The sequence below is a fragment of the Pseudarthrobacter sp. SORGH_AS 212 genome, from assembly GCF_030818145.1.
In the GTDB taxonomy this organism is placed as follows: domain Bacteria; phylum Actinomycetota; class Actinomycetes; order Actinomycetales; family Micrococcaceae; genus Arthrobacter.
This window is the reverse complement of the sequence record NZ_JAUTAA010000001.1, coordinates 1,539,576-1,597,246: the sequence shown is the minus strand read 5'-3', so window position 1 is coordinate 1,597,246 and position 57,671 is coordinate 1,539,576. Positions and strand designations below refer to the sequence as shown.

Sequence of the window (57,671 nt, the reverse complement as noted above, 5' to 3'; positions counted from 1 at the left end):
CGGCCCGGGAGCTGTTCCGCGACTGGAAGACGCTGGCGGCCGAGGCGGCCGGGGCGCTGCGGCTCGATGTGGGCCGCCACCCGAACGATCCGCAGGCCAACCAGCTGGTGGGGGAGCTTGCGGTGAACAGCGAACAGTTCCGTCAGTGGTGGGCCGGCCACCGGGTGGCCAGTCGGTCTGCGGGCATCGTGCGCCTGCATCACCCCACCGTGGGGGACCTCGAACTGAACTTTGAAAGCCTCGCCCTTCCGGACGACCCCGACCAGGTGCTGAGGGTGTATTCAGCGAAACCGGGCTCGCCGTCGTCGGACGCGTTGGCCCTGCTGGGCAGCCTGGGCGCGGGCGAGGCGCCGTCCGAACGGGAGCGGGCAACCGAGGTTCCACCCTCCGGCGTAGCAGAGTCCTAAACGCCTTGTACGTTTGACCAAGCAAAGGTTCGTTGTTTGGCCAGGAATCCATTTTGGCGACCCGTGGGGTTTCGTAGGCTGGGGGAACACACTTCTTCCCAAGGATGGTCTCAACGATGAAACGCATCGCGCTGCTGAAAGAACGCCAGGCCGCTCCCGCCGGCACCGCCTCGACGTCCACCGGCTCGCACTGCCCGGTGTCCGGACTGTGGAGCCCGGACCACGATCCACACACGGTGCTGTCCTTCTTCGAGGGCCACGTTTTTCCCGCGTTCGACGGCGTTCCCACAGTATGGCGGCGCCGGTCGCTGGGACAGGCCTACTAAAGCGAAGCCCCCGCAGTACCGGCGCGAGGGATGTGCCGCATGAAGAAGGCCGTGACCCCCGGGGCCACGGCCTTCTTCATCCGATTAAGGACGCGTCCTACTGTTCTTCGAGGCGGAAACCGATCTTGATGGTCACCTGCCAGTCCGCCACCTTGCCGTCTTCGAGGTGGCCCCGGACTTCCTTGACTTCGAACCAGTCAAGGTTGCGGAGGGTCTGGGAGGCCTTGGCGATCCCGTTCCGAACGGCGTCGTCCACACCTTCCGTGGAGGTACCGACAATTTCAGAAATGCTGTACGTGTGGTTGGACAACTTCGCTCCTCGTGATCATCGTTGCTCCCGGTTGCGGGCCGTTCCTGAAGACTAGTAGGACTTCAAGAGCCTTGGCCAGACCCTGCTTCACGGCCCACCCTTTCCCGGGCTGCCGGAGCCGGCTCGATTCGCAGGTGGGGCCCGGCGGTGCCGCTGACTGCAGGGGCCAGCGCAGCATCCGGGTTGGCAGCGTTATAGGCGTCCAGGACGTTGACCTTCCGGCCGTTGACCCAGGTGCCTGCCTCGTCGATTCCCGTGCCGCCGAAATTCCGGATAATTTGTGCGGCCGGGATGCCTTCCGTGAGCTCGAACGTGTTGTTACGGGCGATGATGCTGGATTCCACGCCCGCACCCCATGAGTACTGGTACTGAGCCGGGTCCGTCACGCGGTACACATTGTTGTACACGTGCGCCTGCCCGAACCGGACCCGGGGCGCACGCTGCCCAAGGTCCACGAATTCGTTGTGGTGGAGGGTAACCCGCAGCTTGCCGCGGTCCGCCGTCGCCCCGTCTCCGTTGCCCCACAGCATGGATTTGTCGTGGCCCGAGAGCCGGCTCCAGGAGATGGTGACCAGGTCTGCCTGCCGGACCACGTCCAGGAGGCCGTCATGCCGCAGGAACCGTTCACCGAAATACCGGGGCTGGCCGGCATCGGCTGTTTCGCCGTCGTCCAGGGTCAGGTGGTCCAGCCACACATGGGTGGAGCCGGAGACCACGAGGTTGTCCCATTCGGTTTTCCAGGTGTCCCCGTTCCAGCCCGGGAAGCAGTCGTAGGCGTCAGAGAGGTGGAGGTTGCGGACAATCACGTTATCCACATTGTCGATGTTCAACGTGAAGCCCGTGAGCTGGACGTCACCGACGCCCACGATGGTGGTGTTGGCGCCGACATTGGCCCGGACCCGTTCGCGCTGCTTCGCACTTGAATCCTTGCGGGCGTCTTCGAGGGGGCCGGATGCCGGCCCCGTCCAGTTCGCCGGGTCGAAAGCCGCAAGGTAGGCCTCAAGTGAGTAGCCGCCGGTTGCGTAATCCTCGCACGTGATGGCGGTGCCATCCGAGGCGGTGTTTGCGTTGAAGCCCTGCTTTACGTACACGATCTTGGGCTCGTTTCCCGCCACCGCGGCGGCGAGCTCATCCCTCGTTGAAACTTCGTGCACGTTCCCGGGTGCCGCGCTGGAGCCGCCGGTGGTTCCGCCCTCGGCGGAGGCCCAGCCGTCACCTGCGGCCAGGACTTGCCGCCCCAGGTCGGTGGAGGCCGGTGCATGCTCCGCGACGTATGGGGCGGGCCCGGGAAGTGGCCCGGCGAGGGCAACAGCGGTGGCCAGTACAACGGATCCAGCCAGGGACATCACTGGTGGTTCTCCTCGAAATAGTGGTTGCCGGTCATCGCTCAGCCACGTCCTGCCGGGGTCCAGTCACCGAGGAACGCTTCCGCGGTGAACCTGGCGGCGTCAACGTCGGACAGTTGCGGGTGGAACTGGTTCACGTAGGCACCGGGGCCGGTGTTCTTGTACTCAGCGAACCGGCCCTCAGTCCACGCGTGGCCGCTCATATCCGCCCAGCCCTGGACCGCGATGTGGCTGCCCAGGACTGAATCCCGGATGACCGCCATGGGGTGGGCGTCCGGATCACTGCTGGCAAACCAGGGACGGCCCAGGCTGACGGTGCCCGGAGCGGCCTCGGAGGTGAGCGTGCTGTTGACGATCAGGAAGCCGTACGGGTTGGAGTTCTTGGTGCTAGGGGCCACGATGTAGCCGTTGTTCGTATCGCTTCCCCGGTCCAGGGAATGGATGGTGCACCCGTCAAAAACCGCCGTGCCGCGGCCGTACAGGAAGTCCACGTCGCCTTCGATGTAGCAGTTCTTCAGGTAGGTCCTGGCGGTGGCGTCCCGGCCTGTGGTGTCGGCGAGGTAGGTGTCCTGGTTGCCCAGGAATCGGGTGCCGTCAAACACCACCTTGTCCGCGACGCTGCGGACGGCCAGCGCCTGGCTTCCGCCGTTGGCTGCCTCGTCGTAGGCGTTTTCCACTGTCAGGTTCCGGACGGTGGTGCCCGAGGCTGCCACGGTCAGCGTGGCGCTGCCCACGGCTCCCCAGGTTCCGCCGAAGAACTTTGCGCCGTTCGCGGGCAGGTCGTAGGTGATGACGACGTCGGCCGGGTTGGCTGTTGCGCCTTGGATGGTGAGGTTGGGCCGGTCGGCCCAGACGTTCACCACTTCGCGGTAGGTGCCGGGTTTGACGGTAATGGTCCGCGGCTGGGTGCTGCCGGCGGGAATGGAGCCGATGGCGGCCTGCAGGCTGCCGAAGTCTCCCGTCCCGTCCAGTGCCACGGTGATGTTTGTGGCCTTGTTCGGTGCATTGTTTTCGCGGGGTCCGGCGCCGGCGCTGACGATGCCCGGCACTGCCGCGGCCTCGTCCATGGTGTAGGAATAGTTCGCGGCGGGGTCGAATGCGGCCCCCACGTTGTCCTTGCGGCCCCGGATGGAGTCGAAGATGTTGTCCCGGTTGACCACCTGGGTGGCGGGGTCCTTGGCGACAATCGGGTCCTGGACGGCGGTGAAGTAGTTACCTTCCAGCACCACTTTGGCGTTGTTGCGGCCCATCATGCCGTACTGGCCAACGTCCTGGAGGTAGTTGTTGTAAACGTGCGCGGCGGCGGTGTTGTCCAGGCTGAAGTTCCGCTGGGTGGTGTTGCGGATCCAGTTGTGGTGGATGGTCATCTTCGTGACAGCGTTGGCTGTCCAGCCCACGCCCAGGGCTTTGTTGTTGTCCGCGAACACATTCCATGAGTAGGTCAGGTAGTCCGAGTCCTTGCGGGTATCGATCAGGCCGTCGCCCATCCGCTCGAACTTCATGTGGTCCACCCAGACGTGGTGGCTGGTATCGAGCTGGATGCCGTCACGGTCGTTGTCCGGCCGCTTGCCGTCCCAGTCACCCGGGATGTAGGAATCCCGGACCGTGAAGTTCCGAAAGATCACGTTGGAGACGTTGACCAGCTTGAAGCCGGCGTTGACCACCTCGGCCCCAGCGCCCATGCCGATGAAGCTCTTGTTGGCAGCGACAGGCATCTTGAGGTACTGATCAGCCGTGAGGGAGCCGCTGATGAAGATCACCAGTGGCTCTGCAGCGGAGGCATACTCCTGGAGCTGGGCGATGGTGGAGGCCGTGACAATCCGTCCCGCCTGCCCGCCGGTGGTGCCCGCCAGCCCGTTCCCGGGAAGCGATGCGAAGCCGTCGGGCGTCTGCTTCCACAGCGGCCCGTTCCCCTCGGACAGCGAAGCGGGGGCAAGGACGGCGGGTGCCAGGACGGCATTTGCCTGGACGGTGGGTGCCGGGACCGACGGGGTCGCGGCACCGGAACCCTGCAGCGGCGGTGCCGCCGTCGCCGGCGCGCTTGCCAGGCTGGACAGAAGGACGACGGCGGTTGCCGCACCTAAGAACCGACGCAAACTCATGCAAAACTCCTTTGTTCCGGCTCCCGGACAGCCTCCAGCCCGGGCACCGTGCACTGTGTTGTTGAGTGGGTGATGCGTGGAGAGACGCGGGCTACTTCAGGCCGGTGGTCGCGATGCCGTTGATCAGGTACTTCTGGCCGGCAATGAAGAAGCCGATGATGGGTGCGATGGACACCACGGACATGGCGAACATGGGTCCCCACATGCTCTGGCCCTCGGAGTCCATGAAGGCCCGGAGCGCCAGCGGGACGGTGTAGAGGTCCTGGTTCTGGATGTAAAGCAGGGGGCCGAAGAACTCGTTCCACGTTGATATGAACGTGAAGATGGCGGTGGTGGCCATGGCGGGAACGCAGAGCGGCAGGATGACGCGCAGGAAGGTGCGGAACGGTCCGCAGCCATCGATCTGCGCGGCGTCGTCCAGTTCCCTGGGCAGCGCCTTCATGAACTGCACCATGAGGAAAATGAAGAACGCGTTGGTGGCCATGAAGTTGGGCACGATCAGCGGCAGGTAGGTGTCCAGCCAGCCGAGCTGGGAAAAGATGATGTACTGCGGCACCAGGAGTACGTGCCCCGGAAGCATCAGCGTGCCCAGCATCAGGGCGAAGAACAGCTTGCGGCCCGTGAACTCCATCCGGGCAAAGGCGTACGCCGCCAGGGCGCAGGAGAAGATGTTGCCAATGATGGAGAAGACCACCACGATCATCGAGTTGATCAGATAGACGTGGAAGGGCTGGTTCAGCGCGGTCCAGCCCTCGGCGTAGTTGCTGAAATCCCAGTTGTCCGGCCACAGCCCCAGCTGCCGGAAGATGTCGTTGCTGGGCTTGAAGGAGCTGGAGATCAGCCACAGCAGCGGGTACATCATCACCAGCCCCACCAGGCAAAGGATCAGGTGCCGGGAAAACCGGGTGCCCCGCGTACCGGTGAGGGCGTCTTCCGGATCCGCCTGCTTGGGCTGCTTCGACGGCTTGCCGGGTTTGGTGGCTGATGTGGGAGGTGATTCGAGGAGTGCCATGGGGGTTGCCTTAATTGTCGTAGAAGACCCAGAACTTGGATGCGATGAAGTTGATGGCGGTGAAGATCGCAATGATCATCAGCAGCAGCCAGGCCATCGCCGAGGCGTACCCCATCTCGAATTCGGTGAAGCCCTTTTGGTACAGGTAGAGGTTGTAGAACAGCGTCGAATCAGCCGGGCCGCCGGTGCCGCCGCTCATGACGTAGCCCTGGGTGAAGGTCTGGAAGGACCCGATGAGCTGCATGATGAGGTTGAAGAAGATGATGGGGCTGATCAGCGGGATGGTGATGTTGCGGAACTGCCGCCACCGGGAAGCGCCGTCGATGGACGCCGCTTCGTAGTACATGGTGGGGACCTGCCGCAGTCCGGCCAGGAAGATCACCATGGGTGAGCCGAAGGTCCAGACGTTCAGGACGATCAGGGTGCTCAGGGAGAAGTCCGGATCCGTCACCCAGGCCGGGCCGGCGATGCCGAACAACCCGAGGAAACTATTAACGATTCCTTCGTTGCCGAAGATGTAGCGCCAGAGCATGACGATGGCCACGCTGCCGCCCAGCAGGGAGGGCAGGTAGTACACGGATCGGTAGATTGCCAGGCCCTGCAGCCCCCGGTTGAGCACCAGGGCAATCAGCAGCGCAACGGCCAGCGAAATGGGCACTGAAACGAACGTGTAGATGAACGTGACCTTCAGCGACTGCCACAGCCGGGGGTCCTCGGTCATCGCCTGGAAGTTCGCCAGCCCCACGAAGTTGGGTTCGGTGAACAGGTTGTAGTCCGTGAACGCCAGGTACAGGGAGGCGAAGAAGGGGATGATGGTGAAAAGCATGCCCAGGAACCAGGGCAGCAGGAACAAATAACCCGACCGCTGGTTCCTTCGCCGCGCGGTGCCCCGCTTCCGGCGGCCCGGAGGTCCTGCCGCAAGCGAGGCCGCCGCGCCGGGGGCTTGTTTGGTCAGCACCGACATGCGTCAGGCTCCTTTCTGCTGTGGGCGGGTGCTACTTGTTGATGGCTGCATTGCTCTTCTCAAGGAATGTCTTAGCGGCGTCAGCCGGGGTGATCCTGCCGAACTCCACCTCGGTGGCCAGCTGCTTGAGGGTGTCAGCCACCACGCTGGCGCCCTTGGGGTAGACGTAGGCCGCGGGAAGGTCGTCCTCCTGGATGGCGGCCATCATGTTGACGAAGGTGGTGTCGTCAGCGCTGAGCTTCGAAGTGATGGACTCCGCCACATCGGGATTGATCGGCACACCGCGCTGGGTCAGCGTTTCGGCCGCGCCGTCGGCGTCGTTGGTCAGGAAGTCAAGGAGCTTGGCGGCTTCCTTGGGGTGCTTGGACTTCGCGGCGATGGACCAGAGCATGGTGGGGTCAGCGGAGTAGCCGCGCCTCTTGTCCGTGGTTTCGCCGGGCATGCGCAGAAGTACCACGTCGCCTTGGACAGCCTCGTTATAGCCCCGGAAGTTGTTGATGGGAATGATCTGGGAGGCCACCGTGCCCTTCGCCAGGTAGGACTGCGCGGGCGAGCCGCCGATCTGCTCGAAGAATCCCGCGGGCGGGTACCCACCTGCGTTGCGCAGGTCAACGCTGTACTGGAACCACTCGCGGATGGTGTCCTCGCTGACGCCGAGCTTGTTGTCCTCGGTATAGAAGTCCTCGCCGCGCTGCCGGGCAAGCAGGATGGGGCCGGTTTCCGTTGAAACGTCGTAACCGGCGCCGTAGACCTTGCCGCCGGTCTTCTGGGTCACCTCAGTGGCAAACTTTGCATAGTCTTCCCAGCTCCAGGTCTTGTCGTCAGGGATGGTGACGCCGGCCTGGTCCGTGATGGTCTTGTTCACCACCATGCCGATGGTGGTGACGCCGGTGGCCAGCCCGTAAAGCTTGCCGTCCACCTCGCCTCGGCTCTGGACCGTGGCCGGGATTTTCTCCAGGTTGAGCTCCGGAAGCTCTTTCAGGTCCGCAAGGGTGCCGCGCTGCGCGTATTCGAGGAGGCTGCGGTTGGCCATGGCCAGGACGTCCGGCGGGTTGCCGCCGGCGAACCGGGTGGCCAGCTTGTCCGCGTAGGGGCCGCTGTCCTGGTACTCACTCTTGACAGTGATGCCGGGGTTCTTCTCCTCGAAGACCTTGATGGCCGCGTCCGTCATCTTGGCCCGGTTGGAATCGCCCCAGTAGACGAAATTGAGTTCCACGTTGCCGCCTGCTGCCGGGGAACCACCTCCAGCGCAGCCGCTCAGGCCCAGGCCCGCTGCAGTGACTGCCGCTCCCAGGAAGATCCTGCGGGAGAACCCGGTGGTTGCTGTCTTCTTCATTGAATGACGCCTCTCTGTGGCTGCCCCCGGTAGGAGCGTTAGCCTGCTGAATTTTCCAGAAACTTTCTGCTGCCTCTGCCATCGAAATTCACTGCCAGCGAGTCAAAAGCCAATCCACGGCAGGGATACGAAAGAAGTGAGTAAACGATTTCTAGCAAGCCGCAGTTGTGACTGTCAACACCTTTTCTAAAACCTATGCAAATTTGAGAGCAGAAAGTTTCTGAAACTCTTGCTGATTCTTTTCGGTCTGCTTATGCTGTTTTCCATCGTCATAAGGGCGATGGATTTCCCACCGGAAGGAGGCACCGTTGCCCAGCCCAGCCCTTGAGCCCGCGCGGCTCTTGACCCTGGTTTCCGGCTCAGGTGTTGCGCCGGCCAGTGCACCGAGGCCGTACTTCCACCCTGTCCGCTCCCTGTCAGGAACCGTGCTGACTGACGTCGCACCGGCTGACCACATCCACCACCTGGGATTGTCCGTAGCCTTTTCGGACCTGAACGGAACCAACTTCTGGGGCGGGTCCACGTACACGCAGGACCGCGGACCCGTGGTCCTGTCCAACCACGGCAACCAGGCCCTGGACGGCTGGAGCGATGATGCCGGCCGTGCCGCCGGAACCGTGCTGTGGACGTCCAGGCACGGAACCCTCCTGGCAGAGGAACGCCGCTCGATGGAGGTTTTCGCGCACCCGGCCCCGGGAACCTGGAGCCTGTCCCTGACGTCGGTAATGGTCCCGGCAGGCGACGTTCCCGCCCTGGAGGTGTCGTCGTCGGCCGTCAAGGGCCGCAGCGGCGCCGGATACGGCGGCATCTTCTGGCGCTTCCCCGCGGACTGCTCCGGAACCCGCGTCTTTTCCGCTGCCGGTGCGGGCGCAGATGCGGCACACGGATCCCGCTCGCCCTGGCTTGCCATCAGCACCGTCACCGGCGGCGCACCCGTCACGGTGGTGCTCGCCCAGGACAATCCCGTCCGCCCCTGGTTCATCCGCTCGGAGGGCTATCTGGGCGTAGGCCCCGCCGTCGCCTGGTCCAAAAAAGCGGTGGCCGACGCCGCACATCCGCTGGAGCAGTCGCTGCACGCCGTTATCCACGACGGCCCGGTGGCATCACCGGACCAGGCGCTCCACCTTCTTGAGCATCATCCCGCCGTACGCACGCCCAGCCATCCCGACAGGACATCATGACCTCGCGCAACTCCGTCCCCGTGTACGCCAATCCCATCCTCAATGCCGACTGGCCGGACCCCGATGCCGTCCAGGTCCGCGGCACCTATTACCTGGTTGCGTCCAGCTTCAACCGCGTTCCCGGGTTGCCCATCCTCAAGTCCCGGAACCTCGTGGACTGGGAGCATGCCGGCCACGCCCTGCTGCAGCTTCCGCAGGGCAGCCACTTCTCCCTGGTCCGCCACGGTGGCGGCGTCTGGGCGCCCGCGCTGCGGTACCACGACGGACGGTTCTGGATTTTCTACCCGGATCCGGACCACGGCATCTTCGTGCTGAGCGCCGAAAAAGCTGAGGGGCCGTGGACAGCGCCGCACCTCCTGTATGCAGGCCGCGGGCTCATCGATCCGTGCCCGCTGTGGGATGACGACGGCCAGGCCTACCTGGTTCACGGGTGGGCAAAGAGCCGGATCGGGATCAAGAACCGCCTCACGGTGCACCGCATGAGCGCCGACGCCGGAAAGTTGCTGGACCACGGAACCACCGTCATCGACGGAGGCGACCTGCCCGGCTACACCACGCTGGAGGGGCCCAAGTTCTACAAGCGGGATGGCTGGTACTGGATCTTCGCGCCTGCCGGCGGCGTGGCTACCGGCTGGCAGTCCGTCTTCCGTTCGAGGTCGCCGTTCGGCCCCTACGAGGAGCGCCGGGTCCTCGAACAGGGGAACAGTCCGGTGAACGGGCCACACCAGGGCGCCTGGGTGACATCGCCGCGGGGGGAGGACTGGTTCCTGCACTTCCAGGACCGCGGCCCCTACGGACGCGTGGTCCATCTCCAACCCATGGGTTGGACCGAGGACGGCTGGCCCTGGATGGGGAAGCAGGCGCCCGACGGCGGCCCGGGAACCCCCGTCGCCAGCCACCCCTACCCGCGGGGTACTTCGCCGCAGGACGTGGCACCCCCGGCCAGTGACGACTTCGCCTCACCGTGGCTGGGCCCGCAATGGCACTGGCAGGCCAACCCCCGGCACTCCTGGTCGTTCCAGCCCGGTGGTGGCCGGCTCATCCTCCGGCCGCAGGCCAACGATCCGGTCAACCTCCGGGAGCTGCCCAACGTCCTGGCGCAGGTCCTTCCAGGAACGCCGTCCACCTTCACCACCTCGCTGGAACTGCAGGATGTCCCGGTGGGCACCCGCGCCGGCGTAGTGGTGCTGGGGCAGGAATACGCCTGGCTCGGCATCGTCCGGACCGCCGACGGATTCGTCCTGGGAAGCGGGACCGGGGGAGAGGGCGCGTCGGAGCAGGCACCCAGCCGCAGCATCTCCCTCCCGGCTTCCCGGGTGGAGCTGCAGATCCGCACCGACGGGACGCCCCGGTCCACCTTTGCCTGGCGCCTTGGCCCCGGGGAGCCGTGGGAGGTCCAGGGCTGGAACTTCGGCGTCGTGCAGGGGAAGTGGATCGGCGCGGAACTGGGGATTTTTGCCACTTCGCCGCTGGGATCGCAGGAAGGCGGCAGTGTTATCGTGGGACCCGTGCGCGTGGACACGGCGCCCGTTCGCCGGGCTACTGCCCCGCAGCTCGCCGCCGCAACCACATGACCCCAAGGACTGCCCCGTTGACCGCCACCCCGCGTCCCAAGATCGCAGACGTTGCGGCCGCCGCAGGGGTATCCGTACCCACCGTCTCCAAGGTGCTTAACGGCCGCACCCACGTCTCGGACGCCACGCGCGCCAAAGTGCAGCAGGCCCTGGATGAGCTGGACTATTCCAAGCGGAACGCCGCCGCGGCCCAGCCCGGGATGCTGCAGCTGGTGGTCAACAACTTCGATTCGCCGTGGGTCCTGGCCACCATGGAAGGCGTTGAGGCCGCGGCGGACCGGCTGGGATATGCGGTGGCGTATGTCCGGGCCGAACATGTCACTGCTGACCGCTGGCGGAAGCTGCGTGAGCCCTCGGCGAACCGCCTGGACGGGGTCATGCTGCTGGCGCCGCGCAGCGGCTCACGCCTGGTTACCCTGGTGCGGTCGCTGAAGATCCCGGCCGTAGCCATCGATCCCGAGGGGACCGAAGGCCTGGATATCCCCAGCGTCAGCCCGGCGTCGTTCTCCGGGGCGCTCGCCGCCGTCGGCCATCTCCTGACCCAGGGGCACCGCCGGATCGGGATCATCACCGGGCGCAAGCACAGCCCTGGGCACGGCCGGGCGCGGTACGCGGCATACGCGGCCGCCCTGCACGAGGCCGGCCTGACGGTCCGGCCGGAGCTTGTCCGGGACGGCGATTTCAGCATCGAGTCCGGCATGCGCCTGGGTGCCGACCTCCTGGACCTGGCCGAGCGGCCCACGGCCATCTTCACCGGCAGCGACCTGCAGGCACTGGGCGTGATGAATGCCGCCGCGCAGCGCTCGCTGCAGGTACCCGAAGACCTCAGCATCGTGGGGTTTGACGACATCGCCCAGGCCGCGCTGACCTCGCCGCCGCTCACCACCGTCCGGCAGCCGCTGGCCCAGCTGGCCACCATGGCCGTGGGCATGCTCATCGAGCAGCAGGACAGCCTGGGCGCGGTGCCCGCAGCTTTGGAAGTGGCCACCGAACTGGTGGTCCGTGGAACTACGGCCCCGCCGGCAAGCTAGCCCCGGCGGAAATTTAGTCTCGCCCGGCCGTGCATTCCCGCGAGGGGACGGCTATTTGGCGGGGAGCACCAGGTTCTTCAGGTCGTCCAGCGTCTGCTGCATGTGGGCGTCCATGGCCAGCCGGGAGCGGGTGGCGTCGCCTGACTGCAGGGCCTCTGCGATGTTCTGGTGGTGGCCGATGGCGTGCTCCTGGATGGCCGGAACGGCAGACGTTTCGGCCCGGCGCTTTTCCAGGACGCGGTGCAGCGGTTCAAACAATACGGAGACGAACACGTTGCCGGAAGCGCGCAGGATGACGTCGTGGAAGGCGAGGTCGGCTTCTACGAAGGACGTGACGTCGTTGACGGCGTGGGCGGCCTTCATCGCCGCAATGTAGGCGAACAGGGATTCGGTATCCGCCTCGGAGATCCGGCCTGCAGCCAGCTCGCAGGCTCCGGTTTCCAGCATGCGCCGGAGTTCGATGAGCTGTACGGAAGCTTCGGCTTCGTTCTTGCCCTCCGATGCCGCGCGGAGCACGGCTTCAAGTGAGGTCCACCGGTTCAGCGGGTTCACGAAGGTGCCCCGGCCACGCTCAACGCTGAGGATCTGCTGCGCCTGCAGCGTCTTCATGGCTTCGCGGACCGTCATCCGGCTGACCTCGTGGCGGGCGCTCAGTTCGTGCTCGCCGGGGACGGTTGATCCGGGCGGAAATTCGCCGTCGATGATGCGGTCCAGCAGTTCGTCGGCCACAACGCCAACCAACGATTTCCTTGCCATGGTTCCCCCGATTCCTGCCGTGGGCGTCTACCCGGCGGATATGTCTGACAAGTCTACTTGCGCGTCTTTTATGTCGTGTGCCACACTAGCATTCAAATGCAAGATGTCAGACATCTTACAGATTCATTTACACCTTGATCCGGCCCCCGGATCGCAACACAACGGAGTGCACTGTGACGCTTGAAGCAGACGTCCTGGCCGCCTTTCCCGCGGACTTCCCCATCCCCGCAGCCCTGGTGGCCAGCACCCTGGCCGCTTCCAACGCGGAGACTCCCCGCGTCCTGGTAGTGCTCGACGACGACCCCACCGGAACGCAGTCCGTGGCAGACCTGCCCGTGCTCACCCAGTGGGACGTCGAGGATTTCGCCTGGGCCTTCAGCCAGTCCAAGCCGGCGGTCTACGTCCTGACCAACACCCGCAGCCTGGATCCGGCCGAAGCCGCCGTCCGTAACGAGGAAGTGGTCCGCAACGCCCTCACCGCCGCCGGTTCCAGCTCAAATGCAGGACTGCGGCTGGGGTTCGTCAGCCGCAGCGACTCCACCCTCCGCGGACACTATCCGCTGGAGCCGGACGTCATCGCCGCCACGGTCAGCGAGGTGAGCGGTGAAACCACCGACGGCGTCGTGCTGGTCCCCGCCTTCCCCGACGCCGGCCGCGTCACCATCGGCGGCGTGCACTACATGCGCGGCACGGGCGAAACCGCCGGCACACTGGTCCCGGTCTCCGAAACCGAATTCGCCAAGGACGCCAGCTTCGGCTTCGCCACCTCCGTCATGGCGGAATATGTGGAGGAAAAGTCCAAGGGCCGGTTCACCGCTGACTCCGTCATCGTCCTGGACCTGGACATTATCCGCGCCGGCTCCGCCGCCCAGGACCCCGCCATCTCCGCCAAGGCCATCGCCGACGCCATCGAGGGGGCCACCAACTCCACCCCGATCGTGGCGGACATCGTCACCGAGAACGACTTCCGCGCACTGGCACTCGGCCTGGAAGAAGCCGAGCGCCGCGGCAAGAACCTCCTTTACCGCGTCGGCCCGCCGTTCGTCCGCGGCCGCATCGGCCAGGAAGTCCGCACCGCCCTGACCGCTGAGGAAGCTTACGAAGGCAATACGCCCTCCACCGCCGGCGGCCTGATCGTGGTGGGCTCGCACGTGGGCGTCACCACCCGCCAGCTGAACGTCCTCACGGCCGAACACAGCTCCGCAAGCATCATCGAGATCGATGTCGAGAAGCTTCTTGCCGCCGAAACCGAAACAGCCGAGCCTGTTGCCAAGGCGCACCTTGACCAGACCGTGGCCGCCGTGGTCGAAGCCCTCCGCGGCGGCGACGTCATCGTGCACACCAGCCGGCTCCTGATCAAGACCGACGACGCCGCCGAAAGCCTCCGGATCGCACGCACGGTGTCCGCCGCCGTCGTCGCCGTAGTCAACCGCACCCTGAAGACCTTCCCGCCGCGGTTCGTCATCGCCAAGGGCGGCATCACCTCCTCGGACGTCGCAGCCCACGGCCTGGAAATCCGCCACGGCATTGTCCGCGGCCCCATGCTGCCGGGCATCGTCTCCCTCTGGGAACCTGTGGACGGGCCCGCCAAGGGCATCCCGTACATCGTCTTCGCCGGCAACGTGGGCGACGACGACTCCCTGGCCCAGGTCACCCGCAAGCTCAGCAACACCTTCTAGTCCCCACCGGCTCCCAGCCCTCGCAAGCTCGGGCCGGGTCCCTCGCCGGCGTGGGCCCACCCACCGGCTCCCAGCCCTCGCAAGCTCGGGCCGGGTCCCTCGCCGGCGTGGGCCCACCCACCGGCTCCCAGCCCTCGCAAGCTCGGGCCGGGTCCCTCGCCGGCGTGGGCCCACCCACCGGCTCCCAGCCCTCGCCGGCGTGGGCCCACCACCGGTTCCCCACCAGCCCCGCAAAAATTCAACGGAGAAACACCATGACCAGCAACTACACCGTCACCGTCCTGGGCCTTGGCGCCATGGGCCTGCCCATGGCCACCCGCCTCGCCTCGCAGCTGACCGTGCACGGCTTCGACATCGCCGAACCGCGCCTGAAGCTCGCTGAAGAAGCCGGCATCGCCACCTTCGGCACCGCCCGCGAGGCAGCCAAGGGTGCCGATGCGGTACTCCTCGCCGTCCGCAACGGCGAGCAGCTCAACGACGTCCTCTTCGGCGAGAACGGCGTGGCCTCCGTCCTGGAGCCGGGCGCCGTCGTGATCCTGGGCAGCACCGTTGGCACCGAAGCCATCCCGGCCACCGTCGAAAAGCTGGCTGCGTTCGGCGTCGAGCTCGTTGACGCGCCGCTCTCCGGCGGACCCAAGCGTGCCGGTGAAGGCGACCTGCTGATCGTCGTCGGCGCTTCGCCCGAAGCCCGCGAAAAGGCGGCGCCCGCGCTGGAACTGCTGGCCTCCACGCTCACCGTGGTGGGCGACAAGCCCGGCGACGGCCAGGCCCTGAAGACCGTCAACCAGCTCCTCTGCGGCGTCCACATCGCGGCCGCCGCCGAGGCCCTGGCCCTGGCGGACGCGCTCGGCCTCGACCAGGCCAAGACCCTCGCCGCCCTCGAAGCCGGCGCTGCAGGTTCCTTCATGCTCTCCAACCGCGGCCCGCGCATCCTTGAGGCCTATAACGAGGAAGGCGCCGAGGTCCTCTCCCGCCTGGACATCTTCGTCAAGGACATGGGCATCGTGGGCAAGGCCACCCGCGCCGCCGGCCTGGCAGCCCCGGTTGCCGCCGCTGCGGAGCAGCTCTACCTGCTGGGCCAGGCACAGGGCCTCGCCGCCGCCGATGACTCCGCGGTCATCAAGGTGGTAGCCCCCGCCAAGCGCACCCACTAAGTACCAACCGGCAGCACCCCCCCAATACGTACGACGGCGGCGGTCCCCCCTCCGCCGCCGTCGTACCTCTCGCGTTACTCCCCCTAGAAACAACCGGCGCCTTATTGCCCGTCTTCTGGAAGACTGGCACGTCAAAGGAGACACCCATCGTGAACCACCTCATTAGCCCGCTGATGGTGCGGGCGGCCGACGCCCCGGCCATCAAACCCGCAGTTGAGCTCGGCACTCCGCTGCTGCTGACCATCGCAGCGCTTGGCATCGCCGTGCTGCTGGTAATGATCATCCGCTTCAAGATCCAGGCCTTCGTGGCCCTGCTGACCGTCAGCATCCTGGTGGCCGTGGCCTCCCAGATCCCGCTCAAGGATGTGTTCACCGTTGTGGCCAACGGCGTGGGCAGCACCATGGGCAAGGTGGCGCTGCTGATTGCCCTCGGCGCAGTGCTGGGCCGGATGATCGAGGTCTCCGGCGGTGTGCAGTCGCTGGCCGCACACTTCACCGAGAAGCTTGGCGCCAAGCGGGTCGCGGTGGCCCTCACCGCCGTCGGCTTCCTCGTGGCCATCCCCGTGTTCTTCGAGGTGGGCGTCATCGTCCTGGTGCCGATCGTCTACGCCTTCGCCAAGATCGCCAAGGTCCACCCGGTCAAGTTCGGCCTGCCCATGGCCGGCATCATGCTCTCCATCCACGTTGCCGTCCCGCCGCACCCCGGCATCGTTGCCGGCGCCGGCGTCTTCGGCGCGGACATCGGACTGATCACGCTGATCTCGCTGGCCATCTGTATTCCCCTCGGCTTCCTGTCCTACTGGGTGGCCAGCATCATGAACCGCAAGGAATACGAACTCCTGCCCTCGGTCAAGGCCCAGGTTGAGGAGTTCGGCTCCGACTCGCTGGTCAAGGTGGGCCACGACGGCCCCGGCGCCTCCGCCATCGCTCCGCCCCGTCCCGGCCTGATCATCTTCCTCATCGCCGCCCCCATCGTGCAGATCCTCCTCGGCACCCTGGGTACGCTGACCATCCCCAAGGACAACTCCTGGTACGGCCTGGCCGCCTTCGTCGGCAACCCGTTCTTCGCCCTCCTGGTGGCAGTCGCCCTCTCCTTCTTCCTGCTGGCCGTCCGCCGCAACTGGTCGCTGAAGGAAACCGGTGAAATCTTCGAAGGCGCACTGCCTCCCATCGCCTCCATCCTGATGGTGGTGGCCGCCGGCGGTGTGTTCGGTGAAGTCCTCCGGACCTCCGGCATCGGCGCGGCGCTGTCCCAGACCCTGGACCACCTCGGCCTGCCCGTCATTGCACTCGGCTTCGTGATCTCGCTGGCACTGCGTGCCGCCCAGGGTTCGGCCACCGTTGCCATCGTGACCACCACCGGCCTGCTGACCTCCGCCGTTATGGAGGGCGGTTACAGCCCGGCGCAGATCGCCGTTATCGTGATCGCCATCGGCTTCGGCGCACTGGGCCTGTCCCACGTCACCGACGCCGGCTTCTGGACCGTGGTGCGCTACTACGGCCTCACCGTCTCCGACGGCCTCAAGACCTGGACCGTGCTCACCACGGTCCTGGGCCTGGCCGGCTTCGCCCTGACCTTCGTGGCCTGGATCCTGGTGGGAGGCCTGGGCGTCTGATGCGCACCCGACTCGACCACCTGGTCACCTCCGCACTGCAGCAGGGCTCCGCCGTTCCCGCCTTCACCTGCTACGACTTCACCACCGCGCTGGCTGTGGTGGGCGCGGCCGAGGAATCCGGCCGCGGCGTCATCCTGCTGGTGGCACCCAAGACGGCCGCCACCCCCAACGGGCTCCGCCTGATCGCGGCCCTCCGGGGACTGGCGGACGCGGCCTCCGTGCCGGTGGCGGTGCAGCTTGACCACGCCACGGACCTCGCGGTGATGGCCGACGCCGTCGCGGCGGGGGCGGACTCGGTACTCGCCGACGGTTCGTCCTTGCCTTACGAGGAGAACATCGCCCTGGTGGTGGCCGCCAGGGAACTGTTGGCAGCCAACGGGTATCCCGATGTGGTGCTGGAAGCCGAACTCGGCGGCCTGGCCGGCGACGAGGACCGCGCCTTCTCGGACGACGAACCTGCAGACCAGTCCGGCGTTGCCGTGGCAGGGCTGACCGACTCCGCGCAGGTGGAAGACTTTGTGGCCCGTACCGGCGCCCAGCTTCTTGCCGTTGCCGTGGGCAATGTCCATGGCAAGTACAAGGGTGACCCGCAGTTGCGCTGGGACGTGCTGCAGGACATCGCCGTTCGGACCCACCTTCCGCTGGTCCTGCACGGCGCCTCCGGTATTCCGGCCGAAGAACTGGTGAAGGCCGCGGCCATGAATGTTGGCAAGGTCAACTTCAACACCGAGCTGCGCACCGGGGTGCTGGCCACCCTGCAGGAGCAGCTCCCCGCCCACCGCGCCGACGGTGAAAACCTGCAGGCGCTCCTGGGCCACTGGAACCGGTCCGCCGGAGAGTTCGCGGGCGCCACGCTGGCCACGCTGACGCGCTAGGCCCCAGACGCGAAGGAACACAGGGGAGGGAGGCTAGGATCGAGCAATGATCCTGGCCTCCCTCTTTTTCGCGTTCCTTGCTGCCGCGCTGCACGTCTTCATCTTCACGATGGAGTCTTTGACCTGGACCAAACCGGCAACGTGGAAGCGTTTCAGCATCGAGTCCCAGGAAAACGCGGAGATCACCAAGCCGCTCGCGTACAACCAGGGCTTCTATAACCTGTTCCTGGCCGTTGGCGCCCTTGTTGGCGTAGGCCTGGTGGCTTTCGGCGCGGACGGCTCGGCACAGGACGTGGCCGGATGGACCCTCATCTTCGCCAGCTGCGGCTCAATGCTGCTGGCGGCGCTGGTCCTGGCCCTGTCCGGCCGCAAGTACCTCCGCGCGGCCGCAACCCAAGGCGCCACGCCGCTGCTCGCCGTCGTCCTCGGCCTTATAGCTGTGTCACTTTAACTGCGCGGCACTTCAACTCCTGCCCCGGCCGCTCAACCCTTCTCCGCTCCAGGTGGCAGGCGCACAATAGTCCTGTGAACAGCGCCGGGACGCTCCGGGGTGCACGGTGGGCACCGCCGGCGGCCTGAGCGGAAGCCTCCGGACGGGCACGGCGGGCCGTGATCCGGTGATCGACCTTGTCCGGTTCGCCTGCCTGGCCCTGGTGGTGCTGGGACACTGCATGATGGTCAGCCCCGTGCTGCACGCCGACGGTACGGTGACCACGCAGAACACCCTCGCCGAGCAGCGCTGGTTCGAGCCGGTCATCTGGATCTTCATGGTCATGCCGGTGTTCTTCGTTACCGGCGGGATGACGGGCCTGGAGTCCTGGCGGCGGCTTGCGGCAAACGGCGGCACGGCTGCCCTGTTCATCAGAGCACGCCTGCTGCGGCTGGTCAGGCCCGCCACGGCCCTGCTTGCCGCGATGTTCCTGGGGCTCGGCGCCGCCCAGCTCCTCGGTGTGCACCCCCAGGTCATCGGGCTGATGGCAGCAGGGGCAGGGATGCCGCTGTGGTTCCTGGCCGCATACCTCGCGGCGCAGCTGAACATCCCCCTGCTTGCCGCATTCCACGCCCGTGCCCCCTGGCGGACTTTCCTCCTGCTCACTGCGCTGGTGGTGGCCGTCGATTGCCTGCGCGGCGCCCTGCCGCTCCTGGCCAACATCAACCTGCTGTTCCTGTGGTGCGCCGTCCAGCAGGTGGGCTTCCTCATCGCCGATGGCAAACTGGCCGGCCTGTCACGCTCCGGGCTGGCAGCGGTGGCCCTCGCCGCGAATGTCCTCCTGGGTGCTGTGACGGGCTTGGGGCTTTACACGGGGAACATGCTGGTGAACCTCAACCCGCCCAACCTGTGCCTCCTGCTGCTGGGCGTATCCCAGGCGGCCCTGATGGAGGCGGCGCGGCCGGTCCTGGAGGGGGTGGCTTCGTGGCCGTGGCTCAGCAGGGCGCTGCGGATCGCGGGTGCCCGGTCCCTTACGGTGTATCTCTGGCACTTGCCCCTGTTGGTGGCGCTGTCCGGCCTGCTGCTCCTTGCGCCCGTTCCGAAACCGGAGTCCGGAACGCCCGAATGGTGGTGGGCACGCGCCGTGGTCCTGCTGGCGCTGCTGCTCCTGCTGCTTCCCGTCATCGCCGCCTTCGGGCGCCTCGAGGACACCCCGACGGCGAGTCCGTGCTCCGGTGCCAAGCCCGCCGCGGCGGGGGCCGCCGTCGTGGTGGTTTTCCTTCCGGTGGCAGATGCTGCACTGGGCGGCCTCACCCTTGCCCTGCTGGGAACCGGAGCCGCCTTCTTTGCCCTCACCCAACTGATCCTCGGCGCGTTGCCTTGGCGGAGTCCGGTCCCTCGACGCAAAACGGACGCCGCTGGTACGCGCAGGCGTGCCGGGCACAGGAGGGGGCGGAAGGGCATTGCCAGCGGGGTGAAGTAGTGCCAGTGTCGAACCATGACCGAGAACACGTTGTCCACCGAGGATAGGTTCGCCCCCGATGTCACGCTGCGGCGCAACGACGCGCAGCACCGGTATGAACTGCTGGTGGGCGGCAGGCTCGCCGTGCAGTCCTTCTTCCGGGACCTGCCGGGCCACATCGACTTCACCCACACCGAGACGGGCCAGGACTTCGAAGGCCGGGGCCTTGGCAAGGTGCTGGCGCACTTCGCCCTGGACGACGTTGTGGCTACCGGCAAGCGGGTCATTCCACACTGCCCCTTCATCTCCAGCTACCTCCGCAAGCACGAAGGGTACGAGCAGTTCGTTGACTGGCCGGAGGGATAGCGCGGCAGTTATTCGGCTGCCGCCATCGGGCGCCCCGTTAGTGGGAGCGGCCCGGGTTAGCTGCAGCGTTACAGCTAAGGCGAACCGGTCCAGCTAAATGACGGCACTGCCTGCATTCCGGCGTCAGCTGGCCAGGGCCTGGTCGCTGACCGTGGCGCTGAAGGCGGGATCGTCGAGGGTGAAGCCGCAGGCGCAGCGGTAGGTGACGACGGTTCCGGCCGCTGTGGCCGGCCCGGCGGGCAGCACCCCGGTTCCATCGACGTAAACAGGCTGCCCGACGGGCAGGTCCTGCGGATCGATCCGCTGCATCGGCGTGCGGCAATGCATGCGCGAATTGAGGGTGACCAGCAGCCCCAGGTCCAGTGGCTGGGCTGTGCTGCCGGCTGACTCTGCGCGTTCCCCGGACGCGGTCAGCCGGTGTTCCGTTGCGGTGGTCATGCGATGTTCATCCTTGGGCTTCTTCACGAGGCTGTTCTTCCAGCCCCGCCGCGAACTGCTTGCGGAGGTCATTTATCCCCACAAGCAAAGCATGCTTACTAAAGGTGTGACAAGCCGGACATTCCCGTCCGCAGCCGCCCGTACGCCGCGGGTGGGGCATGAATTGTGCATCATGGGCCCAGTTCACGCCAGTCAATGACCTCTTGCATGCCCCAAAAACCCAGGCATTCCGCGGCAAAAGCGAAATAGGGCACAAAAGTTTGATTAAAAGGGCATCCTAAGTAAGGCTTACCTACGCAACGCCCCCAAATTGCTGACCGAAGGAAGACCCGTGCCGCTGATGCCCCGACTCGATGAGACGCAAGTGGACCACTCCACCTGCCACGACGTGCCCCGCCAGGACCCGGACACCACGGTCCCGCCGGGGCAGGACTTCGGCTCGCGTGTGGAACTGGCCCTCGGAGCAACCAACCACCTCTTCAACGCCCGGAACTCACCCCGGTACGTTGCGCAGGTGCTGCAGGGCGTCACCACCGTGGCAACCAAGCTGGAGCGGACCACCCAGCCGTTCACCGGCGTCGGGCCCGCCGACATGCGGAACCGCGTGGGAGCCGTGGACCTGGACACCCCTTTGCCGGACACCGCCGCGGCCCTGCAGGAACTCGAGGACGTGTACCTGCGCGACGCCGTCTACTTCCACGACCCCAAGTACGCCGCCCACCTCAACTGCCCCGTGGTGATCCCGGCGCTGGTGGGTGAGGCCATCCTGTCCGCGGTGAACTCCTCGCTGGACACCTGGGACCAGAGCGCCGGAGCCACCATGATCGAACGGCGCCTCGTCGACTGGGCCGCCGAACGGCTGCACCTCGGCGGCGCGGCGGACGGCATCTTCACCTCCGGCGGCAGCCAGTCCAACCTCCAGGCCCTGCTCATCGCACGGAACCACGCCGTGGCAGGCCTTCGCCAGGACCCCGCCCGGGCATCCCTCCGACTCCCGGCCCTGCTGGATACCCTGCGCATCTTCACGTCCGAGGACAGCCACTTCAGCGTCCAGAAGTCCGCCTCCATGCTGGGCCTCGGGTTCGACGCCGTCATTACCGTCCCGTGCTCCGCGGACCACCGGATGGACCCGGCGGCGCTTGCCACGGCCATGGCTGAAGCGCACGACGCCGGCCTGACCGCAATGGCTGTCGTGGCCACCGCCGGGACAACGGACTTCGGAGCCGTGGATCCGCTGGCAGAGCTCGCCGCCCTGGCCCGGGCCTACAGTGCCTGGTTCCACATCGACGCCGCGTACGGCGGCGGCCTGATGGTCTCCGGCCGGTACCGGCACCTGCTGGACGGCACGGGCCTCGCGGACTCGGTCACCGTGGACTTCCACAAGACCTTCTTCCAGCCCGTCAGTTCCAGCGCCCTGCTGGTCCGGGAAGCGGCGATGCTGCGCCACATCACCTACTACGCCGACTACCTGAACCCGGAGAGCGCCGCCCTGGCGGACATCCCCAACCAGGTGGACAAAAGCATTCAGACCACCCGCCGCTTCGACGCCCTGAAGCTCTGGCTCACCCTGCGCATCATGGGTGCGGATGCCATCGGCGCGCTCTTCGACGAGGCCATCGACCTCGCCGCCCGCGTAGGTTCGGTCCTCGAAGCCGACGACGATTTCGAGGTTGCCGCAGCACCACAACTGAGCACCCTGGTGTTCCGATACCGCCCCGTACTCGAGTCCGGCGCACGCCTCTCCGACGAGGACGCCGATGCCCTCAACCCCGCCATCCGGGCGGCCGTCTTCGCCTCCGGCAAAGCCGTGGTGGCAGGCACCAAGGTGGGCGGACGCCACTACCTGAAGTTCACGCTCCTCAACGCCGAGGCCACCCTTGAAGACATCACGGACATCATCACCCTCCTGCGCAGCACCGGCGCCGGACTCCTGCAGAAGGAAACCACCGCATGAGCACCCCCGCCAAAGGCACCATCTTCGACTTCGCCGCGATCGGCGTCGGGCCCTTCAACCTGGGCCTGGCCGCCCTCGCCGAACCCGTGGAGGGCCTCAACGGCATCTTCCTCGAACAGCGCGGTTCCTTCGACTGGCACCCCGGCATGATGCTCGAACCCGCGCACCTGCAGGTTCCCTTCATGGCTGACCTGGTGACCATGGCGGACCCCACCTCGCCCTATTCGTTCCTGAACTTCCTGAAGCAGACGGGCAGGCTCTACCGCTTCTACATCAGGGAAAACTTCTACCCGCTGCGCGCCGAGTTCAACCAGTACTGCCAGTGGGTGGCGGGGCAGTTGCCATCCGTGCGTTTCGGCACGGCCGTGCAGGAGGTGGCGTACGACGACGGCGTGTACCGGCTCTCCGTGTCAGGTCCGGACGGGCCGGAGGTGCTGTCCGCGCGGCGGCTGGTGCTGGGCACCGGCACCTCCGCGTACGTTCCGGCGGCCGCCGGGGGAATCCTTGCCGCCGCAGCTGCCGGGGACGGGGGAGTGGCCTTCCACAACGCCGAGTACCTGGCCCGGAAGGCCGAACTGCAGCGGCAGCGCAGCATCACCATCCTGGGCAGCGGCCAAAGCGCTGCCGAAATCTATTACGAGCTGCTGCAGGAAGCGGACGCCTGCGGGTACCAGCTGAACTGGGTGACCCGCTCGGGCCGGTTCTTCCCGCTGGAGTACACCAAGCTGACCCTGGAGATGACCTCGCCGGAATACGTGGACTACTTCCATGGCCTCCCGCCGGAGCAGCGCGACCACCTGAACAAGACCCAGAAGAACCTGTACAAGGGCATCAACTCGGACCTGATCGATGCCATCTACGACCTCCTTTACACCAGGAGCCTGTCCGGCATGGTGGACACCCAGCTGCTCACCCACTCCACGCTGACGGCCGCCGAATGGGACGCGGCCGCTGGAACCCACCGGCTGCACCTGGCGCATGGCGAACAGGGCACGTCCTACACCCTGGACAGCGAGGCCGTGGTGCTGGCCACCGGGTACGGCTACCGCGAACCCGCGTTCCTCACCGGCGTGCAGGACCGGATTGCCCGGGACGGTTCCGGCCGCTTCGCCGTGGACCGGAACTACAGCACCGGCGTTGAGCCGGGTGAGATCTTCGTCCAGAACGCCGAGCTGCACACCCACGGGTTCGTCACCCCGGACCTCGGCATGGGCGCCTACCGCAACTCCTGCATCCTCCGGGAAATGACCGGCCGGGAGGTGTACCCGGTGGAACGCAGCATCGCCTTCCAACAGTTCGGGGCGCCCCCTTCCGTCCCGGAAGTGCATCCGGCCCCCGCAGCGGGGAACGTGGCCGTGGAGGTGCCGGCATGAGGTTCACCTTCCGGTGCGTGGACCCGGTGGCAGACGCCCCCCTCCTGCACAGCTGGGTGACCCAGCCCTACGCCTCGTTCTGGGGAATGCTGTCCGCCACCGAGGCCGGCGTCATTGACGAATACGCGAAGATCCAGGCGAGCGGCCACCACCACGCCCTCCTGGGGCTCGACGGCGGCGTCCCCGCCTTCCTGATGGAGGAGTACCTTCCGGCGTCCTCACCGCTGGCCGCCGCCTACCCCGTCCTTCCCGGCGACGCAGGGATGCACCTGCTGGTGGCGCCGCCGTCGGGCGTTCCGGAGCCGGGTTTCACCACCGCCGTCATGGATGCCGTCCTGGCCCGGCTGTTCGCCAGGCCCGACTTGGAGCGCATCGTGGTGGAGCCCGACGCCCGAAACACGAAAATCCACGCCCTCAACGAACGTTTCGGGTTCCGGCCCTCGGGAGTTGTGGGGCTGCCGGACAAGGATGCGCTGCTCAGCTTCTGCACCCGGGCCGACTACCTGGCCGCCCGCGCAACCCTTCCCACCTTGGAAACTTCCGCCCGTATGGAAACCAACCGCACCGAAGACCTGCAGGGAGCCGCAGCACTATGACCGTCCAGCTCGAATCCACCACCAACACGGCCGCAGCAGCAGCGCCACACCTCGAAGGGGACCGGTGGGAGGCCGCCAACCGGCACCTGCTCCGCAAGGCGCTCGCCGAGTTCTCGCACGAACGGATCCTCACACCCGAGCCTGTGCCTGGCGCTCCGGAAACCAACGCCTACCGCCTTGCCAGCGCCGATGGCTCCCACGAATACCGGTTCACTGCCAGAATCCTGGAGCTGGAGCACTGGTCCATCAGCGCCGATTCCATCCGGCATCTCCAGGACGGCACCGAAGCGCCGCTGGACGTGCTGGAGTTCATCACGGTGTTCCATGAGACGCTCGGCATCAACCTCCAGATGCTCCCGGTCTACCTGGAGGAGGTCAGCAGCACCCTGGCCAGCCATGCCTACAAGCAATGGGCCGGCCAGCCGACCGCCGGGGAACTGGCCGCCGGGGTGACCGGTGGTCAGGACGTCGCTGCCGACTTCCAGGCGATCGAGCGGTGCATGACCGAGGGCCACCCCTGCTTCGTGGCCAACAACGGCCGGCTGGGGTTCGGCGTCAGCGATTACCTGGCGTTCGCGCCGGAAACCGGGGCGCCGGTGCTGCTGGAATGGATCGCCGTGCACCGCAGCCACGCCGTGGCCAGCACCAGCAGCGGCCTGGACTATGCGGCACACCTCGACGCCGAACTGGGCCCGCTGGCCGGCAGTTTCACCAGCGAGCTGCTGCTGCAGGGCCTGGACCCGGACCAGTACTTCTTCATGCCGGTCCACCCCTGGCAGTGGGAGAACAAGCTCACGTTCACCTTCGCGGCCGAAATCGCCCGGCAGCGCATTGTCTACCTGGGAACCGGTACCGATTCCTACCAGGCCCAGCAGTCCATCAGGACGTTCTTCAACACCAGCCGGCCCTCGCGGAACTACGTGAAGACCGCCATGTCCGTGCTGAACATGGGCTTCATGCGCGGCCTCTCACCCCCACTACATGAAGGCCACGCCGGCCATTAACGACTGGCTGCGGAAGCTGATCGGGAGCGACGCCGCACTGCAACAGCGCGGGTTCACCATGATCGGCGAGATCGCCGCCATTGGCTACCACAACAGGACCTACGAGGCCGCATCCGCCAGCGGTTCGCCGTACCGGAAGATGCTCTCTGCCTTGTGGCGGGAAAGTCCGCTGCCGCTCCTGGAAGACGGGCAGCAGCTGACCACCATGGCCGCGCTGCTGCACGTGGATTCCGCCGGAAAGTCCATGGTTTCCGCCCTGATCGAGCGGTCCGGCCTGGCCCCCGAGGACTGGCTGCGCCGCTACTTCGAGGCGTACCTGGTGCCGCTGGTGCACTGCCTCTACAGCTACGAGCTGGCCTTCATGCCGCATGGCGAGAATGTCATCCTGGTCCTCGAGGACGGTGTTCCGGTGCGTGCCATCATGAAGGACATCGCCGAAGAGATCGTGGTGATGGGGGACCGGCTGGACCTCCCCGAGGAGGTCGCGCGGATCCGGGCGGACATCCCCGACGGCGAAAAGGTGCTGGCCATCTTCACCGACATTTTCGACTGCATCTTCCGCTTCCTCGCTGCACTGCTCGACGACGACGGAACGCTTCCGCAGGAGGCCTTCTGGCGTACCGCCGCCGCCGCCGTCCGGGACTACCAGGCACAGCACCCCGGGCTGGCCGGACAATTCGCCCGGCACAACCTGTTCGCTGCGGACTTTGAGCTGTCCTGCCTTAACCGCCTGCAGCTGCGGAACAACCAGCAGATGCTGGACCTCACGGATCCGTCCGGAGGCCTGCAGATGGCCGGCCGCCTGGCCAACCCGCTGGCGCGCTTCGCCGGTGAAACCACAGGCGAAGCCGAGGGAAAGACGGAGCCAAATCGGGGCAGCGGTGGCTAGGCTGGCTGCATGACGCAGACCACTTCACGGACCACTGCCCTGGTCACCGGCGCCAGCGCAGGCCTGGGCGCCGAGTTTGCCCGCCAGCTCGCCGCCGAGGGCTGCCACCTGGTGCTGGTGGCCCGCAACAGGAACCGCCTCGAGGAAGCCGCCGCGGAGCTGGAACGGCGCTACGGAACCACGGCCGAGGTGCTCCCGGCCGACCTGACGGACGACGCCGCCGTGGCCGCCGTCGTCGAACGCCTCTCCGATCCGCAGCGGCCGGTGGGCATCCTGGTCAACAACGCGGGCATCGGGCTGCTGCACAATTTCGAGGACAACCCGGTGGAGGAGGAGAAGCGGCACCTGAAGCTGCACGCAGAAACCGCCCTGGTTCTTTCGCACGCAGCGCTCAAGGGCATGCTGGACCGTGGTGAGGGAAGGATCATCAACGTGGCCAGCATTGCCGCTTTCCTCCCGCGCGGAACCTATTCGGCCGCCAAGGCGTGGCTGCTGAGCTTCAGCCGCTGGGCCAACCTGGCCTACCGGACCCGCGGCATCAAAGTGACGGCGGTGTGCCCGGGTTTTACGCACACCGAGTTCCACGACCGCATGGGGATGGACAAGTCCGTGGCACCGAAGTGGACCTGGCTGGCGGCCGAGCGCGTGGTACGGGAGGGGCTGGCGGACAACGCCAAGGGAAAAGCCGTTTCGATCCCGTCCAAGCGCTACAAGGTGGTGGCAGCGCTCGCCCGGATCGCTCCGCCAAGGCTAATGGCGGGGCCGCCGCGCAAGCCCCAGGAGGAGGGCGGGGGAGCGTGAACCCCGCCGGCGGACGGCAACCACAACGGCGATGCCCACCAGGGCGCCCACCAGGGTCTCGATGGCGCGCTCCAGGATCAGGACGCCGGGGTCTGCCGGTGCCGCGAGCTGGGTCATCAGCAGGATCACCGGGGTAAAGGAGACCATGGCCAGGCCGTAGTGCCGCGTCATGAACAGCTCGGTGGTGAACTGGAACAGGATCACCAGCAGCGCCAGGACCAAGGCCTGCTGCCCGGGGAACAGCCCGGGCAGCGTCCAGGGGGCGGGAAGGATCACGACGGCGGTCACGGCCAGCCCCACGAACGTCCCCACGATGCGGTGGACCCCGCGGCGGACGCTGCTGGGGAGGTCAGCGCCGGCCAGCGGAACAGCCGCGGCGGCCATGGCCCAGTGCGGGTGGCCGCTTCCGGTGAGGACGCCGACGGTTCCGGCGGCACCGACGGCCAGCACGTAGCGGGCGGCGTGGATCAGCATGGCGCGGCGGTCCAGCGGCTGCGACGCGGCGGGAATGCGGACGGCCCCGCGCTGCCACCGCCGTTGACGGACCCACCCGGCGAAGCCCACCAGGATGGCGAACGCTGCCGACCCCACGGCAATCAGCAATACTGTGTACCAGGGGACCGCCATGGGCACCGACGCGCAGGCTCCCAGGGCCAGGATGCCGAAGAACGGGCCGTTGGGCTTGAGCCGCACGCGGTCCGAGTAGAGCGAGCCCACGCCCGCCAGCGCAGCTTCGATGGCCACCAGCGCCCACGAGTGGATGTGGTTGACGGACAGGAACACGCCCACCGAGACGCCGCCCAGGAGGACCAGGGCTGCCTGGAACTGGTGGAGGATCCGCAGCTGGTGCGGTTCGGACCGGCCGTACATCCCGGTGAGGGCGCCGAAGACGGCGTAGATGATGAGGTCCGTCCGGCCCGCGGCAAGCAGGAGCAGGGACGGGACGGCGACGCTGAGGGCCACCCGCAGGGCAGCGAGGTGGTCCGCGTTGGCGGGCTCCAGCCGGTGGAGGGCACGCACATGCAGCAGGACGCGTTCCATGCCGTACCCACTCTCCTTGCCTGTGGCTGGGTTAGCCACGACTTCAACCTTAAACGCCCGGACCGCCGCACCCGGTATGGGTGCGGCGGTCCGTGTAACGGAGCGGAACAGTTGGCCGGTTAGGCGCTGACCGGCGTTTTCCCGCCGTCCTGCGGATGGGTGTCGAACGGCAGCTCGTCAACGTTGATCAGCGGGTTCTCGTCCTGGGTCTTGACCAGCTCGCGGGCCTCCGCCTCGGTGTCCACGCTGGGCATGGATCCCGGGAGCGGGCGGTTGGCCGATTCCTTCAGGAAGTAGATGGCCACGGCGCCCACCAGGGACGTTGCCATCAGGTAGTAGGCGGGCATCATGTCATTGCCGGTTGACTTGATCAGCAGTTCGACGATGAAGGGAGTGGTGCCGCCGAAGATGGCCACCGCAAAGTTGTAGGCAATACCCATGGCGCCGTATCGGCTGGACGTGGGGAACTGTGCCGGCAGGGAGGACGCCAGGTTGGCCACGTAGAAGGTCACGGGGAAAGCGACCAGGGCCAGTCCGGCCAGGGTGGACCACACTTCTCCGACGCCGATCAGCAGGAAGGCCGGGATGGCCAGGACAATGGTGCTCACCGCGCCAACCCACAGCACGGGACGGCGGCCGATGCGATCGGACAACTTGCCGGTCAGCGGAATGCAGAGGCTCATGATGACCAGGACCGGGATGGTCAGCAGCGTGCCGTGCACTTCGTCGTAGCCCTTGGACGTTGTGAGGTACGTCGGCATATAGGACGTCAGCGCGTAGCCGGCGGTGTTGGCTGCAGCCACCACCACCATGGCAACGACGATGGGCCGCCAGTAGGCTTTGATGATTCCCACCGGGCCCTTGGCAGCGGCGGTGTCGCCTCCGGTGGCGTTCTTGGCGTTTTCCTCCTGGGCGTCCAGGGTGGCCTGGAACTGCGGGGACTCCTCGATCTTGCTCCGGAAGTACACCGCGATCAGGCCCAGCGGACCTGCCAAGAGGAACGGGATGCGCCAGCCCCACTGCTCCATGGTGTCCTGGCCCAGGGTCAGCTGCAGGACCGAAACCAATGCAGCGCCCATGGCAAAGCCCATGTAGCTGCCCAGGTCAAGGAAGCTGGCAAAGAAGCCGCGGCGCTTGTCGGCGGCGTATTCGCTGACGAACGTGGTGGCACCGGCGTACTCACCGCCGGTGGAGAAGCCCTGGATCACCTTAAGCAGCACCAGCAGCGCTGCTGCCCACAAGCCGATTTGCGCGTAGCCCGGCAACAGGCCGACAGCGAACGTGCTGGCGGCCATGATCATCAGCGTGGTGGCAAGGATCTTTTGCCGGCCCACCTTGTCGCCCAGCCAGCCGAATACGACGCCGCCGAGCGGGCGGGCGATGAAGGTTGCAGCGAACGTGCCCAACAGGAACAGGTTGCGCGTCGTGGGATCGGATTCCGGCAGGAAGACCGGACCCATGGTGGTGATGAGGTAGCCGAAAACGCCTACGTCGTACCATTCCATGGTGTTGCCTACGATGGTGCCGCCGAGGGCCTTCTTCAGCATCGGCTGGTCAACCACGTTGACGTCTGATTCCTTGAGCCGGCGCCGCGGAAGGAGCTTGGGCTTCTTGGCGGCTTTCACTGCTGCTGGTTCTGTTCCGCGGGCGTTCCTGGCGCCTGCTGAAGAGTCGGTGTTGCTTTGGTCTATGGGCATTTGGTCAGCTCCTGTGGAGGTCATTTGCTTGCGACTACTTGCTGCCCCGCTCCGGGCAGGCCTTCAATTTTACGCCGATTTTGTAGCGTTCGCCCGTTTGTTGCCGTACCGTCTACCCCTTTAGGCACGTTTCAGACCAACTTTTGCGGGTTGATTTCGCTGGTTTTCCCTTATGAATACTGGGAAGCATGCTGATTGTGTCCACCGTCACCGAATCTTTTTCCGTAACCGTTCGTTAGGGCACGGTTTTGGCCGTGACCGGGCGCTGGATGTGACGGCAGACACTGCCATCGCGGAGGATTTTCGGCTCCGTTTTTGGTGCCTCCAGGCGGTGCCGGGGGTTCACAGGCACCGGGCCGTTGCCTATGGTTGAGCCATGGGAACACTGATTTTCGAATAGTAGACGCGTGCGGCCGGGAAATCCCCTCTGCCCGACACCGGGCCAGGCACGCCGGCGCTGCTGAGCCTCACAGCGCAGACCTCACGAATGTGCCGGCATGACCGGCGAATAAAGAGGCCCAGATGTCTCTCTCTTCAAGACTTCATTTCATCGTGGAAAGGAAGAAAAATGGCTGACGAAAACCCCAAATCCCACCTCAATCCGGAGATGGCGGACCATCTGGCAGCGGCAATGGACACCCCGGACCTGCCGGCAGCGGCCACCACCGCTGCTGGCGCCATGCCGCGGCAAAACTCCTGGCCTGACGGTAACGGCAAGCGCCGCCACCCGAAGGACCGGGGATCCGGCCACGGGCGGATGGGCCACGAAGCCTCCGTGGCCGCCGTCCACCGGACCGGGAAGCCGCAGATGCCGCACTCGTCCTAAGACGGGCGAACCACACATTCATCACCGACACGGAAATTCCCTGGCGCGCCCTTATATGCGGAGCGGCAGGGAATTTCCGCGTCACGGGCGAGCCTGCGCGTCGCCGGGGCCTCGTTGCTGAGCCTCGTTGCCGCCAGGCAAGGCCGTCAATCCTCCCGAACCACCTCTGACGGGTCCTTGTCCAGGCGCCAGCCCCGCCACCGGGGATGCCGCAACCGCCCCGGGCCTGTCCACTCGCCGTAGGTCACCTCACCCACGAGCTGCGGCGTGACCCAGTGCGCGTCCGCGGAGTCAGGCCGGGGAACCTCGTGGAACGGTGAGGTCTTCCGGGCCAGCTGCTCCACGGTTTGCCGCAGTTCGGCCAGCTCACGGCTACTGAATCCGCTGCCCACCCGGCCCACATACTGGAGTTTGTTCCCGTCGGGGATGCCCACCAGCAGGGACCCCACCGTTTCCCGGCGGCCGCCCTTGCCCGGCCGCCAGCCGCCCACCACCACTTCCTGGGTGCGCTCTGTCTTGAGTTTGATCCAGGTGCGCGTCCGCTGTCCGCTGACGTAGCGGCTGTCCGTGCGCTTGGCCATCGCGCCCTCGAGCCCCAGCTCCTGTGCGCTGTCCATGATGTGTTGCACGGGGTCGTCCAGCACCGTGGACAGTTCCACGGGGCAGTCCGTGGGCCGGAAGAACTGTTCAAGCCGTTGGCGCCGCTTGCTGAGCGGTAGCCGCCGGAGGTCGGTGCCGCCGTCGTACAGGAGGTCGAAGAGCATCAGCCGGACGGGAATGGCTTTCTGCGCTTTGGCGACGTCGGCGGCGCGGATGAGTTTCATCCTGCCTTGCAGCAGGCCGAAGTCCGGCCTGCCGGAGGGTCCGACGGCGATGATCTCACCGTCGGCCACGAACGGCTGCTTCGGCCAGCACCGCCGGTCCGTCAGCTCGGGGTAGGTTTTGGTGACGTCGTTGCCGTTGCGGCTGAAGATGCGGACGGTGGACTCATCCGCCACGAGGATGGCACGTACCCCGTCCCATTTGAGTTCAACCTGCCAGTCGCTGCCGACGAGGTCTGAGGGGACTCCCGCAGTGGCCATCATGGGGCCGAAATCGTCGGAGGAAACCCGAACAGGGGAGTCCTCCGGTTGGCCGGGGGCGTTCCCGGCTTTTCCGGCCTTGTCCACCTGTTTGGCGCCGTCTGCCGGCTTGGCACGGTCCGCAGGCTCCGCGGACGAAGGTGCGTGCCGCCGTCGTCCGCCCTGGTCCTCCTTGTCCATCAGGTGGATCAGCCACTGCTTTTCGGCGTCGCTGCCCTGGCCGCGGCCGGTATGGATGAGTGCCACCTTCCTGGTGCCGCCCAGCCCGCCGCCCTCGGAGCCGGTGAGGGTGACGATTACCTCCTTGCCGTTGATCCACTTGTGCAGCTCATACGTGCCGGTATCCCAGATGGTCATCTCGCCGGCGCCGTACTCACCCTTGGGGATGGTGCCGTGGAAGGTGAGGTAGTCCATGGGGTGGTCCTCGGTCTGGACGGCCAGGTGGTTCTTGCCGCCGGACTCCGGCACACCCCTGGGGAGCGCCCAGGAGGCCAGGACCCCCTCGTGCTCCAGCCTGAGGTCCCAGTGCAGGCGGCTGGCGTGGTGTTCCTGGATCACGAACGCGTCGCCGCCGCGCGGTGCGCCACTGAACGGCTCAGGCGTGGCCTCTGGGTCGCGCATCGAACGGTACTTCACCAGGCGGGGATTCCCGCCGTCGTGCGTGCCGTCCTGCCCGGTGCCGGGGTCGCCTTCCCCGAGCGTTCCAACTGCGCGGACGACGGCGGCGAACGGGTCCTTGCCCTCCTGCACCCGGCGCAGCACCTCGCGGTAGTCGAGGTGCTTGAGCGTGGGGGAGCTGATCTCCCGCCACGTCCGCGGCGCGGCGACCATCGGAGTGGGCCGGCCGCGCAGGGAGTAGGGCACGATGGTGGTTTTCGCGGCGTTGTTCTGGCTCCAGTCCACCAGGACCTTGCCCTTGCGGAGGGTCTTCTTCATGTCGCTGACGGCGAGGTCCGGGTGGTCGGACTCCAGGGCCCGCGCCAGTTCCCGGGCGAACTCCGAGATCTGGTCCGAGGTCTGCGTGCCGTCCAGGGGTGCGTACAGGTGGATGCCCTTGCTGCCGCTGGTGACGGGGACCGGGTCCAGGCCCACGTCCTGCAGGATGGCGCGGGCCAGCAGCGCCACTTCACGGCATTCGGCGAGGCCGGCACCCTCGCCGGGGTCCAGGTCCAGGACCAGCCGGTCCGGGTTCAGCTGGTTGCCCTGGGAATCCACCCGCCACTGGGGCACGTGGATTTCGAGCGAGTTGATCTGCCCGAACCAGGTGAGCACGGCGGGATCGTTGACCATGGGGTAGTGGATGGTCCGGTCCTTGTGGGTGATGGCGGCGCGTGGAAGCCACCCGGGGGCGGAGTCCTCCAGGTTCTTTTGGAAGAAGACCTCGCCGGGCTTCCCTGCGCTGCCGACGCCGTTCACCCAGCGTTTCCGGGTGGCGGGCCGGTTGGCTGCGGCGGGGATGAGGACATGGGCCACTGCGGCGTAGTAGGCCAGTACATCGGCCTTGGTGGTGCCGGTTTCCGGGTAGATGATTTTGTCCAGGTTGGTCAGCGTCAGCTCCCGCCCGGCCACGCGGACACGTTCCTTAGAAGCCAAGGGTCTTCACCTCCGGCCCGGCGTGATGTTGACTGTAGGGATGAGAGCCATCTGGAAGGGCGCCATCGCGTTTGGGCTGGTCAACGTGCCCGTTAAGGTCTACAGCGCCACAGAGGATCATGACATCAGTCTGCACCAGGTCCACAACGCGGACGGCGGAAGGATCCGCTACCAGCGCCGTTGCGAGGTCTGCGGGCAGGTGATCGACTACTCGGACATCGAGAAGGCCTTTGAAGAGGACGGCCGCACGGTGGTGCTGTCCAAGGACGAGCTGAAGGCCATCCCGGCGGAAAACAGCCACGAAATCGAAGTGGTGCAGTTCGTCCCGTCCGAGCAGCTCGAACCGATGATGTTCGAGAAGAGCTATTACCTGGAACCGGACTCCAAGTCGCCCAAGGCCTACGTGCTGCTGCGCCGGGCCCTCGAGGACACCGACCGGGTGGCCATCGTCCAGTACGCGCTGCGCGAGAAGACCCGGCTGGGGGCACTGCGGATCAAGGATGACGTCCTGGTGCTGCAGTCCCTGCTGTGGCCGGACGAGGTGCGTGAGGCCAACTTCCCGGCCCTGGACACCGCCATCAAAATCTCCGCCCAGGAACGTGACATGTCCGCAGCGCTGGTCGAATCGATGGCCGCGGACTTTGAACCGGAGTCCTTTACCGACGACTACCAGGTGCAGCTGCGGAAGCTTATCGACGCCAAGCTGGAGCAGGGCGAGTCCCTGGACACGGACGAAACGTTCGGTGTGGAAGCGGGCGACGGCGGCAAGGGCGAGGTCATCGACCTGATGGAGGCCCTGAAGCGCAGCCTCGACCGGAAACGCGGCGGCGCGGCAGCGGCCCCGGGCGCGGCGGATTCCGAAGAGGAAGAGTCCGACGACGGCGGGTCGGAGGAAGCGGGGGACAAGCCGGCCAAGCCCGCGCGGAGGTCCTCCGGTACACGGTCGTCGGGAACCGGGACTGCCGCTGCTTCGAAGACATCGGCTGCCAAGGCGACGGACACCAAAACCGGCACCCGGCCCGCGGCTGCCAACTCGACGGCGTCCAAGAGCACCACAGCCAAGGGCACTTCAACAAGGAGCACCTCGGCAAAGTCCGCGGGCACACAGTCCGCTGCCGCAAAGTCCGCCGCCGCAAAGTCCGCTGCCGCAAAGTCCGCCGCCGGCAAATCCGCCGGGACCAAGGCGGCCGCGTCAAAGAACACCGAAAAACCTGCCGCGAAGGCTACCACCAGGGCGCGCAAGCCGGCGTAGGTCGGGGCGGGGACCCTGCCGCGGGCCCGGCAAATAGCCGGACCACCTTTACAGCCGGTGCCCGCGCGGCCACAATGAGTCGCATCGCAGCGCCGCTGTGCCCGCAGCGCGCTGAAACCCCAACGGCTCGATGAGGAGCGCGGACCATGACTGAGCAGACCGATGCGGCCGAGGCGGACCGGGCGCTGAAACAGAAGCACCGTGCCATGTGGGCGTCCGGGGATTACCCCGCGCTGGCGGATGAAATGCTCCTGGAGCTGGGCGCCATCCTGGTGGAAGCGTGCGGCGTCCGCTCCCGCCACCGGGTGCTGGACGTGGCCGCCGGGTCAGGGAACGCAGCCATCCCCGCGGCCATGATGGGCGCCAAGGTGGTGGCCTCGGACCTCACCCCGGAGCTCTTCGAGGCCGGACGGCGCGAAGCCGGCAACCGTGGCGTCAGCCTGGAATGGAAAGAAGCCGACGCCGAGGCGCTGCCGTTCGACGACGCCGCGTTCGACGTCGTGATGTCCTGCCTGGGTGCCATGTTCGCGCCGCGGCACCAGGCGGCGGCGGACGAGATCCTCCGCGTGTGCAAGCCCGGCGGGAACATCGGACTGCTCAGCTGGACCCCGGAGGGCTTCGTTGGGCGGATGTTCGCCACCATGAAGCCGTTTGCGCCGCCGCCACCGCCGGGGGCGCAGCCGGCACCGCTGTGGGGGAGCGAGGAGCACGTCCGTGAACTGCTGGGGGACAGGGTCACCGACGTGACCGTCCGCAAGCAGGCCCTGGCGGTACGGAGTTTCCACCAGCCGGGCGACTTCGTCCGCTACTTCAAATCCCATTACGGCCCCACCATCGCCGTCTACAAGCACATCGGCGCCGACGCGGACAAGGTCAGGGAACTGGACCAGGCGCTGACGGAGCTCGCCGATTCCTTCGGCGACGCCCATGGCGACACCCCGTTCCAGATGGAGTGGGAATACCTGCTGTTCACCGCGAGGAAGGCCTGACATGCCCGGCGACTTCACGGCAACATCCAGCACCACCATCGACGCCCCGCCGGACCGCGTCTGGAACGTCATCACGGACCCGGCAGCCGCCAGGGAGTTCATGTTCGGGGCCAAACTGGAAACGGACTGGGCGAAGGGAAGCCCCATTACCTGGAGCGGCGAATGGGACGGCAAGCCGTACCAGGACAAGGGCAAGGTGCTGGAGGTGGATCCCGGCCGGAAACTGGTGCACACCCATTTCAGCGCCCTCAGCGGCGAGGACGACGTGCCGGAGAACTACCACACCCTGACCTGGACGCTGCAGGACCGTGACGGTGGGACCCACCTCACGCTCGCCCAGGACAACAACCCGAGCCAAGAGGCAGCAAACCACTCGAAGGGCATGTGGGACAAGCTCGTGGCCGACGTGAAAGCGATCGCCGAACGCCCCTGACCGTCCCCTTCCTCCAGCCAGGTAGCAGTAGATGTCGTTTTGGACGCTCATAACGACATCTACTGCGACCCAGTTGGGTGCGGCCGCGGGGAGGCGACCCGGACGCTTAACGCCAGCGGCCGCCGTCGTGCCGTTCCCACGAGGGGAAGGCGCGACGGCGGCCGCTTGGCTTAGTCCGGCTGCCGGGCAGCCTGCCTGCTACTCGGCGTCGTGGTCCGTTTCCAGGATCTGCACCAGGCGTTCCAGTGCATCGTCTGCACCTGTGCCCTCGGCCCGGAGGACCACCTTGTCGCCGTGTGAGGCACCCAGGCTCATGAGGGACAGGATGCTGGCCGCGTCCATGGCCTCGTCGGCCGGCTCGCCTTCACGGGCGATGGTGATGTCCAGGTCGAACTCGCCGGCTGCCTCGGCAAAGATGGCGGCGGGACGGGCGTGCAGGCCCACGCGGCTGGCGACGGTTGCGGTGCGTTCTGGCATTGTTGCTCCTTTGTCTTTCGGCGAGCTGACGGTTCAGCGCCGGTGAGTTTGTGTCGGTGGGCCGGATCAGACGGTTACGGGAACCGGTTCAACCGTATCAACGCTCTTCTTCACTGCCCAGCGCTTGAGCGCCACCACGGCCAGCGCACTGACCACGGTGCCGGCAATGATCGACACGATGAACATCAGCACGTTGCCAATGGCGAAGAAGACGAAGATACCGCCGTGGGGTGCCTGCGACGTGACGTTGAAGGCCATGGTGAGGGCACCGGTGAGCGCACCGCCCAGCATGCTGGCGGGGATGACGCGCAGCGGATCGGCAGCGGCGAACGGGATGGCGCCTTCGGAGATGAAGGAAGCGCCCAGCAGCCAGGCTGCCTTGCCGTTTTCGCGTTCAGCCAGGCTGAAGAGCTTTTTGTCCAGGACGGTGGCCAGGGCCATGGCCAGCGGCGGGACCATACCCGCTGCCATGACGGTGGCCATGATCTGCCACGGTGCCTGGTTGGTGGCGCTGCCGGCGCTCAGGCCGGCCACGGCGAAGGCGTAGGCCACCTTGTTGACCGGGCCGCCCAGGTCGAAGCACATCATGAGGCCCAGGATGATGCCCAGGACCACAGCGGAAGCACCGGTCATGCCGGACAGCCAGGTGTTGAGTGCGGTGGTGAGGCCCGCGATGGGACCGCCGAGGACCAGGAACATGAGGCCCGAAGCCACGATGGAAGCCAGCAGCGGGATGATGACCACCGGCATGAGGCCACGCAGCCAGCGGGCCACCTGCCAGGTGCCGATCAGGTGCGCGATGTAGCCGGCCAGCAGGCCGCCCACGATGCCGCCGAGGAACCCGGCGCCCATGAATCCGGAAACTGCGCCGGCCACGAAACCGGGTGCGATGCCCGGGCGGTCAGCGATCGCGTAGGCGATGTAGCCGGCCAGCGCAGGAACCAGGAAGCCCATGGACAGGGCGCCGATCTTGAAGAAGACAGCGCCCAGGTAAATGGCCAGTCCGCCTTCGGGGAGGTTGGCGAAGCTGTTTTCCAGCACCACCTTGTCCGCCACTCCGGTGATGTCATAGCCGCCCAGCAGGAACCCGAGGGCGATCAGCAGGCCGCCGCCGGCAACGAAGGGGATCATGTAGCTGACACCGGTGAGGAGTGCCCGCTTCAGCTTCTGGCCGATGTGCTCGCCCTTTTCGGTGGCCTCGTTCTCGGCCTGCTCCTCCGCCCCGAAGTGGGGGACGCGGCGCGCATTCGGATTCTCAGCCGCAGCGAGTGCTTCCTGGACCATCTTGGCGGGCTCGTCGATGCCGCGCTTGACGGGGGCGTTGATGACGGGCTTGCCGGCGAAGCGCTCCTTGCCGCGGACGTCCACGTCAACGGCGAAGATCACGGCGTCCGCTGCTGCGATGACGGCGGGGTCCAGCGGCTTGGCGCCGGAAGAACCCTGGGTTTCAACCTGCAGGTCCACGCCCATTTCCTGGGCGGCGGCAACCAGCGAGTCAGCGGCCATGTACGTGTGTGCGATGCCGGTGGGGCACGCGGTGACGGCCACGAGGCGCTTGGGACCGGCAGCCGCAGCACCGGCACCTGAACCTGCGGAGGCCGTGGCAGCCGCCGGAGCAGCGTCAGCAGGTGCCGCGGCAGCGTGGGCCGCCGGCTTGTCTGCCAGGGCGCCGTCAACGAGCTCCACGATTTCCGCCTCGGAGGAGGCGTTGCGGAGGGCGGCCGTGAAGTCCTTTTTGATCAGGGACCGGGCCAGCTTGGAGAGCAGCTTCAGGTGGGCCTGGTCGGCACCGTCCGGAGCGGCAATGAAGAACACGAGGTCCGCGGGGCCGTCCTTGGCGCCGAAGTCCACCTTGGGGGACAGGCGGGCCATGGCCAGGGTGGGCTCGACGACCGCAGCCGAGCGGCAGTGCGGGATGGCAATGCCGCCCGGAATGCCGGTGGCGGTCTTCTGTTCGCGGGCGTAGGCGTCGGCAAAGAGGCCTTCAACCTCTGTTGCGCGTCCGGTGGCAGCAACCTTGCTTGCCAGGTGCCGGATCACCGCCTCGGGGTCGTTGCCCAGGTTCTGGTCGAGCTCGACCAGTTCCGTGGTGATGAGCTGAGTCACTGTCAATCCTTTCGAAGGGCCGTGATGGTTACGGCTTCCGGGGTGGTTTGGTGCACTGCCGGAACCGTTGAACCGGGCAGGGAGGCGGCGGCGGCTCCATGGGCCACCGCCTGACGCAGGCAGTCGGCAGGGGCGGCGCCCCGGCCGTGGGCGAGCAGGTAGCCGGCCAGTGCGGAATCTCCCGCACCCACCGTGCTCACTGCGGCGACCGGCGGATGCGTGGCCAGCCACGCGCCGTCGGCCGTTACGAGGACAGCTCCCTTGGAACCGAGAGTTGCCAGCACAGCACCCACACCGGAACGCACGACGGCGGAAGCGGCCTCGGCGGCAGCCGCCGGGTCCGCTTCCAGTTCGTCCGCGGCGGCCGTGGCGAACCCGGCTGCAGCAGCCAGTTCCGCCAGTTCCTCGGCGTTGGGCTTCAAAAGATCCGGCATGCCCTCCGCGCCGCCGGTCAGGGCGGCGGCGAGTGGCTGGCCGGACGAGTCGACGGCGATCAGTGGCGTATGTCCCGGGGACCCGCCGTCGGCAGCTGAACGCAGGCGGCGGGCCGCCGTCGCGTAAAAATCTGTCGGGAAGCCCGGCGGCAGTGAACCTGCCAGGACCACCCAGCCGGCACCCCGGGAACTTTCCAGCAGCAGCTTCAGCAGCGCCTCCTGCTGGTTGTCATCGAGCACAGGCCCGGGTTCGTTGATCTTGGTGGTGACCCCGCCGGGTTCGGTGAGGGCCACGTTGGTGCGCAGCGGTTCGCCGATGGGCAGCGACACGAAGGGCACTGCGCCGGCGCGCAGGCCGGCCAGCACAGGATCGCTGTCCGCGCCCGGCAGGACGGCCAGGGATTCGAGGCCGGAGGCCACCAGCGCCCGGGACACGTTGACGCCCTTGCCGCCGGATTCCTGGGTGACGGACACAGCGCGCTGTACTTCGCCGCGTTCAAGCGGTCCGGGCAGGGCGACGGTGCGGTCCAGGCTGGGGTTGGCCGTGAACGTGACGATCATGCGATCACCACGTCTACATCGGCCGCTTCCAGGGCTGCGGCGAGTTCGGGGCTGGGTTCGCTGTCTGTAATCAAGGTGTCCAGGTCTTTCAGGGAGGCGAACTGGACCAGCGTTTCCGCGTCCAGCTTGGAGGAATCGGCCAGCACCACGATGCGGCGTGCCGAGTGGACGAAGGCAGCCTTCACGGCGGCTTCTTCAGGATCGGGAGTGCTGAGTCCAAAGGTGGGGTGGATGCCGTTGGTCCCCACGAAGGCGATATCGGGGCGAATCCGTGCGGCGGCGTCCACCGTTGCCTGGCCGACGGCCACCTGGGTGATGCCGCGGACCCTGCCGCCCAGGATGTGCAGGGCGATGCCGGGGACGCTGGAGAGCTTGCCGGCAATGGGAACGGCGTGGGTGATGGCCACCAGCTCGGTGCCGGTGGCGCCGGATTCGGAAAGTTCGACGGCGGTGCGACGGGCCAGCATGTCGGCCAGAACTTCGGTGGTGGTTCCGCCGTCGATCAGGACGCTGCCGGGGGAGTTGCGGGGGATGAGCGCGAGTGCGGCCTCGGCGATGCGGCTCTTCTGGTCCGGCCGGCGGATGGCGCGTTCGGTGACGCTTTCCTCGGTGGTGCTGAAGCGGTCTGCCGCCACCGCACCGCCGTGCACGCGGCGTACGGTGCCGGCGTTCTCGAGGGTGGCGAGGTCCCGGCGGACGGTTTCGGTGGTGATGCGGAAGCGCTCAGCCAGCAGGGTCACGCTGACCCGGCCGCTGCCGGCAACAAGCTCGGCAATCTTTTGCTGGCGTTCCTCGGCGAACACGTACCCTCCGTTGCGTAGCTTGCTGGTGCTGTGGTGGCCGGCGCCCTGTTTGGCGTGACTGGCATCACATGATGTTGAGTTACTTGACTTTATCTTTGCTTATGTTGGTTTGTCAATGGAAACCAACACGAAACAATATTTGGGTTCTCCTCGGCTGGTTGAGGCCCGGGGACGCGAAAGCCGGGCCAGACGCTGTGGTCCGGCCCGGCTTCCCGGGTTCATGGTCTTTGGTGGTCCTGGATGACCCGCGGGCGGCCTGCCTAGATGGTTCCGTCGCGGCTTTCGTTCCGGGTGATCCGCTCGCCCGTGTTCGGGTCCACGACGGACCGGGTCTCGCTGACCCGCCGCGTCCGGCCGGGTGAGGCCAGGACCAGGGATGCGATCAGGCCGATGACGCCCACGGCGATCAGGATGTAACCAACCAGGGCCTGATCTACGAAGGGAATGAGTCCCGGGGCCACTGCCCAGGCCAGGATGGCGCCGAGGGCGATAAGGAAGATTGACGAGCCGATTCTCATGACTTGCTCCTTCTGCTGGCCGCGGGTTGCGGCTCCTGTGGGGCGGTGCACGGTATTGCGGGTAGGTCGCTGCCCTGCTTTTGACACTGATCTGTAAAGTCACTGGTCAGCATGCTGATAGTAGGCGTCACGCTACAGTGCACCCACGGTCGATTCAATGAATGATGCCGAGTCGTTGCCGGGAAAATTCTGCGTGACTGGTGTGATTGCCGGGGCGCCTGGGTTTATCGCCGTCGTGGCGTGGGCGCCGCGTTGCCTCGCTAGTCTGGTCCGATGGAAACAGTTGTGTGGTCCAAGCCTGAGGACCAGCGCGCCGGGACGCCCCTGCTGGTGATGATGCACGGCTATGGCACGGATGAATCCCGCATGGTCCGGCTGTTCGAGTACCTCCCTCCGGAGTTCACCTTCGCCGCCCTTCGGGCGCCGATGCCCATCGGAGACCACTATGGCTGGTTCCTCCTGGACTATTTCCTCACCAACGACTTTGCCGACGTCATCTCGGTCACCGGCACCGTGCATGGCTGGATCAACTCCGTCCGCGGCCGGCACACCAGTGTGAGCCTGATGGGCTACTCACAGGGCATGGCCATGGCCAGCACCCTCCTGCGCCTCCACCCCCGCGACTACGCCGCCGTCGTTGGCCTTTCCGGATTTGTGCTGGACAACGACCTCCTGGCCCTCACCGATGAGTTCGATACCAGGCCGCCGTTCTTCTGGGGGCGCGACAAGGCGGACCTGGTGATCAACGAGGATGCCACCGCCTACACGGGTGAATGGCTTGAGGCGCACACGCTGCTGACTGCCCGGACGTATCCCGGAATGGGGCACGCCATGTCGAAAGCCGAGATGGCAGACGTTGGCGCTTTCCTTCGGCATTACGTGCTGAAATGACCCGCAGGCGCTCAAGGTAACGGCGATAAAACATTTGCAAGTCAAATTTGCAAGCGCTTACACTCGTCTACGGCCATGATCGGTCCTGCAGTGGGCGGAACAAGGAGGCGATGCTGTGTGCATGTGGCGCAGCAGCACCTCCTTCAGGCTGTCCGGACGGGACCGGCAGTCCGTAAACCGAGAGGACACCGCACTGCCGATGACACAACGAACTGCAGCTGACACCGCCGCTTGGACAGGCGCATCCGCCATCCTGTTCGACCTTGACGGTGTGCTGACCCCCACGGCCACCGTGCACGAGCAGGCATGGAAGGAACTCTTCGAAGGCTTCCTTGCCGGGCACCCCGAGGTGCAGGGCTACCGCGAAAGCGACTACTTCGACCACATCGACGGAAAGCCGCGCTTCGACGGCGTACGGGACTTCCTCGCCTCACGCAGCATCGAGCTTCCCGAAGGACCGCTGGATGACGATCCCGCCAACATCACCGTCCAGGGCCTCGGGAACCGCAAGAACCGGATCTTCAACGACATCGTCAGCACCGGCGTCGCGCCGTTCGAAGGCTCGGTGCGTTTCCTCGAAGCCGCGCTGGCCCGCGGACTGAAGGTCGCCGTCGTCTCATCCTCCCGCAACGCCCCCGCGGTCCTGGCCGCCGCAGGCCTCAGCCACCATTTCCCCGTTGTGGTGGACGGTGTGGTGGCCGCCCGCGAAGGAATTCCCGGCAAACCCAGCCCGGCGACCTACGCCTACGCGGCCCGGCTGCTGGAACTGCCCAGCGAGGAATGCGTAGTGGTGGAGGACGCTGTCTCCGGAGTCCAAGCCGGCCAGGCGGGATCGTTCCATTCCGTCATCGGCGTGGACCGCGGTGCCGGGCGCCAAACCCTCCTCGAAGCCGGGGCAACCCTGGTGGTCAACGACCTTGGAGAGCTCCTGCCCTGACGGGAGCCCCGTTCCACACCGGAGACCCGCTGCCACCCCCGGGCAGCACCCATCCGGGCAAGCTTTCTCTTCGAATCCCCTATGCCGGACCTGCGCCGGTGCACAGCATGCCTAAAGGACCCAACACCATGGCTCTCATCTCTGCGGACCGCGAACGGTTCCCCAACACTCCCTGGCAACTGGTGGAAACCCGCCACGAGCCTGGAAACGCAGGGACGCTTGAAACGCTCTTTTCCCTGGGCAACGGCCACCTCGGAGTCCGTGGCGCCCATTGGGCAGCGGCGGATGCCGAACTTCCCGGCAGCTTCATCAACGGGCTGCACGAAACCTGGGACATTAAGCACGCCGAGAACGCCTTCGGATTCGCGCGGACCGGCCAGCGCATCCTGTACATCCCGGACGCCAACAACTTCACCGTGGTAGTGGACGGGGAGTCCCTGGGCCTTGCCGAATCGGAGGTACTGGACTACCGGCGGAGCGTTGACTTCTCCACCGGCATCTACGAGTGCCGCATCACTTGGCAGTGCCGGTCCGGATCCGTGGTCACCACCACCGAACGCCGTGCGGTGGGGTACGAATCCCGGGGCAGCCTGGGCCTTTCCCTCGAAGTTTCGGCGGACCGCGATATTTCGCTCGACGTCACCTCGTCGGTGCTCAACCGGCAGGACCAGCCGGTAGAGGACCACTCCGCCCACGATCCGCGCCGCGCCGGCCGCCACGCCGGACGGGTCCTGCTGCCGCTGCGGCTGGATGGCGGCGACGGATCACTGCGGCTCTCCTGGGAAGCCGCAGAATCCAAGCAGCGTGTAGGACTGGCCGTGGACCACTGGACCTCCGCCGGCCACCAGCCTTTCGAAACCCTGGTGGACCAGGATGACAGCAGCGTCCGCTACGTTCTGGCCGTCAGCGCCGGCGAACCCTTCCGGCTGGAGAAAAGCGTCAGCTACGCCGCCGGCCGGACCGTGCAGGACGAAAGCGTCGACGCCGCCGCCTTGGCCGAAGCGGGCCTGCGCCCCGTCGCGGACGTCTTCGCCGAAAGCGAGGCGCACTACCGGGGCTATTGGGCGACCTCGGACATCGTGGTGGACGGCGGCGAGCCGGAGCTGCAGCAGGCCATCCGCTGGAACCTGTTCCAGCTGGCCCAGGCCACGGCGCGTGCCAACGTGGCGGGCATCCCGGCCAAGGGCGTCACCGGATCCGGCTACGAGGGCCACTATTTCTGGGACCAGGAGGTGTACCTGCTGCCGTACCTGACGTATACGAACCCGGACGGCGCCCGGCAGGTCCTGGAGTTCCGCCATGCCATGCTGCCCGAGGCCAAGGTCCGTGCCAAGGAACTCAGCGTGGACGGCGCCCTGTTCCCGTGGCGGACCATTAACGGCCTTGAAGCCAGCGCCTACTACGCCGCGGGCACCGCTCAGTTCCACATCGCGGCCGCCATAGCGTTCGCCACCAACCGTTACCTGTGGGCCACCGGCGATTCCGCGTTCCGGGAGGGCATGGGAGCTGAGCTGCTGATGGAGACCGCCCGCATGTGGATCTCGCTGGGCTTCTTCGGCAAGGACGGCCTGTTCCACATTCACGGTGTCACCGGCCCTGACGAGTACACCGCCGTGGTAAATGACAACCTCTACACCAACGTCATGGCCCGGTTTAACCTGCGGGCTGCCGCAGCGCTGGACCACCCGGGCGTCGCCCAGGAGGAGCGGCAGCTGTGGGCGGCGGCAGCCAACCTGATGCACCTGCCGTTCGACAGCCGCATGCAGGTCCACTCCCAGGACAACGACTTCATGACCCTGGAGCCATGGGACTGGACCACGCCGCGGTCCAAGTATCCGCTCCTGCTGCATTTCCACCCGCTGGTGATCTACCGCCACCAGGTGCTCAAGCAGGCTGACACCGTCCTCGCCATGTTCCTGCAATGGCAGGATTTCACTGCAGGTGAGAAACAGCGGGCCTTCGATTTCTACGACCCCATCACTACGGGCGACTCCACCCTGTCTGCATGCGTGCAGGGCATCATGGCTGCCGAAGTGGGGTACTCCGGGGAGGCCCTGAAGCACTTCACCAACGCGGTGTTCATCGACCTGGACGACACCCACGGCAACACCATTGACGGCGTGCACATTGCCTCCACCGGCGGGGTGTGGAGCTCCCTGGTGTGCGGTTTTGCGGGCCTGCGCGACCAGGGCCCGGTGCCGTACTTCGATCCGCGCCTCCCGGAGGAATGGGACGGGCTGACTTTCCACCTCAAGATCAGCGGCCGGCTGCTGCTGGTCCGGCTCTCCTCCGGCGCCATCACCCTCACCGTCCAGGAAGGGGACCCGCTGGACGTCGACGTGCGGGGCCAGGTACTGGCCGTAGGCCCCGATCCCGTCAGCGTGGAGCTGGAGCCCGTCGCGGAACCGGAACCCACAGCCTTTCCCAGCGGACTGCCGACGGCGAGCATCCCGGTGGTCCTCGCCAACAGCTGATGTGCCGCTAAGTCAGGACACGGCGGCTTCGGGTGCCGCGTCCAGCGGGTGGGCCAGTTCGTCGCGGGGCATCCCGGCGGCGGCGGACGCGATGACGGCCATGATGGGGCAGACCACGCCCGCCACCAGGAAAATCAGCCAGATGGGCAGCACCTCAGCCGCTGGCCCGGCCAGCGCCATGGACACCGGCATCAGCGCCAGGGATACGAAAAAGTCGAGGCTGGAGATGCGGCCCAGCAGGTGTGGCGGGACGCGGCGCTGGAGCAGCGTGCCCCAGATGACCATGCCCACGCTCCCGGTGGCGCCCCAGATGAACAGAGCTGCGGCGATCAGCCAGAAGTTGTCCATGAGGCCGACGGCGGCAATCGGCAGGCTGCCCACGCCCCAGGACACCATCATCACCGTCAGGTAGCGGCGGGGCAGGCGGAGTGACGCCGTCACCAGTGAGCCCAGGGCTGCGCCCACCCCCATGACCGCCAGCAGGAAACCGAACATGCTCGAATCCCCGCCCAACTGGTCCCGCACCAGGAATGGCAGCAGGACCTCGATGGGGCCGATCAGGAACAGCACCGAAATGCAGGCCCAGATCAGCGTCCAGAGCAGCCATGGGGTCCTGATGGTGTAGCTGACGCCTTCGCGGAGGTCCTGCATGAAGGACGATTTCCGCTGTCCATCCTCGTGGCCGGCCTCAGCGGGCGGTGTGGCCAGGGCATGCTGGCCCAGGAAGTTCAGGACAATGAAGGCCAGAAGGTGGCACGCGGCCACCCCGGTCACCGCAAGCGACGGCGAGAGGGCTGCCACCAGGATGCCGGCCACCGCGGGTCCCGCCGCCTGCTGCAGGACGGGGCGCATGGTCCCCTCCATGCCGTTGGCGGCCAGCAGGTCCTCAGCCGGAAGGATGCGCGGCAGGATCGCGGAGTAGGCAGGGAAGAAGAAGGCCGCGCCAACACCCAGCACGAAAGCCCCCGCCGCCACATGCCACAGTTGCAGCCAGCCGGCCATTGCCAGGCCGCTGATCGCGGCGATGACTGCCAGGTTGGCGCCCTCCACGGCGATGATCAGGCGCCGCTGCGGGACCCTGTCCGCCGCGATCCCGCCGGCCAGGACGAAGGCCACCAGTCCCACGCTTCCGGCGGCGGCCACCAGCGAAAGTTCCAGGGGACCGCCGCCAAGGTGGATCACCTGGTAGACCATGGCTACGGCCCACATACCGGAACCGAAAATGGAGATGGCCAGCGCTGCAATCAGGACCCGGTACTCGCGGTGGATAAAGGGGCGCAAGGCTTTGGGGGCGGGCATAAGCCCCAGTTTAAGCCCGGACGGCGGCTGGCCTGATGCCCCCCAATCAGCATCAGGCCGGCCGCCAGTGGTGAATCCGGCCGGTACCTGCACGGCGCCGGATGTTGCCCGGACTTTCCTGGCCGGATCTATCCGGCCAGGAGGGTGCTGGCTTCCTGGCGGGTGGTGCCGGAGTCCTGGATGCCGTCGGCGATGTGGGCGAGTTCGGCGGGGATGTCGCGGCCTTTTTTGCGCATGGCGGTGGCCCAGAGGCGGCCGGCGCGGTAGGAGGAGCGGACCAGGGGGCCGGACATGACGCCGAGGAAGCCGATCTCTTCGGCTTCGTGCTGGAGGTCGACGAATTCCTGGGGTTTGACCCACCTGTCTACGGGGAGGTGGCGTTCGGAGGGGCGGAGGTATTGGGTGATGGTGATCAGGTCGCAGCCGGCCTGGTGGAGGTCGCGGAGGGCTTCGGAGATTTCTTCGCGGGTTTCGCCCATGCCGAGGATGAGGTTGGATTTGGTGACCATGCCCAGGTTCCGGCCCTGGGTGATGACGTCGAGGGAGCGTTCGTAGCGGAATGCGGGGCGGATGCGCTTGAAGATCCGGGGGACGGTTTCGACGTTGTGGGCGAAGACCTCGGGTGTGGAGTCGCAGATCGCGGCGATGTGGTCGGGGTTGCCGGAGAAGTCGGGGATGAGGAGTTCGACGCCGGTGCCGGGGTTCAGTTCGTGGATTTTGCGGACGGTTTCGGCGTAGAGCCAGACGCCTTCGTCTTCGAGGTCGTCGCGGGCCACGCCGGTGACGGTGGCGTAGCGCAGTTGCATGGATTGGACGGAGCGGGCCACTTTGGTGGGTTCGAACCTGTCCACGGGGGAGGGTTTGCCAGTGTCGATCTGGCAGAAGTCGCAGCGGCGGGTGCATTCGGAGCCGCCGATGAGGAAGGTGGCTTCCTTGTCTTCCCAGCATTCGAAGATGTTGGGGCAGCCGGCTTCTTCGCAGACGGTGTGCAGGCCTTCTTTTTTGACCAGGTTCTTGAGCTGGACGAATTCCGGGCCCATCTGGACTTTGGCCTTGATCCATTCCGGTTTGCGTTCCACCGGGACAGCCGCGTTGCGCTGCTCGATCCGCAGCAACTTCCGGCCTTCGGGTGCCAATGTCATGATCGATTTCCTTTGTTTGTGCTGGGTGTGCCGTCGGGGCGGCGTTAGTTGAGCCGGTCGAAACCCTGGGTCAGCATTCGACGACGTTGACGGCGAGGCCGCCCATCGCGGTTTCCTTGTATTTGGAGGACATGTCCTTGCCGGTTTCGCGCATGGTGATGATGACTTCGTCGAGGGAGACCCGGTGGGTCCCGTCGCCCCAGAGCGCCATTTTCGCCGCGTTGATGGCCTTCGCCGCGGCGATCGCGTTCCGCTCGATGCACGGAACCTGCACCAGCCCGCCGATCGGATCACAGGTCAGGCCCAGGTTGTGTTCCATCGCGATTTCCGCGGCGTTCTCCACCTGCGCCGGGGTGCCGCCCATCACCTCGGCGAGTCCCGCCGCCGCCATGGACGACGCCGATCCCACCTCGCCCTGGCAGCCCACCTCGGCACCCGAAATGGACGCCTGTTCCTTGTAGAGCACCCCCACGGCACCGGCGGCGAGCAGGAACCTGGCCACCACGCCGTCGCGGTCTTCCTGCGTTGCCTCCTCCATGCCCGGGGCGAAATGCAGTGCGTAATACAGGACCGCGGGGATGATCCCGGCCGCCCCGTTCGTGGGCGCGGTAACCACCCTCCCGCCGGAGGCGTTCTCCTCGTTCACGGCCAGGGCCACCAGGTTCACCCACTCCTGCCAGTACCGGGGATCATGGAAGTCCCAGTCCGTGAACTCCAGGTCCTGGCTGTCCTCGCCGGGGCGGGCGCATTCCTTTTTCAGCCGGTCGAACCAGTCCGGGGCGCGGCGGCGGACCTTCAACCCGCCCGGCAGCACCCCGTCACGCTTCAACGACGTCGCCACGCACTCCTCCATCACGGACCAGATATGCAGCAGCCCCGCCCGGATCTCCTCCTCGGAACGGGAAGACTTCTCATTGACCAGCATCACGTCGCTGATCCCCAACCCGGTGTCCGCGCAATGCCCCAGGAGCTCCGCAGCGGTCCGGAACGGCAACGGCAACTCCTTTTTGGACTCATCGAGTTCCTGCTGCGCGGCGTCCTCCTCACCCTCACGGACAATGAACCCGCCGCCCACGGAGAAAAACGTGGCACGGTGGAGTTCCCCGCCGTTGCCGTCCGAGACGGTGAACGTCATCCCGTTCGTGTGCCGCGGCAACACCGTCAACGGCCGCAACACCATGTCCTTCACCCCATACGGCAACGCCACGGACCCCCCTTCGCCGGCGCCCGCCAGCTGCAGCGTCCCGGTCTCGGCGATCGCAGCCAACCGCTCCTCCACCTCCGCCGGCAGGATCCTTTCGGGGTGGAACCCCTCCAGGCCCAGCAAGATGGCCGTCATCGTCCCGTGCCCATGCCCCGTCGCAGCCAACGACCCATACAGATCCACCCGCAGCCCGGCCACCCTGTCCAGCACCCCGCTGCCCTTCAACTCCTCGGCAAACACCGCAGCAGCCCGCATCGGCCCCACCGTATGAGAAGACGACGGCCCAATACCAACAGAAAACAGATCAAAAACACCAACGGCCATGGTGGGATTCCTAACTAGAAACGTGCGTGGTTGGGTTGGATGGTGGGTGACCGGATTCCTCCGCGTGCTGCTCCTTCGTCGCTCTGACGCACGCTTCCGGAATCCGGCTCACCCCCCTAGGGCCCGTCACCCAAGCGAACAACAGGATGGGCAACGACCCCTGCGCACCTTTGCGAAGAACAGGGATGAACACGCACGTTGTCGGCGCTCACCCGTAGCCTGCCCACAAGGGCCGGCGGAGCCGGACTTTTCGAAAGCCTGCGTCAAAGCGAGGAACGAGCAGCAGGCGTGAAAATGTCCGGTCCGCTGGTCCCGAAGGTGACCAGAGCCGTGCACCTAGGCGAGGTTTGCGACGCCGGGGTACAGCGGGTGGGCTGCGGCGAGTGCTTCGACGCGGTGACGCAGGCCGGAAAGGTCTGCGTCGGCGTCGGCCGTCAGTGCCTCGGCGATGATGTCCGCAACCTCGCGGAAGGCGGCTTCGCCGAATCCGCGGGTCGCCAAAGCCGGGGTGCCGATGCGCAGGCCTGAGGTGACCATCGGCGGGCGCGGGTCGAAAGGCACGGCGTTGCGGTTGACGGTGATGTCAATCGCGGCCAGGCGGTCTTCGGCCTGCTGGCCGTTGAGTTCGCAGTTGCGGAGGTCAACGAGGACCAGGTGGACGTCGGTGCCGCCGGAGATGACGTTGATGCCCTTGGCGGTGACGTCCGGCTGGACCAGGCGCTCGGCCAGGATGCGGGAGCCGGCGAGGACGCGCTCCTGCCGTTCCTTGAACTCAGCCGAGGCGGCGATCTTGAATGCCACGGCCTTGCCGGCGATGACGTGCTCCAGCGGCCCGCCCTGCTGGCCCGGGAACACAGCCGAGTTGATCTTCTTGGCGATGTCGGCGTCGTTCGACAGGATGATGCCGCCGCGCGGACCGGCGAGGGTCTTGTGCGTGGTGGAGGTGGTGACGTGGGCGTGAGGCACCGGGCTGGGGTGCAGGCCTGCAGCGACGAGGCCGGCGAAGTGAGCCATGTCCACCATGAGGTAGGCGCCCACAAGGTCGGCAATCCGGCGGAACTCGGCGAAGTCCAGCTGGCGTGCGTACGCGGACCAGCCGGCAACGATCAGCTGCGGCTTCGTTTCCAGCGCCAGGCGCTCCACCTCTGCCATGTCGATGGTGTGGGTGTCTTCGCGGACCTGGTAGGGCACCACGTTATAGAGCTTGCCGGAGAAGTTGATCTTCATTCCGTGTGTCAGGTGTCCGCCGTGGGCGAGGTTCAGGCCCATGATGGTGTCGCCGGGCTTGATCAGCGCGTGCATCACCGAGGCGTTGGCCTGTGCACCGGAGTGCGGCTGCACGTTGGCGAACTCGGCACCGAACAGGGCCTTGAGCCGGTCGATGGCGAGCTGTTCAATGACGTCCACGTGTTCGCAGCCACCGTAGTAGCGCTTGCCCGGGTAGCCTTCGGCGTACTTGTTGGTCAGCACCGAGCCCTGCGCCTGCATGACTGCGGCGGCGGTGTGGTTCTCGGAAGCGATCATTTCCAGGCCGTCGCGCTGGCGGCCCAGTTCGTCGTCGATCTTGGCCGCGATCTCCGGGTCCAGGACGGACAGGTCCGCGTTCAGGCTGGGGGATTCAACCTGGCGGAAGGCAACCGTCTCAGTGACAGCCGCGCCGGCAGCCGCGCTCACAGCTCGCCGCCGTTCGCTGCGGCGTATTCTGCGGCGGACAGCAGCGGGCCTTCTTCGGTGACGGACACCTTGAAGAGCCAGCCAGCCCCGTACGGGTCGCTGTTGATGAGGGCGGGATCGGACACCACGCCGTCGTTGATCTCGGTGACTTCGCCGGTGACGGGGGAGTAGAGGTCCGAAACGGACTTGGTGGATTCCACCTCGCCGCAGGTTTCGCCGGCGGTCACGATGGAGCCAACCTCGGGCAGGTCCACGTACACGATGTCGCCCAGCGCATCGGCGGCGACGGCCGAGATACCGATCCCGGCAGGCCCGGACCCGTCAACAGCAATCCACTCATGCTCGGCGGAGTACTTCAGTTCAGCTGCAACTTTGCTCATGATTTTCCTGTTCGTTTGAAAACTTAGTTGTGGTCGGGAGTGGAGTTGGCAGGACATCCTCCACGTGCTTGGTCGCGTAGACGCCCGCTGAGCGGACGTGACGCTTCCTTAGACGCACGTTTCCGGATGCCCCGCCACCTCCAAGGGCGGGCTGGCCGCGGTTTCCGAAAGCGTGCGTCAGAGCGACGAAGTGGGCCCACGCCGTCCGGGTTCCCTGGCCGAGCTTGCGAGGCTAGGGGGACGGTGGGGTGCAGCACGCGTGGAAACTGGGGCTTGTCCGTCCCGGAGTGGGGCTACTTTTGGCGTTTGTAGAAGGGGAGTGCCACTACTTCGAAGCGTTCCGGCTTGCCGCGGAGGTCCACGTCGACGAGGGTGCCGGCTTCGGCGAACTCGACGTCGACGTAAGCCAGTGCCACCGGGTAGCCGAGGGTGGGGGAGGGCTGGCCGGAGGTAACTTCGCCGATGAGGGAACCGTCCTTGAGGACCGGGTAGTGGCCGCGGGCGGCGCGGCGCCCGGTGCCCTTGAGGCCCACGAGCTTCTGGCCCACGGTGGATCCGACGCCGGCGGCCTTGATGGCTGCCAGGGCCTCCTTGCCCACGAAGTCGCTTTCCTTTGCCAGGGACACGACCGGTCCCAGCCCGGCGGCGTAGGCGTTGACGCGGCGGGAGAGTTCGTTGCCGTAGAGGGGCATGCCGGCTTCGAGGCGGAGCGAGTCCCGGGCGGCGAGGCCTGCCGGGATGAGGCCGGAACCTTCGCCGGCCGCGAGCAGGGCCTCCCACAGGGCGGCTGCCTCCAGGTTGCCGACATAGATCTCGAAGCCGTCTTCGCCGGTGTAACCGGTGCGGGCCACCAGCAGGTCCCGGACGGCGCCGTTGACCGTGATGCCCACCTCGACGGCGGCGTAGTACTTAAGCTCCGTGACCAGGGAGTGCTGGCTGGCCGGGACAAGCGCCAGCAGGATGGGCTCGGCGGCGGGACCCTGGACGGCGATCAGGGAAGTCTCGGCTGAAGCGTCCTGCACGGTGACGTCGAAGCCGGCGGCGCGTTCCTGCAGAGCCCCGGCTACTACCTTGGCGTTGCCTGCGTTCGGGACCACCAGGTACTTGGCTGTTCCGTCCGCAGCCGCGGGGAGTCGGTACGTGATCAGGTCGTCGATGATGCCGCCGTCGGTGTCACAGATCAGCGAGTACTTGGCCTTGCCCACCGCAACGGCTGACAGCTTGCCGGCCAGGGCGTAGTCCAGGAACGCTGCGGCGTCCGGGCCGGTGACCCAGACTTCACCCATGTGGGAGAGGTCGAACAGCCCGGCGGCGTTGCGCACGGCGTGGTGTTCGGCGAGTTCGGAATCATGCTTGAGGGGCATCTGCCAGCCGCCGAAGTCGGTGAAGGAGGCGCCGGCCTTCTTGTGCTGCTCGTAGAGAGCGGTGTAGTTCTCAGTCATGGGAAGTCCTTAGTTCTCGAAGTCGGAAAGCGGCGGGCAGGAGCAGACCAGGTTGCGGTCGCCGGCTGCGCCGTCGATGCGTCCCACGGGCGGGAAGTACTTGTCCTGCCGCAGGGAAGCGACGGGGAACGCGGCCTGCTCGCGCGGGTAGGCGCGGTCCCAGTCGGAGCTGACGACGGCGGACGCCGTGTGCGGTGCGTTGCGCACCGGCGATGCCTCCAGGGAGAAGTCGCCGGCTGCTACCTGCTCGATCTCGGCGTGGATGGTGATCATGGCGTCGATGAAGCGGTCGATCTCGGCGATGTCCTCGGACTCGGTGGGCTCGACCATCAGGGTCCCGGCCACCGGGAAGGCCAGGGTGGGGGCGTGGAAGCCGAAGTCGATCAGGCGCTTGGCCACGTCCTCGGCCGTGACGCCGGTGCGGGCGGTGAGTTCGCGCAGGTCCAGGATGCACTCGTGCGCCACGAGCCCGCCCTCACCCGTGTAGAGCACCGGGTAGAACTCGTTCAACCGGGCTGCGACGTAGTTCGCGGCCAGCAGCGCGGACTTGGTGGCCTCGGTCAGGCCCGTACCGCCCATCAGCTTCACGTACGCCCAGGAGATCGGCAGCACACCGGCAGAGCCGAACCGGGACGCGGAAATCGCCACGCCGTGGCCCTCCTCATGCGCGGCTTTATTCGCATCGCCGGGCATAAACGGGGCCAGGTGCGCCTTCGCAGCGACCGGTCCGACGCCGGGCCCGCCGCCGCCGTGCGGGATGCAGAACGTCTTGTGCAGGTTCAGGTGGGACACGTCGCCGCCGAACTTGCCCGGCTGCGCCAGGCCCACGAGGGCGTTGAGGTTCGCGCCGTCCACGTACACCTGTCCGCCTGCAGCGTGGACCGCGTCGCAGACTTCGGTGACGTCGCCGTCGTAGACGCCGTGGGTGGACGGGTAGGTGATCATGATGCAGGACAGGGCGTCCCGGTTCGCCTCGATCTTGGCGGACAGGTCGGCGTGGTCGATCGTGCCGTCCGGGGCGGTAGCGACAACAACCACCTTCATGCCGGCCAGGACGGCGGAGGCGGCGTTGGTGCCGTGCGCCGAGGCGGGGATCAGGCACACGTTGCGCTGCTGATCACCCCGGGAGTGGTGGTAGCCCCGGATCGCCAGCAGGCCGGCGAGTTCGCCCTGGGAACCGGCGTTGGGCTGGATGGACACCTGGTCGTACCCGGTGATCTCGGTCAGGTCAGCCTCGAGCCCGGTGATCAGCTCACGCCAGCCCTCGGTCTGGGAATCCGGAGCGAACGGGTGGATGGAGGCGAACTCCGGCCAGGAAATCGCTTCCATCTCGGCGGTGGCATTCAGCTTCATGGTGCAGGAACCCAGCGGGATCATGGTCCGGTCCAGGGCCAGGTCCCGGTCGGACAGGCGGCGGATGTAACGCAACAGCTGCGTTTCTGACCGGTGCGTGTTGAACACCGGGTGCCCCAGGTATCCGGAGGTGCGCAGCACGGAGTCGGGCAGCTCGAAACCCTGGGCGTCGCCTACCGGGCCGGCACCAAAGGCGACGGCCACTGCGGACAGCGTTGCCGCCGTCGTGGTCTCATCGATGGAAACGCCCACCGTGTCCGCGTCGACGAAGCGGAGGTTGATGCCGCGCGCCTCGGCGGCGTTGATGACCTTGGCGGCCTTGCCCGGCACGCGCACGGTGAGGGTGTCGAAGAAGGAGTCGGTGACCAGTTCGCGGCCCATGGCGGTGAGGGCCGTGGCCAGGATCCTGGCGTTGTGGTGGGCGGTTTCTGCGATGGCCTTCAGTCCGTCCGGGCCGTGGTAGACGGCGTAGAAGGAGGACACGATGGCCAGCAGCGCCTGGGCGGTGCAGATGTTGGACGTGGCCTTCTCACGGCGGATGTGCTGCTCGCGGGTCTGCAGGGCCAGGCGGTAGGCGGGAGCGCCCGCGTTGTCCTTGGAGACACCCACGATCCTGCCGGGGAGGGTGCGTTCCATGCCCTTCTGCACAGCCATGTAAGCCGCGTGCGGACCGCCGAAGAACAGCGGCACACCAAAGCGCTGGGTGGAGCCGACGGCGATGTCTGCGCCCTGCTCGCCCGGAGGGGTGATCAGCGTCAGCGCGAGCAGGTCAGCGGCAACAGTGACCAGCGCACCGCGCTCCTTTGCCTCGGCGATAACCATGCTCTGGTCCCACACCCGGCCGGACACGCCCGGCTGCTGGAGCACGATGCCGTTGATGTCACCTTCAGGCAGGCCCTTGGAGAGGTCAGCAACCTCCACCTCGAAGCCGAGCGCTTCGGCGCGGCCCAGCACGATGGCGATGGTCTGCGGGAGGCAGTCGGCATCAAGGACGGTCTTACCGTCCTTGGCGTCCTTATTTTTGTTCGCCCGGCGCATCAGCAGCACAGCCTCGGCCACGGCAGTGGCTTCATCGAGGAGTGATGCATTGGCCACGGGAAGGGCGGTGAGGTCCTGGACCATGGTCTGGAAGTTCAGCAGCGCCTCCAGCCGGCCCTGCGAGATCTCGGGCTGGTACGGGGTGTACGCGGTGTACCAAGCGGGCGCTTCGAGGATGTTGCGGCGGATCACGGCCGGCGTGATGGTGTCGTAGTAGCCCTGGCCGATCATCTGCACGGCGGTCTTGTTCTTGCCAGCCAGCCGGCGCAGCTCGGTCAGGACCTCAACCTCGCTGAGGGCGTCCTGCAGCTTCAGCGCCGTTTCCTGGCGGATCGATGCCGGAACAGCCACGTCCACCAGGCCGTCAACGCTGTCGTAGCCCACAGCCTTGAGCATGGTGTCGACGTCAGCCTGCCGGCGTGCACCGATATGGCGGTCAACGAACGAGGTTGGAAGGGATTGAATCGTCATGAGGAACTCCAGGTCTGGCCGGCCAGGGTGGCACGGCGTGGGATGGGTTCCTCCCCGCTCTGTATTGGACCTGAGAGATTCCGCGGAACCCTGCGTGGCGGGTTCGCTTGCACCGTCGGTGAACCTGGCCGGAGCCGGGTTACTTTCCAGAGTTGCCTCGCCGTGACGGTACATGGGCCTGAGAGATTCCTGGGGAGGATTTGCTCCTACGGCGCCTGCCCGGTGGTGCCGGGAGGACTCTCCCGTCACAGCTCGAAAGGCTATTCAACTGTGGGTGATTCGCCTCACACCGTACAGGTTGGTTGAAAGGAAAACAAATCCGACTGTCACGCGATGGGCGGCAGCCGCTTTGTTGCGGCGGCGGAAAAAGGGGTTTGACATCCGATCGTGACCCGCACCACACTGGGTCCGGTGATCAGCACCCTGTCCGGCTGGCTCAGCTCATCGGAGCAGCCCGGGCCAGCGTTGCCCCGGAAGGGTGCGGCCGCTGAGCATACCTAATTGAACATGCCTTCGACCTGCGGCGGGAGAGTCCTGCCGGGTACATTTAGCAGGCGCCGTAGGAGCAAACCCTCCCCAGGAAACTCTCAGGCCCATGTACCGCCGCGGACAGGCAACTCTGGAAAGCAGCCGGACCCGTTCCGGCTCACCGGCGGTGCAAGCGGCTTGGGCTGCGGAAACTCTCAGGTTCACTACAGAGTGGGGAGGAACCCAACTTCTGCGGCACCCAAAATGCCGCTTTATCGATGGAGTTCCCCATGGCGATTCATCCCCCCACGTCCAACGGCGAGCCACCCCGCAACATCCCTCCTGCGGGCAGCGCCGCCCGCAGCGAGCCTCCCCACCTGGAGCGGCAGCTCACCAACAGGCACATCCAGCTCATAGCAATCGGCGGTGCCATCGGCACCGGCCTCTTCATGGGCTCCGGCAAGACCATCTCCGCGGCCGGCCCGTCCGTGATCTTCGTGTACATGATCATCGGGTTCATGCTCTTCTTCGTCATGCGTGCCATGGGCGAACTGCTCCTGAGCAACCTGAACTACAAATCCTTCAGCGACTTCGCAGCCGACCTCCTGGGGCCGTGGGCGGGGTTCTTCACCGGCTGGACGTACTGGTTCTGCTGGGTGATCACCGGCATCGCAGACGTCATCGCCATCGCAGGCTACTCCAAGGAACTCTGGCCCGGACTGCCGCTCTGGATCCCGGGCCTTGCCACCGTGGCCATCCTGCTGCTGCTGAACCTCGCCACGGTCAAAGCCTTCGGCGAAACCGAGTTCTGGTTCGCCCTCATCAAGATCATTGCCATCGCGGCGCTGATCATTGTGGGCCTCTTCATGATCTTCACCGGCTTCCAGAGCGACGCCGGAACCGCCAGCTTCACCAACCTCTGGAGCCACGGCGGATTCTTCCCCAATGAGTTCATGGGCTTCGTGGCCGGCTTCCAGATCGCCGTGTTCGCCTTCGTCGGCATCGAACTGGTGGGCACCACCGCAGCCGAAGCCAAGAACCCGGAGCGGACGCTTCCCAAGGCCATCAACGCCATTCCCGTGCGCGTACTGCTCTTCTACGTGGGCGCCCTGATCATCCTCATGGCCGTCACCCCGTGGACCCAGTTCGCGGCCGGCCACAGCCCCTTCATCGGCATGTTCTCGCTCGCCGGGCTGGGCGCTGCAGCCACCGTGGTCAACCTGGTGGTCCTCACCTCTGCCATGTCCTCGGCCAACTCCGGCATCTACTCCACCTCGCGCATGGTGTTCGGCCTCGCGCAGGAGGGCGACGCCCCGGGCATCTTCAGCCGCCTGTCCTCAAGGAAGGTGCCCAGCAACGCGCTGTTCCTTTCCTGCGTACTCCTGCTCTCCGGCGTCGTGCTCATGTACGCCGGCCAGGACGTTGGCAAGGCCTTCGAGATGGTGACCACCGTCTCCGCCGTGTGCTTCATCTTCGTCTGGTCGGTCATCCTGGCCAGCTACATTGCCTTCCGCAAGCGCCGCCCGCACCTGCACGAGGCATCGAAGTTCAAGATGCCTGGCGGCATCCCCGTTGTGTGGGTGGTCTACGCGTTCTTCGCGTTCGTCCTCTGGGCCCTGACCACCCAGCCGGACACCCTTGCAGCCCTGCTGGTGACCCCCATCTGGTTCCTCGTGCTTGGCGTTGCCTGGGCCATCCTCCGCCGCCGGCCCGCCCACCTTGCCCGCTTCGAGGTCTTCCGGGCCGAGCTGCGCGCCGACGAACAAGCGGCGGCCGGCGG

Annotated in this window: 47 protein-coding genes, 1 pseudogene and 2 riboswitches (2 of these 50 cut by a window edge); of the genes and pseudogenes, 25 read left to right on the top strand and 23 right to left on the bottom strand. The window is 66.5% G+C overall.

The window, feature by feature from the left end; translation table 11 throughout:
• Both QE394_RS07310 and QE394_RS07305 read left to right on the top strand, forming a co-directional pair.
• Window positions 1–407 carry the 3' end of a helix-turn-helix transcriptional regulator gene (locus tag QE394_RS07310; protein ID WP_056083121.1) on the top strand. Its footprint begins 493 nt before the window's first position, so the window shows 407 of its 900 coding nt (coding positions 494–900); its start codon lies beyond the left edge, outside the window; the stop codon is at window positions 405–407.
• Window positions 408–523: 116 nt separating this feature from the next.
• The gene (locus QE394_RS07305; RefSeq protein WP_015935719.1) at window positions 524–733 is read left to right on the top strand and encodes a hypothetical protein; all 210 of its coding nucleotides are present in this window, start codon (window positions 524–526) and stop codon (window positions 731–733) included.
• A gap of 97 nt (window positions 734–830) precedes the next feature.
• On the opposite strand, the gene QE394_RS07300 is transcribed toward QE394_RS07305, so the two are convergent.
• From QE394_RS07300 to QE394_RS07275, 6 genes are all read right to left on the bottom strand, one after another.
• Window positions 831–1,043, bottom strand: coding sequence for a dodecin (locus tag QE394_RS07300; RefSeq protein ID WP_015935720.1), 213 nt, complete (start codon window positions 1,041–1,043; stop codon window positions 831–833).
• 62 nt (window positions 1,044–1,105) lie between these two features.
• Window positions 1,106–2,389 (bottom strand): pectate lyase, encoded by a 1,284-nt coding sequence (locus QE394_RS07295; protein ID WP_349035384.1) that lies wholly within the window; start codon window positions 2,387–2,389, stop codon window positions 1,106–1,108.
• Between the two features lie 41 nt (window positions 2,390–2,430).
• Complete coding sequence (locus tag QE394_RS07290; RefSeq protein ID WP_349034157.1) at window positions 2,431–4,491, bottom strand: pectinesterase family protein; 2,061 nt, start codon at window positions 4,489–4,491, stop codon at window positions 2,431–2,433.
• 91 nt (window positions 4,492–4,582) lie between these two features.
• Complete coding sequence (locus QE394_RS07285) at window positions 4,583–5,503, bottom strand: carbohydrate ABC transporter permease (RefSeq protein WP_261618656.1); 921 nt, start codon at window positions 5,501–5,503, stop codon at window positions 4,583–4,585.
• A gap of 10 nt (window positions 5,504–5,513) precedes the next feature.
• On the bottom strand, window positions 5,514–6,467 hold the full coding sequence (locus QE394_RS07280) for a sugar ABC transporter permease (RefSeq protein ID WP_056082505.1): 954 nt from the start codon (window positions 6,465–6,467) through the stop codon (window positions 5,514–5,516).
• A gap of 31 nt (window positions 6,468–6,498) precedes the next feature.
• The gene (locus QE394_RS07275; RefSeq protein ID WP_349034156.1) at window positions 6,499–7,803 is read right to left on the bottom strand and encodes an extracellular solute-binding protein; all 1,305 of its coding nucleotides are present in this window, start codon (window positions 7,801–7,803) and stop codon (window positions 6,499–6,501) included.
• 308 nt (window positions 7,804–8,111) lie between these two features.
• Between QE394_RS07275 and QE394_RS07270 the strand changes: the two genes are divergently transcribed.
• From QE394_RS07270 to QE394_RS07260, 3 genes are read left to right on the top strand one after another with little or no spacing between them, the layout of a single operon-like run.
• Window positions 8,112–8,984, top strand: a complete 873-nt coding sequence (locus QE394_RS07270) for a DUF6807 family protein (protein ID WP_349034155.1) — start codon at window positions 8,112–8,114, stop codon at window positions 8,982–8,984.
• Complete coding sequence (locus tag QE394_RS07265; protein WP_349034154.1) at window positions 8,981–10,558, top strand: family 43 glycosylhydrolase; 1,578 nt, start codon at window positions 8,981–8,983, stop codon at window positions 10,556–10,558. Before QE394_RS07270 ends, QE394_RS07265 begins: the two co-directional genes overlap by 4 nt.
• 17 nt (window positions 10,559–10,575) lie before the next feature.
• Window positions 10,576–11,589, top strand: coding sequence for a LacI family DNA-binding transcriptional regulator (locus QE394_RS07260; RefSeq protein WP_349034153.1), 1,014 nt, complete (start codon window positions 10,576–10,578; stop codon window positions 11,587–11,589).
• Window positions 11,590–11,640: 51 nt separating this feature from the next.
• On the opposite strand, the gene QE394_RS07255 is transcribed toward QE394_RS07260, so the two are convergent.
• A complete protein-coding gene (locus tag QE394_RS07255) occupies window positions 11,641–12,345 on the bottom strand; it encodes a FadR/GntR family transcriptional regulator (protein WP_056082490.1) in 705 nt (234 codons plus the stop codon).
• A 173-nt stretch (window positions 12,346–12,518) separates the two neighbouring features.
• On the opposite strand from QE394_RS07255, the gene QE394_RS07250 reads away from it, so the two are divergent.
• The 7 genes from QE394_RS07250 to QE394_RS07220 all read left to right on the top strand — a co-directional run bounded on the left by QE394_RS07250 (window position 12,519) and on the right by QE394_RS07220 (window position 19,927).
• Window positions 12,519–14,024 carry a four-carbon acid sugar kinase family protein gene (locus QE394_RS07250; RefSeq protein ID WP_349034152.1) on the top strand — a complete coding sequence of 502 codons (1,506 nt, stop codon included), beginning with the start codon at window positions 12,519–12,521 and terminating at the stop codon, window positions 14,022–14,024.
• A 254-nt stretch (window positions 14,025–14,278) separates the two neighbouring features.
• A complete protein-coding gene (locus QE394_RS07245; RefSeq protein WP_349034151.1) occupies window positions 14,279–15,178 on the top strand; it encodes an NAD(P)-dependent oxidoreductase in 900 nt (299 codons plus the stop codon).
• Between the two features lie 149 nt (window positions 15,179–15,327).
• Window positions 15,328–16,794, top strand: a complete 1,467-nt coding sequence (locus QE394_RS07240) for a GntP family transporter (protein ID WP_268159660.1) — start codon at window positions 15,328–15,330, stop codon at window positions 16,792–16,794.
• A complete protein-coding gene (locus QE394_RS07235) occupies window positions 16,794–17,669 on the top strand; it encodes a class II fructose-bisphosphate aldolase (protein WP_349034150.1) in 876 nt (291 codons plus the stop codon). The genes QE394_RS07240 and QE394_RS07235 overlap by 1 nt, the downstream gene beginning before the upstream one ends.
• A 46-nt stretch (window positions 17,670–17,715) precedes the next feature.
• Window positions 17,716–18,120, top strand: coding sequence for a DUF1304 domain-containing protein (locus QE394_RS07230; RefSeq protein WP_056082476.1), 405 nt, complete (start codon window positions 17,716–17,718; stop codon window positions 18,118–18,120).
• A 106-nt stretch (window positions 18,121–18,226) separates the two neighbouring features.
• On the top strand, window positions 18,227–19,582 hold the full coding sequence (locus QE394_RS07225; protein WP_349034149.1) for an acyltransferase: 1,356 nt from the start codon (window positions 18,227–18,229) through the stop codon (window positions 19,580–19,582).
• 15 nt (window positions 19,583–19,597) lie between these two features.
• Window positions 19,598–19,927: a GNAT family N-acetyltransferase gene (locus tag QE394_RS07220; RefSeq protein ID WP_056082469.1), complete on the top strand. Its 330-nt coding sequence runs from the start codon at window positions 19,598–19,600 to the stop codon at window positions 19,925–19,927.
• Window positions 19,928–20,050: 123 nt separating this feature from the next.
• On the opposite strand, the gene QE394_RS07215 is transcribed toward QE394_RS07220, so the two are convergent.
• On the bottom strand, window positions 20,051–20,365 hold the full coding sequence (locus QE394_RS07215) for a hypothetical protein (RefSeq protein WP_056082467.1): 315 nt from the start codon (window positions 20,363–20,365) through the stop codon (window positions 20,051–20,053).
• A gap of 331 nt (window positions 20,366–20,696) precedes the next feature.
• On the opposite strand from QE394_RS07215, the gene QE394_RS07210 reads away from it, so the two are divergent.
• The 5 genes and pseudogenes from QE394_RS07210 to QE394_RS07190 all read left to right on the top strand — a co-directional run bounded on the left by QE394_RS07210 (window position 20,697) and on the right by QE394_RS07190 (window position 26,982).
• Window positions 20,697–22,319 (top strand): pyridoxal-dependent decarboxylase, encoded by a 1,623-nt coding sequence (locus tag QE394_RS07210; RefSeq protein ID WP_349034148.1) that lies wholly within the window; start codon window positions 20,697–20,699, stop codon window positions 22,317–22,319.
• A complete protein-coding gene (locus QE394_RS07205) occupies window positions 22,316–23,692 on the top strand; it encodes a lysine N(6)-hydroxylase/L-ornithine N(5)-oxygenase family protein (protein WP_349034147.1) in 1,377 nt (458 codons plus the stop codon). Before QE394_RS07210 ends, QE394_RS07205 begins: the two co-directional genes overlap by 4 nt.
• Window positions 23,689–24,288, top strand: coding sequence for a GNAT family N-acetyltransferase (locus QE394_RS07200; RefSeq protein ID WP_349034146.1), 600 nt, complete (start codon window positions 23,689–23,691; stop codon window positions 24,286–24,288). The genes QE394_RS07205 and QE394_RS07200 overlap by 4 nt, the downstream gene beginning before the upstream one ends.
• A pseudogene (locus tag QE394_RS07195) lies at window positions 24,285–26,181 on the top strand (IucA/IucC family siderophore biosynthesis protein). Before QE394_RS07200 ends, QE394_RS07195 begins: the two are co-directional and overlap by 4 nt.
• A 9-nt stretch (window positions 26,182–26,190) precedes the next feature.
• Entirely contained in the window at window positions 26,191–26,982 is a 792-nt protein-coding gene (locus tag QE394_RS07190) for an SDR family oxidoreductase (RefSeq protein WP_268159644.1), read from the top strand.
• Here the strand turns inward: QE394_RS07190 and QE394_RS07185 are convergent.
• Window positions 26,932–28,023, bottom strand: coding sequence for an FUSC family protein (locus QE394_RS07185; RefSeq protein WP_349035383.1), 1,092 nt, complete (start codon window positions 28,021–28,023; stop codon window positions 26,932–26,934). The two genes, QE394_RS07190 and QE394_RS07185, sit on opposite strands and share 51 nt — an antisense overlap.
• 119 nt (window positions 28,024–28,142) lie before the next feature.
• Entirely contained in the window at window positions 28,143–29,720 is a 1,578-nt protein-coding gene (locus QE394_RS07180) for an MFS transporter (RefSeq protein WP_261618674.1), read from the bottom strand.
• Between the two features lie 568 nt (window positions 29,721–30,288).
• On the opposite strand from QE394_RS07180, the gene QE394_RS07175 reads away from it, so the two are divergent.
• Window positions 30,289–30,546 carry a hypothetical protein gene (locus QE394_RS07175; protein WP_056082444.1) on the top strand — a complete coding sequence of 86 codons (258 nt, stop codon included), beginning with the start codon at window positions 30,289–30,291 and terminating at the stop codon, window positions 30,544–30,546.
• A 146-nt stretch (window positions 30,547–30,692) separates the two neighbouring features.
• Here the strand turns inward: QE394_RS07175 and QE394_RS07170 are convergent, their stop codons facing one another.
• Window positions 30,693–33,221, bottom strand: a complete 2,529-nt coding sequence (locus QE394_RS07170; protein WP_349034145.1) for an ATP-dependent DNA ligase — start codon at window positions 33,219–33,221, stop codon at window positions 30,693–30,695.
• Window positions 33,222–33,261: 40 nt separating this feature from the next.
• Here QE394_RS07170 and QE394_RS07165 point away from each other — a divergent pair, with 40 nt between their 5' ends.
• From QE394_RS07165 to QE394_RS07155, 3 genes are all read left to right on the top strand, one after another.
• A complete protein-coding gene (locus QE394_RS07165) occupies window positions 33,262–34,473 on the top strand; it encodes a Ku protein (protein WP_349034144.1) in 1,212 nt (403 codons plus the stop codon).
• Window positions 34,474–34,619: 146 nt separating this feature from the next.
• Window positions 34,620–35,462: a class I SAM-dependent methyltransferase gene (locus QE394_RS07160; RefSeq protein ID WP_349034143.1), complete on the top strand. Its 843-nt coding sequence runs from the start codon at window positions 34,620–34,622 to the stop codon at window positions 35,460–35,462.
• 1 nt (window position 35,463) lies between these two features.
• Window positions 35,464–35,895: an SRPBCC domain-containing protein gene (locus tag QE394_RS07155; RefSeq protein ID WP_349034142.1), complete on the top strand. Its 432-nt coding sequence runs from the start codon at window positions 35,464–35,466 to the stop codon at window positions 35,893–35,895.
• 198 nt (window positions 35,896–36,093) lie between these two features.
• On the opposite strand, the gene QE394_RS07150 is transcribed toward QE394_RS07155, so the two are convergent.
• From QE394_RS07150 to QE394_RS07130, 5 genes are all read right to left on the bottom strand, one after another.
• Window positions 36,094–36,372 carry an HPr family phosphocarrier protein gene (locus QE394_RS07150; RefSeq protein ID WP_056082425.1) on the bottom strand — a complete coding sequence of 93 codons (279 nt, stop codon included), beginning with the start codon at window positions 36,370–36,372 and terminating at the stop codon, window positions 36,094–36,096.
• Between the two features lie 66 nt (window positions 36,373–36,438).
• Window positions 36,439–38,478: a fructose-specific PTS transporter subunit EIIC gene (locus QE394_RS07145; RefSeq protein ID WP_056082422.1), complete on the bottom strand. Its 2,040-nt coding sequence runs from the start codon at window positions 38,476–38,478 to the stop codon at window positions 36,439–36,441.
• Between the two features lie 2 nt (window positions 38,479–38,480).
• Entirely contained in the window at window positions 38,481–39,473 is a 993-nt protein-coding gene (locus QE394_RS07140) for a 1-phosphofructokinase family hexose kinase (RefSeq protein ID WP_349034141.1), read from the bottom strand.
• Window positions 39,470–40,276, bottom strand: a complete 807-nt coding sequence (locus QE394_RS07135; RefSeq protein WP_349034140.1) for a DeoR/GlpR family DNA-binding transcription regulator — start codon at window positions 40,274–40,276, stop codon at window positions 39,470–39,472. Before QE394_RS07135 ends, QE394_RS07140 begins: the two co-directional genes overlap by 4 nt.
• A 260-nt stretch (window positions 40,277–40,536) precedes the next feature.
• On the bottom strand, window positions 40,537–40,794 hold the full coding sequence (locus QE394_RS07130) for a DUF6458 family protein (protein ID WP_015935754.1): 258 nt from the start codon (window positions 40,792–40,794) through the stop codon (window positions 40,537–40,539).
• A gap of 273 nt (window positions 40,795–41,067) precedes the next feature.
• Here QE394_RS07130 and QE394_RS07125 point away from each other — a divergent pair, with 273 nt between their 5' ends.
• The 3 genes from QE394_RS07125 (at window position 41,068) to QE394_RS07115 (ending at window position 45,096) form a co-directional block, all read left to right on the top strand.
• Window positions 41,068–41,685 (top strand): phospholipase, encoded by a 618-nt coding sequence (locus QE394_RS07125; RefSeq protein ID WP_056082413.1) that lies wholly within the window; start codon window positions 41,068–41,070, stop codon window positions 41,683–41,685.
• A 199-nt stretch (window positions 41,686–41,884) separates the two neighbouring features.
• Entirely contained in the window at window positions 41,885–42,622 is a 738-nt protein-coding gene (locus QE394_RS07120; protein WP_261621177.1) for an HAD-IA family hydrolase, read from the top strand.
• A gap of 128 nt (window positions 42,623–42,750) precedes the next feature.
• Window positions 42,751–45,096, top strand: a complete 2,346-nt coding sequence (locus tag QE394_RS07115) for a glycosyl hydrolase family 65 protein (protein ID WP_261621176.1) — start codon at window positions 42,751–42,753, stop codon at window positions 45,094–45,096.
• 12 nt (window positions 45,097–45,108) lie between these two features.
• On the opposite strand, the gene QE394_RS07110 is transcribed toward QE394_RS07115, so the two are convergent.
• From QE394_RS07110 to gcvP, 7 genes are all read right to left on the bottom strand, one after another.
• Entirely contained in the window at window positions 45,109–46,395 is a 1,287-nt protein-coding gene (locus QE394_RS07110; RefSeq protein ID WP_349034139.1) for an MFS transporter, read from the bottom strand.
• A gap of 128 nt (window positions 46,396–46,523) precedes the next feature.
• A complete protein-coding gene (gene lipA, locus QE394_RS07105) occupies window positions 46,524–47,537 on the bottom strand; it encodes a lipoyl synthase (RefSeq protein WP_349034138.1) in 1,014 nt (337 codons plus the stop codon).
• A gap of 70 nt (window positions 47,538–47,607) precedes the next feature.
• On the bottom strand, window positions 47,608–49,065 hold the full coding sequence (locus QE394_RS07100) for an L-serine ammonia-lyase (protein WP_349034137.1): 1,458 nt from the start codon (window positions 49,063–49,065) through the stop codon (window positions 47,608–47,610).
• A 336-nt stretch (window positions 49,066–49,401) separates the two neighbouring features.
• Window positions 49,402–50,739 (bottom strand): serine hydroxymethyltransferase, encoded by a 1,338-nt coding sequence (gene glyA / locus QE394_RS07095; protein WP_056080117.1) that lies wholly within the window; start codon window positions 50,737–50,739, stop codon window positions 49,402–49,404.
• On the bottom strand, window positions 50,736–51,119 hold the full coding sequence (gcvH, locus tag QE394_RS07090) for a glycine cleavage system protein GcvH (protein ID WP_056080113.1): 384 nt from the start codon (window positions 51,117–51,119) through the stop codon (window positions 50,736–50,738). The genes glyA and gcvH overlap by 4 nt, the downstream gene beginning before the upstream one ends.
• Before the next feature lie 293 nt (window positions 51,120–51,412).
• Window positions 51,413–52,561 (bottom strand): glycine cleavage system aminomethyltransferase GcvT, encoded by a 1,149-nt coding sequence (gene gcvT, locus QE394_RS07085; protein ID WP_349034136.1) that lies wholly within the window; start codon window positions 52,559–52,561, stop codon window positions 51,413–51,415.
• Between the two features lie 9 nt (window positions 52,562–52,570).
• Window positions 52,571–55,423 carry an aminomethyl-transferring glycine dehydrogenase gene (gene gcvP / locus QE394_RS07080; protein ID WP_349034135.1) on the bottom strand — a complete coding sequence of 951 codons (2,853 nt, stop codon included), beginning with the start codon at window positions 55,421–55,423 and terminating at the stop codon, window positions 52,571–52,573.
• Window positions 55,424–55,579: 156 nt separating this feature from the next.
• A riboswitch (glycine riboswitch) is annotated at window positions 55,580–55,678 on the bottom strand.
• Between the two features lie 259 nt (window positions 55,679–55,937).
• Window positions 55,938–56,036: riboswitch (glycine riboswitch) on the top strand.
• Window positions 56,037–56,181: 145 nt separating this feature from the next.
• On the opposite strand from gcvP, the gene cycA reads away from it, so the two are divergent.
• Window positions 56,182–57,671, top strand: the 5' portion of a protein-coding gene (cycA, locus tag QE394_RS07075; RefSeq protein WP_235501508.1) for a D-serine/D-alanine/glycine transporter. 55 nt of this gene lie beyond the right edge of the window; the window shows 1,490 of its 1,545 coding nt (coding positions 1–1,490); it begins with the start codon at window positions 56,182–56,184; its stop codon lies off the right edge, out of view.

Bases quoted from the DNA above. Each gene is read 5' to 3' on its own strand.
- QE394_RS07305 (WP_015935719.1), top strand. From the start codon at position 524: ATGAAACGCATCGCGCTGCTGAAAGAACGCCAGGCCGCTCCCGCCGGC.
- QE394_RS07295 (WP_349035384.1), bottom strand. From the start codon at position 2,389: ATGTCCCTGGCTGGATCCGTTGTACTGGCCACCGCTGTTGCCCTCGCC.
- QE394_RS07290 (WP_349034157.1), bottom strand. From the start codon at position 4,491: ATGAGTTTGCGTCGGTTCTTAGGTGCGGCAACCGCCGTCGTCCTTCTG.
- QE394_RS07285 (WP_261618656.1), bottom strand. From the start codon at position 5,503: ATGGCACTCCTCGAATCACCTCCCACATCAGCCACCAAACCCGGCAAG.
- QE394_RS07280 (WP_056082505.1), bottom strand. From the start codon at position 6,467: ATGTCGGTGCTGACCAAACAAGCCCCCGGCGCGGCGGCCTCGCTTGCG.
- QE394_RS07275 (WP_349034156.1), bottom strand. From the start codon at position 7,803: ATGAAGAAGACAGCAACCACCGGGTTCTCCCGCAGGATCTTCCTGGGA.
- QE394_RS07265 (WP_349034154.1), top strand. From the start codon at position 8,981: ATGACCTCGCGCAACTCCGTCCCCGTGTACGCCAATCCCATCCTCAAT.
- QE394_RS07255 (WP_056082490.1), bottom strand. From the start codon at position 12,345: ATGGCAAGGAAATCGTTGGTTGGCGTTGTGGCCGACGAACTGCTGGAC.
- QE394_RS07245 (WP_349034151.1), top strand. From the start codon at position 14,279: ATGACCAGCAACTACACCGTCACCGTCCTGGGCCTTGGCGCCATGGGC.
- QE394_RS07235 (WP_349034150.1), top strand. From the start codon at position 16,794: ATGCGCACCCGACTCGACCACCTGGTCACCTCCGCACTGCAGCAGGGC.
- QE394_RS07230 (WP_056082476.1), top strand. From the start codon at position 17,716: ATGATCCTGGCCTCCCTCTTTTTCGCGTTCCTTGCTGCCGCGCTGCAC.
- QE394_RS07220 (WP_056082469.1), top strand. From the start codon at position 19,598: ATGACCGAGAACACGTTGTCCACCGAGGATAGGTTCGCCCCCGATGTC.
- QE394_RS07215 (WP_056082467.1), bottom strand. From the start codon at position 20,365: ATGACCACCGCAACGGAACACCGGCTGACCGCGTCCGGGGAACGCGCA.
- QE394_RS07205 (WP_349034147.1), top strand. From the start codon at position 22,316: ATGAGCACCCCCGCCAAAGGCACCATCTTCGACTTCGCCGCGATCGGC.
- QE394_RS07200 (WP_349034146.1), top strand. From the start codon at position 23,689: ATGAGGTTCACCTTCCGGTGCGTGGACCCGGTGGCAGACGCCCCCCTC.
- QE394_RS07190 (WP_268159644.1), top strand. From the start codon at position 26,191: ATGACGCAGACCACTTCACGGACCACTGCCCTGGTCACCGGCGCCAGC.
- QE394_RS07185 (WP_349035383.1), bottom strand. From the start codon at position 28,023: ATGGAACGCGTCCTGCTGCATGTGCGTGCCCTCCACCGGCTGGAGCCC.
- QE394_RS07180 (WP_261618674.1), bottom strand. From the start codon at position 29,720: ATGCCCATAGACCAAAGCAACACCGACTCTTCAGCAGGCGCCAGGAAC.
- QE394_RS07175 (WP_056082444.1), top strand. From the start codon at position 30,289: ATGGCTGACGAAAACCCCAAATCCCACCTCAATCCGGAGATGGCGGAC.
- QE394_RS07165 (WP_349034144.1), top strand. From the start codon at position 33,262: ATGAGAGCCATCTGGAAGGGCGCCATCGCGTTTGGGCTGGTCAACGTG.
- QE394_RS07160 (WP_349034143.1), top strand. From the start codon at position 34,620: ATGACTGAGCAGACCGATGCGGCCGAGGCGGACCGGGCGCTGAAACAG.
- QE394_RS07155 (WP_349034142.1), top strand. From the start codon at position 35,464: ATGCCCGGCGACTTCACGGCAACATCCAGCACCACCATCGACGCCCCG.
- QE394_RS07150 (WP_056082425.1), bottom strand. From the start codon at position 36,372: ATGCCAGAACGCACCGCAACCGTCGCCAGCCGCGTGGGCCTGCACGCC.
- QE394_RS07140 (WP_349034141.1), bottom strand. From the start codon at position 39,473: ATGATCGTCACGTTCACGGCCAACCCCAGCCTGGACCGCACCGTCGCC.
- QE394_RS07130 (WP_015935754.1), bottom strand. From the start codon at position 40,794: ATGAGAATCGGCTCGTCAATCTTCCTTATCGCCCTCGGCGCCATCCTG.
- QE394_RS07125 (WP_056082413.1), top strand. From the start codon at position 41,068: ATGGAAACAGTTGTGTGGTCCAAGCCTGAGGACCAGCGCGCCGGGACG.
- QE394_RS07120 (WP_261621177.1), top strand. From the start codon at position 41,885: ATGACACAACGAACTGCAGCTGACACCGCCGCTTGGACAGGCGCATCC.
- QE394_RS07115 (WP_261621176.1), top strand. From the start codon at position 42,751: ATGGCTCTCATCTCTGCGGACCGCGAACGGTTCCCCAACACTCCCTGG.
- QE394_RS07110 (WP_349034139.1), bottom strand. From the start codon at position 46,395: ATGCCCGCCCCCAAAGCCTTGCGCCCCTTTATCCACCGCGAGTACCGG.
- lipA (WP_349034138.1), bottom strand. From the start codon at position 47,537: ATGACATTGGCACCCGAAGGCCGGAAGTTGCTGCGGATCGAGCAGCGC.
- QE394_RS07100 (WP_349034137.1), bottom strand. From the start codon at position 49,065: ATGGCCGTTGGTGTTTTTGATCTGTTTTCTGTTGGTATTGGGCCGTCG.
- gcvH (WP_056080113.1), bottom strand. From the start codon at position 51,119: ATGAGCAAAGTTGCAGCTGAACTGAAGTACTCCGCCGAGCATGAGTGG.
- gcvT (WP_349034136.1), bottom strand. From the start codon at position 52,561: ATGACTGAGAACTACACCGCTCTCTACGAGCAGCACAAGAAGGCCGGC.
- gcvP (WP_349034135.1), bottom strand. From the start codon at position 55,423: ATGACGATTCAATCCCTTCCAACCTCGTTCGTTGACCGCCATATCGGT.